This window comes from Telluribacter sp. (assembly GCF_035998675.1).
In the GTDB taxonomy this organism is placed as follows: Bacteria; Bacteroidota; Bacteroidia; order Cytophagales; family Spirosomataceae; genus Telluribacter.
Genome location: NZ_DASYHI010000013.1, coordinates 230,685 through 288,355 on the forward strand (window position 1 = coordinate 230,685; position 57,671 = coordinate 288,355).

Sequence of the window (57,671 nt, forward strand, 5' to 3'; positions counted from 1 at the left end):
GGCTGGGACGCTACCTGCTGCAACCGTATCTGTTCCTGGGCCAAGTTCCAGGACCTGCAAACAAAGAAGGATTTCTACTTTTTCAGTGTTCACTTTGACCACCAGGGCGTGAAGGCCCGGCAGGAATCGGGTAAGCTGATGGTGAAGAAAATAAAGGAAATTGCTAAAAATGCTCCTACCATTTGTGTAGGCGATTTTAATTCGACACCCGATACCGAGCAGATTCAGGCCATGCAAACCATACTGCGCGATGCGCACAACGTATCGGCTACGCCGCCCTACGGTCCCGAAGGTACCTTCAATGCCTTCAAGTTTGACGCTCCCATGGATAAACGTATTGACTACATTTTTGTCAGTAATCAATTCAATGTTCTGAAGTACGGCGTACTTACCGATGCGAAGGAGCAGCGCTACCCCTCCGACCACCAGCCGGTGGTGGCGAAGGTGGTGTTTAAGTAGCTATTGGAAGCCAGCTTTTTGCTAAAAAGAAAATGAAAGTATCAATCTGATTTTTTTCAGAGACGTAGAGCTATACATTCAAGTACTTAACGCTATTAAAGCTCCGGAGGAGCATTACCTAAGTAGGAACAGGAACCAACTTGTTATAGCAAAAGCCCCAGAGGGGAGACACCATCTGCTAATTGTAAAATAAAGAGCGGCAAGTACGGTACCAGATCTACTTGCCGCTCTTTTTAATAGAAAGCTTAATAGACTACAATCTTCGCTACTGTACTACTTCATTTCTGACGGGCTTTGCCTTCAACTGATATGCCTTCACCCCCTGTTGATTGACGCCAAACAGCAGTTTATCCCCCACCGACAAAACACTACGAACGTCGCCCGTGAGCCGGAAGCCAGACTGTAGTTGCGGAAGGTAGGTAAACTGTCCTTTGCCATTTCCCCGAAGCAACACCCCGTGGTTAGCGTCGAACTTGCCCAGGCGCAGGCGGCCCTGGCTGATGTTCCCGGCCAGCAGCAGGTCTTTGTGGCCATCCTGGTCGTAGTCCAGAGTTGTCATGGCAAAAACGGGAGAAACCTGGGCTTCGAGCGGTAATTCGGCGAGTTGGTACCTGGCCTCCGTGGTACTCAGAAAAGCAGCAGTACGCAGGTAATTTGCTTCCAGATGCTGGGCGTCTGCCAGCTCGCTTTGGGAAAAAAGGTCGTCCAGTGTAACATCAGCGTAGCTTTTGTAGTCGGGATAGCGGGAACCCATGCCGCTTATTTGGCCGACCAGTTCATCGCGGGTAATGTACGGGTAGTTTTTGCCCTGTACATAAAAGCTCAGAATAGGGTCTATTTTACCATTTTTATCAAAATCCCTGGCGTAGAGCGAGGCGGGTTCTTTATCGCTGGCGCGCACCTGCGAGTTCAGCCCCTGATTCCCAACCACCAGGTCGGGTTTACCGTCGCCGTTCAGGTCTTCAATCAGCAGCGAGTTCCACCAGCCGCGGTAAGCTTTGTCGAAATAGTCGCTGGTTTTATCAGTCAATTTTCCGCCACTGTTAATGAGTACCGTTACGGGCATCCACTCCCCTACCAGCACCAGGTCCGGCTTGCGGTCGCCGTTCAGGTCGGTGGTAGCCGCGTCGGTTACCAACCCAATCTGCTGCAGTTGCGGAGCCAGCGTGGCAGTCATATCCCGGAAAGTACCTTTGCCGTCGTTGATTAGCAGATAGCTGCGCGGTATTTCAGGGTACTGCCCCGGTATTACCCGGCCCCCAACTACTACATCGGGCTTGCCATCTCCGGAAAAATCGCCCACAGCTACGGCTCCCGTACTGGTGCGCATAGCGGGAATACCAGTGGCGCTAAGGCTGAATCCGCCTTTGCCATCGTTGAGGTACAGGCGGTCCCGCAGGCGCTCGTCGTCGGGAGCAAAATCAGCGTAGCCACCGTTGCCCACGTACAGGTCAGCCGCTCGGTCGCCATTGGCGTCCAGAAAAGCGGCATCGCTCGCGTGTTGCTGCTGATCGGCTTCAAAGGCGGGTGTAGGTTTCTGCGTAAAGCCACCGCCCTTCTGTTGAATGAAAAGGGCGTTAGCCTGTCCTTTTCCGCCTCCAATAAATACATCTTCCAGGCCATCGCCGTTGACATCGGCTTTGGCCAGAACGGGTCCGGGAAAAGACAATGGATTTACCAGCAAAGGCTGGCGGTAAAAATCATTGACCGGCGTAGCGGCATCGGTAAAGCTAATCGGCGACTTTACTTCCTGAAACAGGGCCGGACCAGTACCCGCACGTCGGTAGGTTTGCGTAGCCTCTTTTTCTGAGAGCCGGAGTAGCTGATCGGCCTTTACATGGGGCAGGAGCTGCTGCTTACCGCTTGGCCATACTATCCGGAGGGAATCAATGGTTGCCGCCTCGCCCAGACCAAAATGAAGTACCGGCGAAACATTGGACTGGTACCCCCGGGTGGGCATTTGCTCGAGGTACTGCTGCTTTCCTCCACTGTACAAAGTAACCTGCGCCCCAATGCCCAGCGTATTGGGACTAGTACCCTCTGTCTTTACCTTCAGGTAGTGGTGCTTATGTAGTTTATTAGCCTGATTTTCGTAAATAAATGCGGCTTCGTTGACATTGTTTACCACCAGGTCCAGGTCACCGTCCCCATCCAGGTCGGTGTAGGCGGCCCCGTTGCTGTGGGAGGCCTTGTTGAGTCCCCACTGCTGGGTCACATTCTGGAAAGTAAGGTCCTGGCCGTTCCGGAAGGCATAATTGGTAAGGTTGGAGGAAGGAATCTGATACACCAGTTCCAGAACATCGCGCCGCTGTATACCCTGCTGTTTATTCTGAATAAAGTCACTCATGTACTTCAGGAAGTCCATATTGGTGTAGTCGCGCAGGTAGCCATTGGTGATGTACAGGTCCTTCCAGCCGTTGTTGTCGAAGTCAGCAAAGAGCGCCGACCAGCTCCAGTCAGTATTGGAAACGCCCGCCAGCTGGCCCACCTCCCGGAAAGAGCCGTTGCCATCGTTGACGTGCAGCATGTTGCGCATGTACTGGTGATTGAAGCCTAACCGCAGATTGAGGTCAAATTTTTCGTAGTTGTCCGGCGCCATCAGCAGCTTCTGGCGACGGTTGTCCTCGGGGAGCATGTCGAGGGTCAGGATGTCGGGACGGGCGTCGTTGTTGATGTCGGCCACGTCACTACCCATTGAAAAATGCGAAGTATGCCCCATACTGGTTTTAACCTGATCGGTAAAAGTACCGTTGCGGTTATTGACGTAGAGGTAGTCGGGAATGGTATAATCGTTGGAAACGTACAGGTCGGGCCAGCCGTCGTTATTGACATCAGCAACGCCGGCTCCCAGGCCGTACGAAAGGGCCGAGCCTTGAATACCTGCGGCGCGGGTTACGTCTTTAAAGGTGCCTTTATCATTTCTAAAAAGCCTCACCCCGTAGTTGGGGTCATCCTGCCGGAGCATTTCGGCCGTCCCCATTTCGTTCAGGACCGGCAGGGACTTGGGGTTATGGTTGAGCAGGAACATGTCCAGGTCACCGTCCTTATCATAGTCAAAGAAAGTTGCCTGCGTACTGGTACCTTCGCTCGCCAGGCCGTACTGCTCAGCCTGATCGGTAAACTGAGGAATCCCCTGAGCATTGGCCCCCTGGTTAATAAAGAGCTGATTCCTGCGTTTTTCGGGAGCATAGTTACCGGAGTAGCATACGTACATATCCAGCTGTCCGTCGCCGTTTACATCAGCCATGGTAACCCCGGTTTTCCAGCCTTCGGCGCGACCGGCTACCCCAGCCTGAGCCGTTATATCCTCAAACTGCATGGAGCCCTTATTCAGGTACAGCTTATTAGGTACCATGTTGCCCGTAAAGTACAGGTCATCCAGCCCGTCGCCATTTAAATCACCCACGGCTACGCCCCCTCCGTTGTAGAAGTACTCGTACATGAGTACGTTGGTATTGAGGCCCTCAGTCAGGGAATTACTGAAGTCTACTTTTGTTTTTTCGGGCGGCAGCAACACAAAAAGCGGATCGCTGGTTTCGGCACCTGTGTTTCCTTCGGATGAAGAAGATCGCTGGCACCCGTACAGACTCCCTGCTGCTACCGCCAACAGCACGTACCCGAGGAGATCATACTTAAGCAATTTCATAATAGATAGTAAAAGGGTGTTAACGCGGAGATGAAATAACAAAAAAAGAAACTATGCCGGTAAAACGCGTACCGGCATAGTTTCTAACGTATTCTTGCAATCTTCTATTTTAATTCGTGACGTAACCGGGGTTCTGCGTCAGCTTATCATTCCGGTTTATTTCGTCCCGGTGGATAGGCAGGAAGTACAGCTTATCGGCCCAGGCACGGTTTTCCTTACCCGGATCTATCTCGAATACTTTATACGAATAGTCGTAGCTGGTAGGGTCGTACCGGTACACGCTAACCGTTTTACCTGGTTTCAGGGTGCCGGTTATGTTGATACCATTGGCCTTACGTCCCAGGGTGCTGGGGGCAATCATCCAGCGACGGGTATCGTGGAAACGCTGTTCCTCAAATACCATTTCGATACGCTTTTCCTGACGGAACTGCTCCACCAACTCCTGACCTGTTGCCGTAATGGCCGGCATACCAGCCCGGAAGCGGATCTTGTTGAGCCAGGTACGGGCTTCTTCTTCCTGTCCCAGGGCTAAACTAGCCTCTACATAGTTGAAAATAGCTTCGGTGTAGCGCAGTACCGGCCAGGGGACCTCCTGCCAGGTGTTCTGATCAACGATAGCCGGATTAGGATCAATAAACTTACGCATATAGTAGCCGGTGTAGCTTCCGTTCCAGTCTTCGATGGGGCTGTTGCGGGTATCCAGTCCAAAGTGAGTTACTTTTTGTCCGGCAGCGTTTACCACTTCGTAACGACCCGTCTGGATTTGTCCAAGTGGATCACGGGGCTGGTTAGCTGAGCTACGGGGTTTCCACTGAGTACCATCGTACATGATAGAGGCATAGAAACGAGGATCACGATTAACATAAGGAGCGCTGGCGTGGGCCGGGTTGCTCCAGTTGAACTCCGTGCCATCCATCATTTCGTAGTCATCAACCAGCAACTGCACTGGTGTATTTCCGGCCCAGTTATTGTAGCCATTAGGTCCGTTGAACAGGCCCTGACGTCCACCGTTTTCCCGCTTGGTACCGATGAAATACCGACCCAGAATCAGATCCCGCTGCCCACCGTTGCGGGCCAGAGATATGTCCATATAGTTGGCAGTTCCTGCCTCTTTGCTCACGGGTGCTGCCAGGTTGGTCATGTAGCCGTAGGCAGTCAGATCCAGTACGGCCTTGGAAGCGGCTCTCGCTTTCTCCCAGCGCTCGGTCCGGCTGCCGCTCACGTAGCCAATCAGTTCGGGCTTGGCAAAGCCGGCTATCACACTTGACTTAGCTTTAGCCGTAGGGATATCGTGCAGATCACTGGCCGCATAGGTCAAAATACGTGACTTAAGAGCCAGGGCAGCGGCCTTGGTAGCCCGTCCGGCGGCCAGGCTCTTACCGTCCAGCAACGTAGCAGCTTCATCCAGATCCTTTACGATAAAGTCAACCGTTTCGGCCCAGGTGTTGCGGCTTGTACTGTAATCAGCTTCGCCGAGTTCGTACGGACGATCCACGAGGGGGACACCGCCGTAGTAGCGGGCCAGCTGGTGGTAGTAGTACGCGCGAAGGAACTTGGCTTCCCCTTTCAAACGCGCTGCCAAAGTTGCGTTATCAAACTGAGGAGTTTCCAGGTTTTTCAGCGCCAGGTTAGTCGCCCGGATGCGCTGGTACATGTTCGGCCAGTTAATCGTGTTATTCACCCAACCGATATCAGCCGGGTTGGAACGGCCTTCGGTAATGGTAGTGATATTACGACCGGGGTGGGTGAAGATCGTTTCATCCGTTAGGGATGCGAGCATCTGCTCGTCAAAACCACCGTTACCAAAACCCGCGTAGATTTCCGTGACAAAGGCTTCGGTCAAACCCGCATCCTTCCATACGGCTGCCTCGGATATTTCTCCGAGGGGCTGCGTGTTTACAAAGTCGTCGTTACAGCTGGTAGTTACTACCAGAGCTGCCACAAACGCCAGGGATAAAAATTTTAATTTGTTCATTTTTTTTTCAGTTTACAGATATTAAAATGCTGCGGTCAGACCTACGTTGAGAATCTTCTGTTGCGGATAGCTCCGGCCAAGCGCGTTTTCAGTCTCAGGGTCATACACTTTCAGCTTATCAATAGTGAACATGTTAAAGCCATTCACGTACAATCTGACATTGCTCAATCCTACTTTACTAATCAGCGCCGTTGGTACGCTGTAGCCCAGTTCCAGGTTTTTCAGACGAATATAGTCTGAGCTACGCAGCCAGTAATCGTTATTACCTGAGTAGTACTGGTCACTGCGGTTGGCAATACGGGGATGCACACTGCTGGGGTTATCAATGGTCCAGCGGTTTTCGTATACATCCAGCAGGAAGTTACCAATGTTACCGGATTCACCCGTGCTTACGTATTGCTTCGCACCGGCCGCACCCTGAATCAGGACAGTCAGGTCAAAGTTTTTCCAGTTAGCACCCATGTTGATACCGCCCGTAAACAGGGGTAGGTTGGTGTTGTCCAGACGAACCCGGTCATCCGGCGTGATTTTACCATCGCCGTTAAAATCCTGGTACTTCATATCACCGGGGCGAAGCTGCTTCACAATAGCGGTGTAGTCAATGGGGTTAGCATCAATCTCGGCCTGATCCCTGAATACACCATCGTATTTATATACTACGTAAGTATTCATGGGCTTGCCGGTTGAACGCTGCCACTCAGGAGCCCCGGGCGCTTCGTCCCAGAACAGAATTTTGTTCTTGGCGTAGCCACCGTTCACGCTGAAGTTGTACTTGAAGTCGCCAATTTGATCGCGGTAACCCACGTTGAATTCCCAGCCCTTATTTTCCACTTCTCCAATATTCTGAGCAGGAAGCGTTAAACCAGTACTTTGGGGTACAGAGGCATTCTTGAACCACAGGATGTTTGTACGCTTGTTGTAAAACACATCTGTTTCGAAGAACATCTTACCACCAAACAGCTGTCCTTCCAGACCCAGGTTCGAGTTGGTAGCCACTTCCCAGGTAATAGAGTTGTTCGGAATACGGGCTTCAAACAAGGTTTTTTCCTCGTTATTTCCAATGATGTAGGAACGGAATCCGTAGGTAGACAGGTACTGGTAGGTAGCAAGGTTTGATGTATTGGGTGTATAAACCTGGTCATTACCCAACTGACCAATTGAGCCACGAATCTTCAGGAAGCTAACCACCGGTACGGAGTTCTTCCAGAAATCCTCCTCCGATACAACCCATCCGAGCATAATACCGGGGAAGAAACCGTAGCGGGTAGCTTCGGGAAACATATCCGAACCGTCGTAGCGCCACAGGAACTCGGCCAGGTACTTCTCTTTGTAGTTGTAGCCAACCCGACCAAAGTAGTTGATACGGGCACTTTCAAAAGCTCCACCAGTGTTATCCTTCTGCAGGTCACCTCCGGCAAATAGCTGATCCAGCGCTGGTGAGATGTAGTTACGACGGAAAGCCTGGAAGTTATCTCCCTGAATAGTTTCGCGGTTGGTACCAGCCAGCAAGTTAAGGGTATGGGCACCGAAGGTTTTATCGTAGGAGAATACGCCACCCAACAGAATGTTGAGTTGATTCTCGTTACGTAAGGTCAATTCAGGAGTAGCGGGTCCGCGACGGCTAGGTACCAGTTTGGGCGTAACGCCATCCGCTTCAAAACCACTTCCCCGCTGATAAAGCGTCCAGGGTATATTCCAGTTCTTAAGGTTCCGGCTGAGGTTATCCACCGCGGCGGTTCCGGTAAACTTCAGTCCTTCTACCCAGGGTATTTTAATATCCAATGATCCGTTGGACTGGAAGTAATTACGTTTATCGGTGTTTTTACCACTCAGGTCCGTCGTGATCACAACCGGGTTCTCACCGTTTTCGATATCCGGGCCGGGTAGTCCGTTGGGCCAGTAAGCCGGCTCCTGCGGCTTACCCCGCATCAGCATCCGGAAAATAGTTTCGGCTGATTTGGTAGGAAAGCCCCGGGCTTCCTGACGTCCTACTACCCCTATGCTAAGCTTTACGTACTTGTTGATATCCGCGTCCATGTTCAGACGCATGTCATACTGCTTGTAGTCCGTAGCCGAGTTAATATAGTAAGCATCCTGATTCTGGTAGCCCAGCGAAGCCAGGTAACGGAAGTTGTCGGTACCACCGTTCAGTTGCACATTGTGGCGTACCTGTGGTGAGTTTTTCTTCAGCGTTTCAGCAAACCAGTCGGTGTTGGGGTAGTTCCAGGGATCATTACCAGCCGCGTATTTACTGAGCGCCTCTGGCGAGAACGGAGCTTTCCGTACCGTACCGTTTGGACGGGTAAAAAGACCAGAAGTCTTATAAGCTTCGTTGGCACCAGCCCACTCCGATACCGGAAGCTGGTAGATGTCCAGGTCGTTCAACATACTTAGGTACTGAGCTGAGTTAGCTACTTTAGGTAGTACTGTAGGATTAGCCCAGCCCTGGTTGATGGAGTAAGACAGTTCAGGCTTACCGGTTTTACCACGCTTGGTGGTAATCAGGATTACCCCGTTGGCCGCCCGTGATCCATAGATTGCCGCCGCCGCATCTTTCAGAACGGAGATACTTTCAATGTCATTGGGGTTCAGACGGTCCAGACCACCGGCCCGGTTAGGGATACCATCAATTACAATTAGGGCGCTGTTGTTACCCAAAGTATTTGAGCCACGAATCCGGATAGTAGAACCATCGTAACCCGGCTCACCCGAACGGTTTACGGCCGTTACACCCGGCAGACGACCCGCCAGGGAGTTGGAAAGGTTCATAGCGGGTGATTTTACCAGCTCATCTCCTTTTACCGACACCACCGAACCCGTTACGGTTTCTTTCTTTTGCACACCGTAACCTACTACCACCACTTCGCTCAGCGATTTTACGTCCGTAGCCATGGTTATGTTGATAGTACTGCGGTTATTAACCGGGATTTCCTGGGAAAGATACCCGATGTACGAAAGTACCAGCGTAGCATTTCCACTGGGAACATTAACGTTAAAGTTACCATCCGAGTCAGTAACGGTACCGGTCGTGGTCGATTTAACAACCACACTTACTCCGGGCAAGCCTGTACCCTGGTCATCCGTCACCTTCCCTTTGACAGGAACGCTTTGAGCAAAAGCTCCGATGACCGAGGCCATCACCAGATACAGCACAAAAAGACACCTCCCCGCGCTGAGGTACGTCCTTGGTGTAAAAATTTTCATAGATTGATTGGATTAAGTGAAAAGTAATTAGTTGCATTAATGGATTAGTACGCATCAGAAATACAGCGATACTTCTGATCATACCCGACGTTTGCCTCTGTTTAAGAGGTAAATTTAACAATCTGCAAGGTTAGGCCCGACGTCTAGTTGAGCGTTACGTTTCTGCTTTCTGGTTTAATAGTAGTAAGGTTTAATATAAGTTGGTTAACTAATGTGAAGTTGAAAAAGGAATTATCTGTTTGTATCTACTGCCTGAGAAGTTGTTCATTTGAAGCTATATAATGCCAATTTAATTGTCCTATAAAGTGCAATATTCAGATTTTAGCCACAAAAAACCTCTATATATTTCAATTACTTCGTGAGCGGCAACGCAAACTACCCTTTAGTTCTTGCCTGCCTCGGTGGCATCGGCGGGCTTACTTTCCTGCCCTACTTTCAGAAATTCGGCTACGGCAGCTTCGGTAAGTCCGTTGACAACAATCAAATCAGGCCGGGCCCTGCGCAGTTCGGCGATACCACTGTCAGTCACCATTGACTGCCACACATAAATACTTTTCAGGCCTTTGTTTCCGGCCATAGCTTTCAGGCCGGCATCGGTTACTTGGGTACCTATTACATTCAGGTACTCCAGGTACTTCATATCTTTCAGCTTCGCCAGACCGGCATCGGTGACGGCGGTATGTTCCAGATGTAGTTTATTAAGGTTTTTGAGTTTAGCTACTTCGCTTAGCGCCGCGTCCGTTACTTTCGTATTTCCTAATTTTAACCATACAATCTGCTCAGCCAGCGGATTAAGCATAGCCGCCTGAGCGTCGGTAAAGGCAGGTGCATTCACGGCACTAACTTCTACCAGATTCTGATCCTGGGCCAGGGGCATTACCAGCAGGTTGGTGCTTTTCAGCGAAGCCACCGCTTTGGCGTCGGGCGCGGGTACCTGCAGGCTCAAAACCGCCGACTGTGAAGGTTCAGAAGGGGCCGTTGGGGCTGCTGCCCCGGTACCTAAGGAAGCCAGCGCGGGTTTGAGCGGTTCGGTTACCTGCAAATCAGCTACTTTTTTATCGGTAGGTGCTCCCTGGTCAATCCACCAGGCCAGCAGCGCTATCTGCTGGTCGGTCAGCTGGGTTTTGCCTTTGGGGGGCATGTGGTTGTCGTCTTCCAGGGGCAGCAGGCAGCGCTTCAGCATTTCACTTTCAGTACTTTTACCCGCTATCAGCGCCGGACCGTTCTCTCCTCCTTTCATAAGCCGGTCAAAGCCATCCATGCGAAGGTCTCCTTTCTGTTTGGTGGCATTGTGACACTGCACACAGCGGGCATTCAGTATAGGTTGTACGATATCCTGATATACCAGCGCCTGATTTACATCCGCAATGGGCTTGATTTCCGCTACCAGTTCGGCGCGTGCGGGTATTCCCGCCAGCGACCGGAAAGGCTCCGGTGTGTACTGCGTCAGGTACCCGTCGCCATGGGTGAGTGACCCGCCGTGGTGCCCGGCTACCATGGTCAGCAGAGAGCCAAAAAATAAGGCTGGAATATAAAACAGGGGTGCCATGGGTATTTTTTCACCGAAGGTTTCCGACTTGACCGCCCAGGCGATCCAGGCCAGCACAGCCACTCCAATACCCTGCCACATGTGCTCATCCAGGAGTTCCTGCTCGTAGCCTCCCGCCTGTGATAAAAGATAGCCCGCTATACACGCCAGCGTAGCTCCTATGGCCGACCACAATAAGATAAAGGTGATGGTAGAGTCGCTGACGCTTACCTTACCCGTTCGTCTGCCTATTTCTAACAGAGCCGCAACCAATAGAAAGCCTATTGGCAGGTGAACAAGCACAGGATGAAACCGCCCGAAAAACAGAGCCCAGTCAGATGCCTGAAGGAGGATTATCGAAAGCATAGTTATATAGTAGTAGAATAGCTACTAAAAGCTAAGCACCTGTTTCATCTACTTTACTATTAGACCAAAGCAGAATACAATTTTACGGCAATAAAGTACCAGATACTTTTCTGGTTTTGACTAATTCTAACTTTATTTTGACCAAATTATTTAAATAGATACAACTTTTTGGGCAAAAAAAGCTAAATGGAAGTATATGAAGCTATTCAGGGGCAGAAGTACTCCAGTTAAATATAGTTTCCGTCAGACTACGCCAGTACCGGCTTTACTACCTTTCCGGCCGTGTCGGTGAGGCGGAAGTTGCGGCCCTGGAAAGGATAGGTAAATTTCTCGTGGTCGAAGCCCATGAGGTGAAGGATGGTCGCCTGAAGGTCATGAACGTGGGTTCTGTCCTTTACGCCGTAGTACCCCAGCTCGTCGGTTTCGCCGTAGCTGAACCCTTTTTTTACGCCACCGCCCGCCATCCACATGGTGAAGGCTTCGAGGTGGTGATCGCGACCCATAAAAGGAAGTACCTGTCCGTCGCGGTTTTCCTGCATGGGCGTGCGGCCAAATTCGCCCCCCCATACGACCAGGGTTTCATCCAGCAGGCCCCGCATTTTCAGGTCCTGCAGCAAGGCCGTTACAGCCTGATCCGACTGTTGGCATTTCTGGTGCAGACCAATGTCTATGGCTCCGGATTCGCTGGTACCGTGGGTGTCCCAACCCCAGTCAAACAGCTGAACGAAACGTACCCCGCTTTCAACCAGCTTGCGCGCCAGCAGGCAATTCATGGCAAAGGTACCTTCACCGGGCTTTACGCCGTACATATTTAATATATAGTCTGGTTCTTTAGATACATCCATCACCTCCGGTACCGACATCTGCATCCGGAAGGCCATTTCGTACTGGCTGATGCGCGTCAGAATTTCGGGGTCCTGTACCTCTTCGTAGGTCTGCCGGTTAATTTCGTTGATGGCCTCAATGGTCTGTTTGCGGATATCGCGGTTCATACCGCTGGGGTCCGACACGTACAGTACCGGGTCACCACCGGTGCGGCACTGAACGCCCTGGTACACCGTAGGCAGAAAGCCGCTCCCCCACACGCTTTTGCCGGCGTCGGGTTGCTTGCCGCCGGAGGCCAGTACGATAAAACCCGGCAGGTTCTGGTTCTCGGATCCAAGTCCATATACCGACCAGGAGCCCAGGCTGGGACGGCCCAGTCGGGCACTGCCCGTGTGCATCAGTAGCTGCGCGGGGGCGTGGTTAAACTGGTCGGTATGCATGGCTTTCAGGAAAGTCACGTCATCGGCCATGGTCTGTAGGTAAGGCAGGTAGTCCGAAATTACGGCGCCCGACTGGCCACATGGGCGGAAGTTGCCCTGCGGACCGAGCATTTTGGGTACTCCCCGGATAAAAGCGAATTTTTTTCCTTCCAGAAACTCGGCTGGACAGTCTACACCATGGTACTTCACCAGTTCGGGCTTGTAGTCAAACAGCTCCAGTTGCGAGGGAGCCCCGGCCATGTGGATATAGATGACCCGCTTGGCTTTGGGTGCAAACTGCGGCATCCGCGAGGCCATCAGGTCTTCGGGTGTTTGACCCGGATCGGTTCCGGTAGCACAGCTACCCAGCAAGGAGCCTAAACCCAGTGCCCCAAGCCCGAATCCGCAGGACTGCAGGAAATGCCGGCGGGTTTGCCGGGCCAGGTCCGCGTGCTGAAGTTCTTGAAGTAGCTTTTCCATAGGTTTGTTTAGCCGATGCTTAGTTAGTATGGTGTCGCCCCTAGCGGGGCTAGGCTGATTTTGTTCTATTTCCCTGCTGCTGCTACTGAGGTGTCGCCCCTAACGGGGCTTTCACTGAACTGTTCCTCTGTCTGTAGCTACTGAGGTGTCGCCCCTAACGGGGCTTGCACTGGACTGTTCCTTTGTCTGTAGCTACTTTGGTGTCGCCCCTGGCGGGGCACTATACTGCTTTATACTCAGACCCCAGCTGCGGCCCCAGAGGGGCCATACCTTAGTAGCAGAACAGTGCCACCATGCCCTGAAATGAAAGCCCCGCTAGGGGCGACACCTCCATTTGGATTCTCCTCTGGGATGGGTGAATAATCAATTCAACTACTACGCTTCCACCCATTCAAACAGGAACTTCTCGTTGTACTCAATCTCAAATTTATTTAGAAAATCGAGGTACTCTTCGCGGAACGTTTTTATCCTGTGGTGTTCAGGTTGCTTTAAAATGTAGTGTATCACTGCTTCTTTCTGAGACTTGGCATAGCTGAATGCTCCGTACCCTTCCTGCCACGCAAATCGCCCTCCCGTCTTGTTATTTTCGTTCATCCACTTGCTCGACCCGGCTTTTACGTCCCGTATCACATCTGACAGCCGGGCGTCTGGTTTCAAGCTCAGGAATAGGTGCGTGTGGTCAGGCATGCAGTAGATTACCATAACCTTTTGTCCTACTCCCTCCACTATGCCGCAGATATACTTTTCCAAGGCTTCCCGCTCAGTGGCCCGTACCAGGCTTACTCTTCCTTTTACGGCGAATACAATCTGTATGTAAAGCTGACTGTAGGTATTTGCCATTTTACTTCTCTTTGTGTCGCTCCCAGCGGAGCTAGGGGCTCTGATCTATTTTCTGCAACTACTAAAGTATCGCCCCGCTGGGGCTTGTTTTACCGCCTGCGTGCGGCCCCAGCGGCGGCCGTCGCACGGGGCCATACCTTAGTAGCAGAACAATGCCACCATGCCCTGAAATGAATGCCCCGCTAGGAGCGGCACATTTAACTTCTCAGTCACCTTTCTATATCACAATGCCCCAGTCTTTATTCATGTCCCGTCCCAGCAGCGCATTGGCCTCCTTATCGTTCTTGAAACTTTCCTTTTTAGGATTCCACTGCAAGGGTCGCTTTACCTGATAGGCAATGTTTCCAATGTTGCAGACCGATGCCGTGCGGTGGCCTATTTCTACGTCACAAACCGGTTTGCTGCGGTTCCGCATGGCCTGGAAAAAGTCTTTGTAGTGGTTTTCGCTCTTGTATACGTGCTTTTCGGTTTCTCCAATAACCTTGTCCTGGAGGCTGGCCGGGGTAGTTTCCAGTTTGCGGCGCTGTACCTTTAAATCTCCTTCGGTACCTACGAAATGAATGGCGTTATTCCAGTCCCATTTTTCGTGGGTCATGGTAATGCCATTGTCGTAGCGGTAGGTCAGCGCCTGAACATCCTTGCCGTTCGGAGGTACTACCTCCACGGGGCCGCTGTTGTCCATGTCCAGCGCCCACTGCACAATGTCGAACATGTGGGCGCCCCAGTCCGTTACCATACCCCCGCCAAACTCTTTGTAGAGTCGCCAGTTCGGGAATACATCTTTGGAAAGAGGCGGAGCGAGTTCTGAATTGAAGTTGACAGGCTGGTTGGGACCCAGCCAGGCGGCCCAGTCCAGTCCATCCGGAAGGGGCTCGGCGGCCAGCGTGTAGGGTACTGGTGGAGGACCTACGTTTACTTTTATATTTTTTATATCGCCAATATAACCATTGCGAATCAGTTCAGCCGTTTGCCGGAACTCGGGCCAGGAGCGCTGCATACTACCCGTCTGAAACACGCGCTTGTACTTGCGGGCCGCATCAACCATGGCCCGGCCTTCTTTTACCGTCAGCGAAAGCGGTTTTTCGCAGTAGATATCCTTCCCGGCCTGGGCGGCCCGCACGGCCATGGCTGCGTGCCAGTGGTCTGGTGTCGCAATCACGACCGCATCTACGTCTTTACGCGCCAGCAGCTCCCGGAAGTCATTATAAACAGGAATGTCAGAAAAGGTACCCGCCTGAGCATTTTTGCTGTAGTACTCCTTTATTTTATCAAGGGTCAACTGCGCTTTGGCTTTATATACTTCACTGATGGCCACAATGCGGGCTTCACCGGTAGAAAGAAACGAATTGGTCAGTCCCCTGCCCTGTTTACCGGTTCCAATAAAACCCAGTGAGATCATATCACTCGGGGCCAGATAAGACGTACCGTCTGGTTTTTTACCTCCCAGCACAAACCGGGGTACTATCATGAATCCGGCTGCCACGGCCGCTGCTTTTCCAACAAAGTCCCGGCGGGAAAGTGCGTTTTCTTTTTCTGTTTTCATTATCCTGTTTAGTTAAGGGATATTGTTAATAATATCTGTTTATAGAAAAAACTACTCTTTGGTTACTACCTTATCCAGGTTCAGCAATACATTGGCCGATACCGCCAGCGCCGCCAATTCGGGTGACTTCTTTTCTCCGAATCTGAGCAGACTATCTACCTCCGCCGGATTTTTCTTATAGCCGACCAGAGAATTCCGGTAAACCTTCAGGAGCACGTTCAGGCTCTTTTCTTCAATGGGCTGGTAGGTAAGCAGGCGGTAGCCTTCCCTTAGTTGCTGTTCGGGCGTTTTGCCTCGCTGCTGCATGGTTTCGGCCAGCTTCTGCGCGGCTTCCAGGTATACCGGATCGTTGAGCGTCACCAGCGCCTGCAGCGGCGTGTTGGTCCGGATGCGCCGCGACTGACAGAACTCCCGGCTGGGCGCGTCGAAGGTAGTCATGGACGGATAAGGGGCGGTACGTTTCCAGTAGGTATACACGGCCCGCCGGTAGCGGTCTTCGCCCTCACTGAGCTTCCAGCTTTCGCCACTGTAAGGCGACAGCCAGATACCCTCCGGCTGCGGCGGCATCACACTCGGTCCGTACATTTTGTTCGACAGCAACCCGCAGGCGGCCATGGCCTGGTCCCGTACCTGCTCGGCGCTGAGCCGCACGCGCGGCCCGCGCGACAGCCAGGTGTTGTAGGGGTCTTTTTCCAGTTTCTGCTGGTCGACGCCCGAACTTTGGCGATACGTAGCCGAAAGTACCAGTTGCCGCAGTAGTTTTTTAGTACTCCAGCCCCCTTCTTCCATAAAAGAAGCCGCCAGCCAGTCCAGCAGTTCGCGGTGGGTGGGTTCTATACCCTGTGAGCCGAAGTCTTCGACCGTTTCAACAATACCGGTTCCAAAGAGCTGCTCCCAGAAACGGTTCACCACCACCCGGGCCGTCAGCGGATTATCGCGACTTACCATCCAGCGGGCCAGCCCCAGCCGGTTACGGGGGAGGTCCCGGGGCATGGCATTAAATAACTTGGGTACATCGGGCTGTACCTCCGGCCCCTTTACCAGCCAGTTGCCCCGCTCAAATACGTGCGTCTTTCGCCGCAGGTCGCCTTCGGCCTCCCAGAACACCGGGGTACTTTCGGCCCGGGCCTTTAGTACTTTAATATAGTCAAGCTGTACCCCGGCGTATTCCGGCTGGTTCTGTCCCGGCAGCGACTCCTGAAAAGCTATCCATTTAATACTGATCCAGTTTTTGGGCGTTTTGGGACTGTCAAAGTACATATAGAGATTATGCCGTCCCTGCACCGGCGGCAAGGAAAGTACCAGTACTGTATCAGCCGTAGGTACCTTGGTACGGGCCACCACGGGACCTCTCAGCGAATCCAGCGTGAGGGTCAGCGTAGCGTCTTCGGCTTTGGTACCTATCGATAGTAGCAGCTTGTCCTTATTGGTCAGCGTAACCCCCGGAATGCGCGCCGAACCCTGGTGCTGCGCCCCAAAGTACTTGGCGTCCAGCAGGGAGGCATTGACGTACTCGTCAAAATCGTGGGAGTTGATTTTGGGCTCCATCACCCGCATAAACTGCGCGAAGCGTGTCGTCTGCGCGGGGTTATGTTGGGTAATCCAGGCCTTGACGCGCTCCACCCGGGCGGAGTCCTCCCCTTTATAAAAACGGAGCGTGGGGGTTTCGGAGGTTACGTCTTCGTCGCGGGTATTGTTGAAAAACGCCAGGTACTTATAGTAGTCTTCGTGCGGGAAAGGGTCGTAGGGGTGGCTGTGGCACTGCACACAGGCAAAGGTAGTACCCTGCCACACCTCCCAGGTGGTATTGACTCGGTCTATCTGGGCCGCTACCCGGAACTCTTCGTCCTGGGTACCGCCTTCGTCGTTGGTCATGGTGTTGCGGTGGAAGCCCGTGGCTACCAGTTGCTCTTCCGCAGGCGCTCCGTCCGGGCCTTTCAGCAAATCGCCCGCCAGTTGTTCTATGGTGAACTGGTTAAAGGGTTTGTCTTCATTAAAAGACCTGATGACGTAGTCGCGAAAGCGCCAGATGGTCCGGCCGGGGTCGCGCTCGTAGCCTTTGGTGTCGGCGTAGCGGGCCAGGTCCATCCACATAGCTGCCCAGCGTTCGCCGTAGGCGGACGAGGCCAGCAGCCGGTCCACTACTTTCTCGTACGCATCGGGTGAGGTGTCCTTTATAAAGTCAGCTACTTCTTTTTCCGTTGGTGGCAGCCCCGTCAGGTCCAGACTGACCCGGCGAATCAGGGTGGCGCGGTCGGCTTCGGCGGCGGGCGTCAGACCATTTTCTTTTAATTTTCTCCGGACAAAATAATCTATCTCGTTTTTTGCCCACTCTCCGTCGGTTTCCCAAAACTTCAGACTCGCCAGCAGTCCGCCTCCCGATGGTACCTCCGGACGTTCCACCCGGTTGTAAGACCAGTGCCTGCCCCATTGAGCGCCCTGGTTTATCCACTTTTTAAGTACCTCTACTTCCTCTTCCGCCAGCGGCGCGCCTTCTTTGGGCATGCGCTCCTCGGGATCATCGCTCAGAATACGGCGGATCATTTCGCTGCCGTGGGCGTCGCCGGGTACTACGGGAATCTTGCCCGACTTGCCGGGCCGGATTATTTCTTCTTCAAATAGGAAGCTGACGTTGCCGGCTTTCTTTACTCCGCCGTGACAACCCATGCAGTTTTTATTCAGAATGGGCTTTACATCCTTGTTATAGTCTACTTTCTCCTCAAAAAGGCCCAGCCACGAAAAGGAAGACAGCAGTACCACCACTGCTACCCCCAGAAAGATCATCCAATTTTTCGTTGCCATAGACCTGTTGATTCAATACCAATAACCAGGAAGACGGAGCTGAGGTACCTCAGCCCTTACCTGTCTCTATATAAAGTACCAGCTAACCTTTTCTTAACCATACATCTAACGGAAAGATCAAAAGCAGGCAACTAATAACTCCGGCTTTCCTTCGTAGGCGCGTACAAAGTTCACTACTTTCTACTGGCTGCTACTTCCCGACCTGCCCCAGCGAAACGTTTTGTAGTAGTAGGAAAGTACTTCGCCAGGTAGGTTTGATTAGTAATTAGTAGTTATAGTCAATTTGTACTATTCGTAGTTTTTTAAGATTACAAAATCCATTTTCTGTAAACCTGTTTTTCCATTTCAATAATTTTTTACACCCACATATTCATTTTTCGGATTGCATTATCCACCATTCGGTAGAAAATATAATCGGATTGGAGAAAAATTAAACTTACTGCATAAAAAGAGTAGCAGCAGGCTGTCCGGGCAACGAAATATTAATCTAAAGTCTGTTGCAGAAATGTATAACTCCCTCATATAGCTCATTTAGGGAAATTTTATAACAATTATTCTACAAAATATAAATCTTGAAAGAGGATTTTTGCTAGAAGACCCCCTGCCGGAAAAGTTATAAATTCAAGCCTACCCGAGCGGTAGAGTAGCTTTTGCAAAAAATATTATAGCTTTAATACAATTTTATTCTGCTTCCTTTTTACACCACCACTTTTTATTGCAAAAAATTGAAAATTTCCGGGCTAAAATTTTGCACTGTATCATTTTAGCAATATATTTGATATGTCATTTAAGAATGATTGACTCCCAACCCACCAGATGTTTCCAGCCGCACTTGAAGCATTTGCAGATAAAAGAGTCGGAGCGTTGAACGTATTCTGCCAGGCAGGATGCCACGATGTAGTAGCCCGTTAAGCGCCTCCGGACTTGTTTTGATCTAGAACATACATAAACCTCAAACAGACCCGTGAACGAACCGCTTTCGTTGACGCAGGGGATCTTTTGTCCCGATTTTCTGCTCATGCCCGCTGTTCGTCCTCGCTAAGAGGTGTTGCTTTCCGGAAAAGCAAACAATCAGGCTTATGGCTGTGGCGGTTGCACGGTAGTGTGTGCGGCCCACGAATGTACAATCTGTCGCAGCCATAAGCTTTTTACCAACGGATTTCCATTTTCTAACCTATCTAATTAATTAACCGGAAACTTCCCATGAGAAAAACTATACTTGTTTTGATATGGGGCTGTTTGCTATCTACATTAAGCCTGGCCCAGGTGCGCCAGCTTTCTGGTAAGATCACAGCCGTCGAGGATGGACTTGGCCTTCCGGGTGCTTCTGTTATCTATAAGGGCACCAATGTCGGTACCAATACCGATTCTGATGGAAACTTTAAAATCACCGTCCCCGACGACGGTATACTCGTCTTCTCCTTTGTGGGCTACCTTTCGCAGGAGGTACCTATCGGCAGTAAAACTGGATTTGACATCAAACTAAGCGCAGATACCCGCCAGCTGGCCGAGGTAGTCGTAACGGCTTTTGGTATTGAGCGGGAGAAAAAAGCGCTGGGCTATACCGTACAGGAAATCAAAGGTAGCAGCCTCACCGAATCGCGGTCAACCAACGTAGCCAACGGCCTTTCGGGTAAGATTGCGGGCTTGCGTATACAGTCCAATGGTGGCCCCGGTAGCGGCTCTACTATTCAGATTCGCGGCTCTTCGTCTATCTCGGGCAACAACCAGCCCCTGGTTGTTATTGACGGGGTACCTATGCAGCAAGGTGGTAGCACCCAGACAGGTACCAGCACCACGGGTAGCAGCAACCAGATGGGGGGTGGTATCTCGGAGATTAATCCTGATAACATTAAAGAAATGTCGGTCCTGAAGGGGCCCAACGCGGCGGCGCTGTACGGTTCACGGGCGGCCAACGGAGTAATTCTTATTACAACCAAAAACGGACAAGGTACCAAAGGCATCGGGGTAGAGGTTAATTCCAACGTAACCTTTGAGCGCCCCTGGATCAAGCCCGATTTCCAGAATACCTACGGCGGTGGTAGTGGCTACCGTACCTGGTATAACGACGGCTGGAGTGGCTCTATCACTGATCCGGCGCAGGTACAGCAATACCGCGCGGTATATGACGCCAGGTACCCACTGGCCGGCTCGGCCGGAACGGACGAAAGCTGGGGAGCGCCCCTGGACGGCCGACTGGTACGTCAGTGGTGGACGGGTACCGACGTAGCTCCGCTTACGCCTCAGCCCAACAACTGGGAAGAGTACTGGGCCACCGGCCAGACCATCAACCATAGCGTGGCGCTTTCGGGTGGCAACGACAAAGGCTTCTTCCGCCTGTCCCTCGCCCGCGTAGATCAGAAAGGAATTATGTACTACAACGATTTTAACCGGACCAACTTCCGGGTTAATTCGGGCTATAACCTGGCCAAAAACCTAACCGTGACCATAGCGGGTGAGTACATCAAGTCGGGTGCTACCAACCGCAGCTTTACGGCGGGTCAGCAGTTTATCTGGGCGCACCGCCACGTGTCGTGGGAGCAGCTGCGCAACTACGAAGACTACACCGATGTACATATTCAGCGCGCCCTGCCCGGCAAACCGGCCGATAACGACCCGCCTAACTGGCAGCATACCTTCTTTACTAACCCGTTCTTTACGTCCCATCATCTGCCGTACGGCAACGACAAGGACCGTCTGTTAGGAAATATTGCGCTGAACTACAAGATTCTGCCTTCGCTGAGCCTGATGCTGCGCTCGGGTACGGATGTATGGAGCGATACCCGCATTAACGTTACCAACTTTGACCGCGTCCGCAACGGCAACCGTACGCCGGGCCGGTTCAACGAAGAAGTACTACGCCAGCAGGAGACCAACCACGATTTTATCCTGACCTACAACCGGGAGTTAACACCGGATATAACTTCCAATATTCAGGTGGGAGGTATTCACCGGACCAACTACCACAAGCGTAACTACTTCAACGTAAACGAAATGGTCGTAGACGGTATCTACAATGCCGGAAATTCGGTACCGAGCCAGAACACCATCGAAAGTCTGATTCAGAAGTCGCAGGTACAAAGCTTGTTTGCTGCGGCTAATTTTGGCTGGCGCAATATGCTGTTCCTGGACCTGACCGCCCGCAACGACTGGTCAAGTACCCTGCCCAGCAACGCCCGCTCGTACTTTTACCCGTCGGCTTCGGTGAGTGCGGTAGTGACCGATATGCTTAATGTACAGAGCGACATCCTGACCTTTGGTAAAGTACGCGCCAGCTACGCTCAGGTAGGTAACGATGCTGATCCTTACCAGTTGGCCCAGACCTTCACGTCGTCCGGCTCCTGGAATGGCTCCCTGCCCAGGTTCGCCGAGAGTATCTCCATTGCCAATTCCAGCCTGAAGCCGGAAATTACAACCGGACTTGAGTTCGGGGCCGACCTGCGCTTCCTGCGCGGTAAAGTAGGACTGGACGTAACCTACTACGAACAGACTACCCGTAACCAGATTCTGGGGGTTGAAATTTCCAAAGCCAGTGGCTACGACCGCCGTATCCTGAACGCCGGACAAATTACCAACAAAGGAATAGAACTGACCCTGTCGGGTACTCCCCTGAAGCTGGACAACGGCTTTGCCTGGGATGTGTCACTGAACTACTCCCGCAACCGCAACAAGGTAGAGGAACTGGCCGAAGGCCTGACTACCTACATCCTGGCTACCCAGCGCGGTATGACGTCAGAAGCCCGCGTGGGGCAGCCTTACGGTATCCTCTACGGAGTAGCCTTCGAGCGGTCTCCGGACGGACAGATTGTATACGGCGACAACGGGCTGCCCCTGCGGCAGGCCACGCAGCAGATTATTGGCAACATTCAGCCCGACTGGACGGGTGGTATGCTGAACACATTCAGCTTTAAAGGCTTAACCCTTACAGCACTGATAGACGCCCGCATAGGTGGTGATATTTATGACGAAGGTACCGGTACTGCCCGCTGGACGGGTCAGTACGCCGAAACGGCCCTGGGACGTGAGGAGGGGGTGATAGGAACGGGTGTGCGGGCCATGAAAGCCGCTGACGGAAGCGTAAGCTATGTACCTAACAGCATTATTGTAACGGCTAACCAGCTTTACGCCTACAACAACCCCCGTAACTACCACGAAGCGGCCATTTTTGACGCCAGCTACGTAAAACTCCGCGAGCTTTCACTGGGCTACAACATTCCGGCGGCGCTGCTCAAAAGAGTTCACCTGCAGTCGGCCAAGGTTTCGCTGGTGGGGCGCAATGTCCTGATGCTCTTCAGGAACACCCCCCACGTTGACCCTGAGTTTGACGCCAAAGGTGGCAACGCCCAGGGATTTGGATACGGCGAACTCCCCAGCTCACGCAGCATGGGTATGAACCTATCCTTCTCCTTCTGATGAGTGACAAACGTGTGATGTTTGACCGAACTTTAAAGATTTTCCTATGAAAAACCTGACTTCTTATAAAACCCTCTGGGCCCTGGCGCTGGCCAGCCTGCTGACCATCAGCAGCTGCACCGATAGTTTCGACGCCATGAACACTAACCCCAACAGCCCGACCGCCATTGGTGCGCAGTACCTGCTGCCAACCGGGATTGAATCGGCCGTAGACCGCTACTGGGGGCACCGTACCCGCTTTGAACGCATCAATATTGACGCCGCCGAACTGTACGTGCAGCATTTTACTCGCAACATTTACTCCAACGAAGGCGACAACTACGAAGTATCGCCGGCGCTGGTGGCCAACAACTGGAAAGGCTTCTTTAACGATGGTCTGCTCAATTTTCAGCGGATTATCATTCAGTCGGCGCCGAATGGCAAAAGTCCCAATGCCAACTACGAAGGCGTAGGCCTGGTGATGCGTACATGGGTGTTCTCGCTGCTGACCGATATGTACGGCGCTATCCCCTACTCGGAGGCGCTGGCCGGTACCAGCGATTCGCCCATCTACACGCCAAAGTACGACGCTATGGAGCAGGTGTACGCAGGCATGCTCAACGACCTGAAACTGGCCAACGAAAAGCTGAGCGTAACGGGTCCGGCTATCGCGGGTGATATTCTGTACGGGGGTGATATTCTGAAATGGAAAAAGTTCGCCAACTCGCTGCGGCTGCGGCTGGCCAACCGGCAGGCGGCCAAAAAATCCGCCGAGTCGCGGGCGATTATGGCGGAGATTCTGAGCGATGCAGCCAAGTACCCCATCTTTACCAGCAACGCCGACAACGCTACCCTGAAGTGTACTACCGTACTACCCAGCAACAACGAGTGGAACCAGGTGATGGTGCAGGACGGACGGACCGACTGGAATATCAGCTCTACCCTGGCCGACAAGATGAACGCCCTCGGCGATACCCGTATTACAGTATTTGCCAACCCTAATAAGGATGGTAAGTACCAGGGCCACCCCAACGGACTGCCCGACGCGGTTGCCACGGCTTACCTGGCTACCAGCTCCACCATCGGAAACTACTTCGTAAAAGCCGACGCTCCCGAGGTAATCATGACGTTTGCGGAATTAAACCTGATTCTGGCCGAAGCGGCGCTGGATGGTGATATCAGCGGCGACGCGCAGGGGTACTTCGAAAAAGGTATTGCGGCTTCTTTCAACCAGTACGGCCTGACGGTACCCGCCGACTTTATGACCAAACTGGGCACTCCCACCAAACAAAAAGTACTTGAGCAGAAATGGGTGGCGCTGTTCGGGCAGGGTATCGAAGCCTGGACCGAAAAACGCCGTACCGGATTCCCCGTATTCCCGGCGGCCGACAGCCGGGCCATATTCGTCAACGATGGCGTACTACCTACCCGCTTTGCCTATCCCAACTCGGAGTACTCCCTGAACGAGGTCAGTGTGAAGGCCGCCGAAACACTCAACGGTGGCCCCAACGACATGAAGACTAAGCTTTGGTGGGTAGAATAAGGCAGGCCGCAGGTAGTAAATCAGTTTCCAATTCACAGTAAATGACAAAGATTATGAAAAAATACATAACATACCTTTCGACCCTGAGCTGCGTAGTCGCTTTGGCCCTGGCTGTTACTTCCTGCAAGGTAGAAGACCCCTTTGTAGACCGGGTGGTGGCTCCGGTATTGGTTGATATCGTAGGGGCTCCTTTTGGTGCTCCCCTGGCGGCTGATCCTACAGTAACCTATTCGGCCGCCGACGCCAAAGTAGTCCTGAAAGCGCGTCTGCTCGAGCTGGACAAGACCAACATCCTGGACCATACCAGGGGCATTGACTCCCTACCCGTAGCGAACATTCCGATGAAGATCACGCTCCGCACCGGGGCGACATTAGGGGAGGTTTCGTCAAACGCCAGCGGTGAAGTTACGCTTGAAAAAACCTGGGCGGAACTGGGCCTGGCGGCTCCCAAAGCGGGAAATACCGTAAAAATTTCCTGGACAGGTACCCACAAGGGAATCACCTTTACGCGTCTGTCGCAGATTCAGGCCAAATAACAAGGTACCATTTCAACAACCGATTATTCAATCACTGCCAAAGAGTTAAAACCTGTTAAACCTACAATACTATGAATCAGAAAATAGACCGCCGTAATCTATTGAAGTCAGGCTTGCTGACCCTGGGAGGAATGGTTGCCGCTCCCCACCTGAGCATGGGTGCCTTTTCAAACGCGCCCCTCAACCTGGACCCCGAAAACCGGATTTTCCGCAGCCCCATGGTACGTGAGTACTTCCTGGACGAAAAAATTGCCCCTAAAATACTGGCTAAACTGAACGCGAATGAGAACCCCTATGGTCCACCCGTGTCGGCCCGTAAGGCAGTAGCTGCCTCGGTAGAAGGGGGTAACCGCTACGCCTGGAAAGAGCTGACTGATTTGATGGCCAAAATAGCTAAGAAGGAAGGAGTTACGCCGGACCATATCATGATGGGGCCGGGGTCATCGGACCTGCTGGAGAAAGTGGCGCTGGTACTTTTTGCCAACGGTGGTAACGTTGTTTCGGCTGACCCAACCTACATGTCGCTGATCAATGTGGCGAAGTCTACCGGTGCTACCTGGAAGGCGATTCCCTGCAAAGAAGACTGGTCGCACGACCTGAAAGCCATGGAAGCCGCTATTGACAAGGATACTAAACTGGTGTACGTATGTAATCCAAACAACCCGGTGGGTAGCGTCACGGCCGGTAAAGACCTGCTCGACTTCTGCTCACGCGTATCGGAGAAGGTACCCGTGTTTGTGGATGAAGCCTACCTGGAACTGGCCGTAGGAGCCGATACCGAAAGCATGGTGTCGCTGCTGACCAAAAAGAAAAACGTAATCGTGGCCCGCACCTTTTCCAAGATCATGGGTATGGCCGGACTGCGCGTAGGATACATCGCGGCCCTGCCGTCTACCCTGGATCAGATTCAGAAAATTACCCGGGGTGGTATGGGTATAGCCTTTACCTCCATTGCCGCCGCCAACGCCAGCCTGGACGACGCCGAGTTCCAGACCAGCACCCGCAAGCTGAACCACGAGGCCAAGCTGTACCTGTACGAGAACCTGGACAAAATGGGTTACAAGTACATTCCATCGTACACCAACTTCGTGATTTTCCCCGTAGGTATACCCGGCAAGGACCTGCTTACAAAAATGTCGGCCAAAGGCGTAGGCATCAGAGCTTTTGAGATTCAGGGCAAACCCTGGTGCCGCGTAAGTATTGGTACCATGGACGAAATGAAGCTATTTGTGAGCGCCCTGGGGCAACTTAGCTAAACCATGGGGCCTGTAGCGGGCCCGTTCGGGCGAAGCCGGAAACCTCCGGCTTCGCCTGTTACACCAGATAAACCTGACAGTTTCTATGGGCCAACAGACTTTCTCTGGCCGATAGTTAGTACCCCTTTAACTCATTTCAACTATGAGCGATGCCTTTCAAAAAACCATAACTTTATTACTGCTGATAGCCCTGGGACTGGTCCTGAGGTCTAAGTTTAAGAACAAAGAGCAGACCAACGGTATCAAGGAAATTGTGCTTTCGGTAGCGCTGCCCTCTACGATTTTTATCTCCCTGATGAAAATCGAAATGGACTCTACCCTGTTGCTCATACCGCTGGTTACGCTAGTTTTTAATTTCCTGATGTACTTTTCGGCGCCCCTGGCTTTTTCCCTTTTTGGCATTGAAAAGAACAGCTCTACCGGCCGTACCCTCATGATGCTCATTCCATCGCTGGCTCCCGGTTTGTCGTGCTTTCCGTTTATTGCTGAATTTCTGGGGCAGAAAAGTCTGGCCATTGCGGCCCTGGCCGATGTAGGTAATAAATTCTTTGTCCTGATTACGCTGTACCTGCTGGCTATGAACATGTTCCTCAAGAACAGTAGCGACGAAGAAACCAACACGGGTAGTAAAATCAAGAGTCTGCTGCTCAGTATGGTGCAGGAACCCATCAACCTCCTCATCATCCTGGCTATAGTACTACTGAGTGTGGGCGTTAACTTTACTACCCTACCCCCGGTGGTGACTGATATTTTTGATAAAACAAGCGCCCTGATGACGCCCCTCGTGCTGATATTCATCGGGCTGGCGGTGCAGCTGAAAGACGGCAAGAAAAAGCTGGTTACGTCTATCCTTTTCTTCCGGGCAGGTAGTACCATGCTCATCAGTGCCGGTATGATTTACGTATTTCACATCAGCGAGCCTTCTATGGTACTGCTGGCTATTGTGGTGCCCCTGAGTTCGGCGAGTTTCTGGCCACTGGCCCATATCTCGGCTTTCCACGCCAAGGAAGAAGCCAGGTCACTGGCCAAAGAAAAGCGTACCTTTGACCTGGAACTGGCCGTTTTGATGCTGGCTTTCTCGCTGCCTTTCTCCACCTTGCTCATTCTGGGAATCCTGTCGACCGGTACTTTATTTACCAACCCAACGGTACTGGTCTTCAGCGGGCTGGTACTGGTAGCGGCGGGCGCTATTCCTAACGTAGTAAGCAAAGCCTACGTCAGGCTTTCCAAAGCATAGAAATCTGTTAGTATTGTGTTTTATTCACCCATCATGCGTAAAACCATTTTCGTTCTGGCCATGGTACTGTCCGGTGGCAGCGCTTCGGCGCAGTCGCCAGGGCAGCCGGTAGCAACGGTCACTCAGGGTACCGATACGGTGGCGGTTAAGCCGGCCGAGAAGACGGATTATTACTTTCCGGGCCATGTACCCATTACCATGGGCGATGGCAGTTTAAAACCCATTTCGGCTGTACAAACCGGCGATATCGTCAAGTGCTACCGGAACGGCCAGTTGGTAACGACCCGGGTACAGCAGGTAGATGTCCAGGAAAACACCTGTGCTGCCGTCACGGAGCTGTACCTGCGCCCGGTGGACGAACGAACCGCCAGCCGCAGCACCTGGCCCCTGGTACCGGCGCTGCTGCTGGAAGCTACTCCGTCGCGTCCGGTACAGACCGGTTTGGGACCCAAGGCGGTGCAGGAGCTGGTAAAGGGCGATGTATTGTATCACTTTGAAGCGGCAACGGGGGGCGTGTCGGCCTGGAAGGTAGGTATTATTCAGGCCAACGCCAGTACCCTGACCAGCGTGTATAACCTCATTACGGAAGCCGGGTCTTACCTGGTTGAAAATATGGTGGTACTAAACAAATAATTTCATTTCAGGATAAACAAATAAGCAGGAGCCCCAAAACCGGGGCTCCTGCTTATTTAGGAAAGTACCTTCATTAATCAAAAGGGAAGTGCCTTACAGCGGTTTGTCTTTGGGGGTATGCACCACCGGCAAGTACACCTGGAACACCGCTCCCGGCCCGGATTTATTTTCGGCCCGGATATAGCCATTATGAAGTTCAACGATGCGCTTGCAGATGGTCAGGCCAATACCCGTTCCGGTGTAACTTTCTCTTTTGTGGAGGCGCTGGAAAAGCATAAACATTTTGTCGGCGTACTTCTCATCAAACCCGATTCCGTTGTCATCAAACACCAGCCTGACGTAGGGTTGCCCGGGACTTATGACCAGAGGTACCTCAGGAACGGGGGCGGTAAGTACAGTACCGGTAATGCTTATGACCGGGTTGTTGTCCGAAAACTTGAGCGCATTGCCGATGAGATTGCCAAACAGCTGGCTCATCTGTACCGGAATGGACTGAATATGAGGCAATTCACCACTATCAATTACGGCCCCTTTTTCAGAGATGAGTAGTTCAAAGTCGTCCAGTACCTGCCGCAGTACCAGATTCAGGTCGGTAGTGATGAACGATTGCTCTTTCTGGCTCAGCCGACTGTAGTTCAGGATGGCCTGCAGCAGGACCGACATACGCTGGGCCGAGGTATGTATCTTGGCCAGGTAGTTGGCCTTCTGCTCCAGGTGCCAGTTATTCTGCAGAAGATTTACAAAGGTTTGAATTTTGCGCAATGGCTCCTGCAGGTCATGGCTGGCTACGTAGTTAAACGATTCCAGCTCTTTGTTGGCGTGCTGCAGCTGCGCGTTTTTCTCTTCCAGCGAGCGGTTCGAATGGTGCAGTTCCTGCGTACGCTCCGCTACCTGTTGCTCCTGTTGCTCCGAGAAAGCTTTCTGCATATCAATATTGGTAGCCGTACCAAACCACCTGAGTAGAGTACCTTCCGCGTCCCGCTGGGGGAAACCCCGGCTCAGGTGCCATTTGAAAGAGCCGTCACACATAGCCAGGCGGTGCTCTATCTCGTACACGGTACCGGTGGTTACGGCCTTCTGCCATACTTCCAGCGTAAGCGCCCGGTCGTCAGGGTGGACTACACTTGCCCAATGCCATTTTCCGTCGGCCCCCTGGGTAGCGCCCGACAGTTCATTTACACGTTTGTTGTAGTAAGTTACTATTCCGTCCGGATCGGCTATCCAGACCACCTGCGGCATGGCGTCGGCCAGTTGAATGAGTTGCTGCTGACTTTCGGCCAATTTTTTTCCGGCTTCTACCTGGCTGGTTACGTCATAGCCAACGGCGATTATCCCTTCAACGGTGTCCTGCTTGCCCCGCAGGGCCTGGTACTTTATGTTGAAGTACCCATTGTACATCAGCCCATTTCGTTTAAACACAACAGGGATTTCATCAACCTGCTGGGGCTCCCCGCTCTGCAGTACTTTATTGATAACGTCCTCAATGGGGGTCTCTTTCAATTCCGGATAAACTTCAAAAAGAGGCTTGTCCAGGAGCGTTTCGGCCCTTCTGCTGACCAGTTCACAATAGGCCGGATTCACAAAGTCATAGACCAGCGCGTCGCCCAGCAAAATGGCAGTCGGAATATGCAGTTGATCAAAGTACCCGTACTTTTTTTCGCGTTGCTGTAAAGGGTATTCTTCCTGCTGATTTGACAGCATAGGTCCGCCTTTTGTCTTAGGAAGTACATTCTTCTCCATTTACTATTGATTGATTTGTGAACAAGCCCCCAGAAAGGACAGCAAGTGGTTGACCGTCGGGCCAACCTTACCTGTTTCTTTCAGGTACCTGAGTCAGAAAATTTCAAATGGATTAAATAACCGCAATCCCTTACCAGACTATCTACCGTAAAGTAGTTAGTAAATGGCATGAACAGGCAATTACATTTTGATGTAAAATTAAGATAATGCTCAAATAATCAATGCCATTTCGATTATTTAGCCCTATTTATCTCCACAACTCCTTTGCAAAGGTGTAGAGTCAATCCAGAAACTACCTTTCCACCCTATACGCTCCCCAAAGGACTGGTCTGGGGCGTTTGGTGCCGGTCCTGGTGGCACGGGTACAGTAGTTTCAGCCCCAATGCTGGCTTTAAAAGTAAATTCAACCTGTACCTAATGCATTTGAAGTCGTATTGCTTTCTGCTTTTCATCTTAGTACTTACCCACCTTGCCACGGCCCAGCAACGATTTTTTAATCTGGGTGATTTTAAATTGGAAAACGGACAGGTAATTAAAAATTGCCGCCTGGGCTACCGCACCGTCGGCACCCTTAACCCCAACCACTCCAACGCCGTACTGGTACCTACCTGGTTTACGGGTACCAGCCAGCAGAAATTATCCATGGCCGCTCCGGGTCAGGTAGCCGACAGTACCCGCTTCTTTACCATTGTAGTTGATGCCCTGGGCAATGGGGTGTCGTCCTCACCTTCCAACAGCAAAGCGCAGCCCAACGGTCAGTTTCCCACTTTCTCCATCCGGGACATGGTACGGGCCGAGCACGAGCTGGTTACCCGGCATCTGGGCCTGCCCCACCTGTACGCCGTAGCGGGCATTTCTATGGGTGGCATGCAAAGCCTTGAGTGGTTGTTTAGCTACCCCGGCCTGATGAACAAGGTCGTTTCCATTGTAGGTACGCCCAACCAGTCGGCCTATGACCGCTTCCTGTGGGGTACGCAACTGGCCGTGCTGGAACGGGGTAAGTACAGTACCGACGCCATGAAAACCGTGGGCGCTCTGCACGAAATGCACCTGACCTCGCCCAGTTACTACTACGCAAAGCTCCCCACCGAACAGGAATTCCGGCAACATGTACAGGCCAAGGAGGCCGAATACGTCAAAAACAATAATCCTTACAACTGGGCCTCGCAGCTCAGAGCCATGCTGGGCCACGATGTATTCCGGGGCCGCGACCGGGAAGAGGCCCTCCGGAGTACCCAGGCAAAGGTACTGGTGGTGGTAGCCTTGCAGGACCACATGGTCAATCCGCTGTCGGCTATCCAGCTGGCCCGCGACCTGAACGCCGAACTCCTCGAGCTGACCGGCAACTGCGGCCACCTGGCCAACGGCTGCGAAACCGACAAGATCAGGGAAAAAGCAAAAACATTTATGGCACTACAAGCTGAGTAAACAAGTACCATCACCTGTGCCTGTGTCCCCACAAGCACAACTACAGAGTAAGTAGTAACCACCAAAGGGTGGGTATAACAACTAAACAAGTACCTAAAACCTAACTCCAATTACACCTATGAATCGTCTGACATCACTCCTGCTCGTACTATTTCTGGCGCTTGGCGCGGGTACTACTGCCTGGGCGCAGACCGCTACCAAACCCATTCGTATCATCATGATCGGCGCGCACCCCGACGACTGCGACCTGAAAGGTGGGGGTACCGCCGCGTTGCTGGCCTCCATGGGCCATGCCGTTAAATTTGTGGCAGTGACCAACGGCGACGCAGGCCACCAGACCATGAAAGGAAAAGCCCTGGCCAAACGCCGCTTCGCTGAGGCCCAGGAAGCTGGCAAGCGCTTTGGCGTGACCTACGACGTACTTGACAACCACGATGGTCAGCTCCTGCCCGACCTCAAAACCCGCTTGCAGCTCATCAAAAAGATGCGCGAGTGGGACGCCGACGTGGTCATAGCCCCGCGCCCCAACGACTACCACCCCGACCACCGCTACACCGGCGTACTGGTGCAGGACGCCGCCTACATGGTAGCGGTACCTAACGTGGCTCCCGAAACGCCCCGCCTGCAGAAGAACCCGATATTCCTGTACTTCCAGGACCACTTCCAGCGCCCCAACCCCTTCCGGCCCGACGTAGCCATTGACATCACGCCCGTGTACGCCCAGAAGGTACACGCCCTGGACGCGCACCAGTCACAGGTGTACGAGTGGCTCCCCTGGATCGGTGGCTTCCTGGACCAGGTACCTGCCAACAAAGCCGAGCAGGAACCGTGGTTAGCTAAAACCCGGGCGACAAGAATAACACCCGAAGTACGGGCCTCGCTGGAAAAGTGGTACGGCAAAGACAAAGCCGCTCAGGTACAACACGCCGAAGCCTTTGAAATTTGTGAATACGGCGCCCGCCCTACCGAAGATGATTTGAAGCGGTTGTTTCCGATGCTGAAGTAAAGTATAACTACCAGATAATTAAGTAGCTATCAGAAATTAGCTTTTAGTGGTTAGTTCTCTAAGTTGCTGTATAATACCGGATTGTAAATAATTCTAATGCAAAGTACTTTTGCGCAAGTACTTAACTATCAAGGGTGTTACACTACTATTTTCTAGGTTAGGAAATAGTAGTGTAACATTTTTATACCACAATTCAAGCAGTTTAATCGAAATGAAACATTATGAAGTGTGGGGAAGTACTTACTCTACTTCCTCTCCCGCTTCAGAAGTTCTTCAAAGTCTCCGTTGACCCAGCGGGGCTGACCAATATAACCCGGTGAAACAATAAAACGCCCCGTCTGGGTGTCTAGGATAACCGTCTCTCTATCCCCGGCTACGACCTGGAAGCGGCGTGTATCAATAATATCAGACGCTGATTGGCCTTTCCCGGCAGGTGTAAAATTGGCTAGTAGCAGAATGCCCCCAAGAGTAAAGGCTCCTACAAAAAATGATTTGATGTCAAGAGAGAAGTGAATGGTTTTCATGGTCGATGAAATGGTTAGTTTGTTGTTAGTAACTGTAAAAAATGCTTGTATTTGACTATCTGCAATGTCCGCTCAAAGTACTTTATTACTTGATTTTTACCAAACACACCCATGAAAGCCGCCACTTACACCGAATACGGACCGCCCTCTGTCCTGAAAGTACAGGAGGTAGCGAGGCCGGTACCCAAAGACAACGAGGTACTGGTGCGCGTCCACGCCGCTACCGTCAACCGCACCGACTGCGCCATGCTGCGGGCGAAGCCGTTTATCATGCGCTTTTTTACGGGATTGCGACGGCCCCGCAACCCCATTCCGGGTACCGAGTTTGCGGGTCAGGTAGAAGCCATGGGCAAAGACGTAACGGCTTTTAAAGTCGGGGACCGGGTGTTTGGGTTTGAAGATATAGGCCTGAGTACCCAGGCCCAGTACCTGACACTGGCCGAGGACCGGGCCCTCACCCATATACCCAAAGGTACCTCCTACGAGCAGGCGGCGGCCAGCTCCGAAGGTACCCACTACGCCTATAACTTTATCAATAAAATCTCCCTCGTGGCCGGGCAGAAGGTACTTGTAAACGGCGCTACCGGGGCCATTGGGTCGGCGGCGGTGCAGCTCCTGAAGTTCTACGGCGCCCGGGTAACGGCGGTTTGTGCTACCAGGAATCTTGAACTGGTCAAAGCCCTGGGGGCCGAGCGGGTCATTGACTACAGCCGGGAAGACTTCACCCAACAGGACGAGAAGTACCATTACGTTTTTGACACCGTGGGCAAGAGTTCCTACGGCCGGTGCAAGCCGCTGCTGCTGCCGGGGGGCGCGTATATTTCGTCGGAGCTGGGGTATGGAGCGCAGAATATTTTCCTGGCCCTGGTAACGCCGCTGGCGGGTGCTACCAAAGTGATATTTCCTATTCCGTCCGATTACAAAAAGAGTATCCGCCTCGTCAGGGATCTTACCGAACAGGGAAAGTACCGGGCCGTGATCGACAGTACTTACCCCCTCGACCAGATTGCCGAAGCCTACCGCTTTGTAGAAACAGGACAGAAAGTAGGGAATGTGGTAGTAACCATGTGGTGAACTGACTAGTCGCTGGTAGTTGTGGCGGGCTGTTTTTGTCTTCTATTGCGCGAAGCAGCGATTTTCTCGGCCTTGTTCCTCCACCGCGCTCCACCCAATATTAAACAATATTTTACTACCTTTACCAGATAAATAAACGAATATCGGCTGAATGGTAACAAATGTATTGATTGTAGAGGACGATGAAATCACCATTAGCTTAGTGGAAAGGGCCATCAGGAAGTATAGTTTCGCTGAAAACATTACGATTCAGCGAAACGGACAGGAAGCCCTGAACTATCTGGCACTGGTAGCTGCTCAGGAAGGCAACAGAGTACCTGATCTTATATTTCTGGATGTTAATATGCCCGTCATGAACGGCTGGGAGTTTCTTGACACCTTTACGATATTGTCAAAGGAGCAATTTCCCAATACCTGCGTCTGCATATTGTCGTCTTCCATGGATCCTGCGGATAAATTAAAAGCACTGAGTTATTCCTGTGTCATAGATTTCCTGCCTCAACCTTTAAAAGCTGGTAATTTGAAGTTTCTCGAGCAATTTTTTGTTCAACGAAAGGGAATATTTGAAAGCGGTACTTCAAATCCTGCTTAGGGTACTACCAAAATACCTTACCTATACAATCAGGAAGTTACGGCCGAACTCAGCCGTGGCTTTTTAATTCCTTTCCGGACCCGACCTCCCGCCGGGCCACCGCGCTCCTCCACCAAAAGTACCCGGCCCGCTTTCCCCTTTGAAACCGGCCAGCCACCGGGCGAAAAACGGATGATATTCGTTTACGCAGATGGATGGAGAACTACCTTTCGTTACCCAGAAAACACTTCCCCGCTTTTGAGGTTATTTACCAAGTACCAGCCACTGCTCTGGCTTGCCACCTGCACTTTCTGGTTTAAACATTAACCACGTACCGGGATTCCTGCTCACACGCTCCCGGAGCAGGTACGTTGGTAAAGGTACTTCACTGGTAAAAGAATAACTTAAAATCAAGGATAACTATGCGTTGGCAGGACTTACGGAGAAGCAGAAACGTAGAAGACCGCCGCGGCATGTCCAGCGGAGGCAAGGTAGCCGTGGGTGGGCTCGGCTTTGTGATTTTGCTGGCGATTGGCCTCCTCACCGGCCAGGACCCGGGCGAAATCCTATCCCAGATTCAGGGTAGTGAGCAACCGACCGCACAGAATGAAACACGCCCGGCGGGGCCGCGACCCGATGACCAGATGGCCGATTTTGTATCGGCAGTACTGGGAAGTACCGAAGACGTATGGACCACAATTTACGCCGAAAACAACTCGCAGTACCAGGCCCCTACCCTACAGCTATTTGACGACGCCACCCAAAGCGCCTGCGGCGGTGCCTCCGCCGCGATGGGTCCGTTTTACTGTCCGGCCGACCAGAAGGTTTACATTGATCTTTCGTTTTGTGACCAGTTGAGGGAGCGGTTCCGCGCGCCCGGTGAGTTTGCCGTGGCCTACGTGGTCGCTCACGAAGTAGGCCACCACGTGCAGAACCTGATGGGGATCTCGGACCAGGTGCAGCAGCAGCGCGGGCGGCTGAGCCGGGCCGACTACAACAAGCTCTCGGTGCAGCTGGAACTGCAGGCCGATTTTCTGGCGGGCGTGTGGGCCAACCGGGCGCACGAAATGAGCAATATTCTGGAACCCGGCGACCTGGAAGCCGCCCTGACTGCGGCAAATGCCATTGGCGACGATAAACTACAGAAAGAATCGCAGGGCTACGTAGTACCCGATGCGTTCACGCATGGTACTTCCCAGCAACGCATGTACTGGTTCAGGAAAGGGTACGAATCCGGCGACCTGAGCCAGGGGCGTATTCAGGATATACGGTAAATTTCTTTTATAGTACCCGTGCCACGGTTTTGAACCGTGGCACGGGTAAGCCCCTCCTACTCCTTGGGTACTACATACTCAAAGCCAAAGTGTTTTGCGTAATCCTCAAGGGGAGGAAGCCCCATCTCTGCTCGTCGTTTATTCACATTTGGCTCATCTTCAATAGGTTCGAATCCGGCAGGTTTACCATCCGGGCCATTCCTTACCTGGGAACCAAATAGTTGCTTCTGACCTTTGAAAACGCGGATACGATCCACCAGTAAAGCCAGGTGTGATTTATCTAATTCGCCCTGTTGAGCCGCTTCCTGTATCAGGGGGAAGTACTTTTCCTGAACGGCCAGTGCAGCGTGCTGGATCACTAACCAGGCCGTTATAGATTGATCTTCGCCGACCAGCGTTTTACCGGGATAGCCATGCTCTTGAAGGATCCGCTCTATTTTGGGAAGATTGACAGAATCAACACGCTTCATCTCTTCCCACACGGGTTTTGCCTCCGGAGAATCAAAGCCGTACTCGCGGCCAACGGTGTCCATCTTCAGCCGGGGCTTCTGGTCAGCTTCACGAATCTGCTTTAACTCGCGTTCAAGGTCTGGGTTACGTCCTGCGGCTCTCTTTTCTTCGTCAAGGTACTGCTGAAAGTCCGCGGCCAGGGCGCTGGCTCGCAAAGGGGCTAACTCCGGATGCTCCTGCTGATCTTCCCATATTTCCTCGCTAAGTTCCCAGTCTAAAGCGATGGCCTTTTTCATATAAATATGGGCCTGCTCCTTCTGCTGGCACTGACAGGCACATACCGCAGCCCGTAAGGTACTCATGGCACTTGTATGGGAAACCGAAAAGGCCCGTTTATACTGGGTGAGGCAGGTAGTACAATCTCCCACTTTCAGGGCTTTTAGCGCTGCCTCTACGGCATTGATATAAACGGTATCCTGCGTGGCGTAGATAACCTCCTGAGCTACCGCAGGCCCGTTTAGTATCCACAGGAAGCCCAGAGTTAGTAGTAAGTGTTTCATTGGTAGCGGTGCTAGACATGAGGTACTTTACCTTTATTTTTTTCACGGGCTTTAAAATAGGCAGCCCATAAACCTGCCAGAATGATTACAGGAGAATAACTGGAAAGTGGAGGCTTGATACCGGATGAATAAGTGCGAAAGAACACCCATACCATCGTCAAGGACATGGCTACCAATAGAAAAGGCATCCATTTTTGCTCATATAAAGAAGGCTTACGAACCAGTTCGGTGTTGGTTTCGACTACGTACTGATTGATGGTACGTTCCAGATCATCACATAAGGCTTCAAATGCCTCGGGCTTACAAAACTGATAATTCGCAACCAGCCTGAACTTGGTGTTATCCGTAAAGGTACAGCTTAGCCTGGTACCATTATAGTGTTCTACTTTATAGGATTTAAGCTCACTAAACCGGATGTGCCGGGTTTGGTTGAAAAGGATAACGGTAAGCGACGTATCCTCCAGGTGGGCTTCTCCCACTTTCTTTATTTTCTTCTTATTGAGAAAGAAAACGAGAAAAGGGGTACCTATAGCCAATGTGGCATAAAGTGTACTTCCTAGGAGAGGGGCCATGTAGGGTATACCAAGCAGAAGAACTATTAGCAAAACAAAGCAGGTACCTAACAGGAGGAAAAGGGCTTTTTGATTGGTGTACTCGTAGGTATAGTGCTTCATGGGATGGAGTGGTTAGAGGATGGATGGATCAGTTTTCCGATTGCCCCTGAAATATAAGAAACCTTTACATATAGTAGTAGGCGCTCTGCTTTATTTTTTACTACGGTAAAGCCTGCTTATCCGTGGCACGGTTTGAAACCGTGCCACGGGTAGCGAGTCCCTGGTGTAGTCCTATAAATCACCTAAAACTTTACCCCCAGCGCCGGGGTCACGGTAGCATCGAATCGCGTTGCCACCGTTGGCAGAGGTAGTTTTCCTTTCTTTTAAAGTTTCTATTAAATCAGAAATAAATATAAAACCCGCTGATTTATAGTATATTTACCTGTAACGTAGTATACTATATGTTTTTGACCTCCCGACGAGGGTCCGGTGCATTAACATAGAAAGTATTTACCTCAGCAACCCACGTAGCAGAAGCTTTTCCTGGTATGACAACGCCCGTTCAGGTCTTACTGGTAGATGACCATCAGATTATTTCCGATAGCCTCTCGCTGTTATTCGGAACCATGGAAAACATTGAAGTAGTAGGTACCCTTAATGACAGCCGAAAGGTAATGGAGTTTCTGGAACTGAATCAGATAGATGTACTTGTAACGGACCTGAACATGCCTTACCTCAACGGAATAGAACTGACGGTAAAGGTGCGGGAGTCTTACCCGGATATGAAGGTACTTATGCTTACAGTGAAAGATGAACTGGATGCCATACAGGACGCTTATCGGGCGGGTATAGCGGGATACGTTATGAAAAAAGCCAACCGGACCGAACTGGAAAATGCCCTGCGTACGGTAGCTTCGGGACAGAAGTACTTCAGTGAGTCGGTGATGCGGGAGTTGATGATGGGTACCCCCCGGCAGGAAGAAAACGCTGACCACAAGGATTTTGCGCAACTCACCAAACGGGAGCTGGAAATTGTGCGTCTGATTGCTCAGGAATTTTCCACTACCGAAATTGCCGACCGGCTTTTTATTAGTGTAGGTACCGTCGAAACCCACCGGCACAACATCATGCGAAAACTCGGGGCCAAAAATTTCATTGGCATTATCAAGTACGCCATTAAGTATAAGATTCTGTAATAATCGCTTCCTCTACCGGAATCTCCACCCTTACTTTGGTATGGTTGGGCTTACTTTCTACCTGCCAGGTACCTCTTAGCTGCTCCACCCGGTTCTGAATATTGCGCAAACCGACCCCGTCGACCCGGGAGGTAGTTGCGTTGAAGCCCACGCCGTCGTCACTGACGGTCAGCACCACTCGGCTGGTCTGGTAGGTGAGGCTAATCCAGGCGTGGCGGGCTTTGGCGTGCTTGATGATGTTATTGACCAGCTCAAGAACAATGGTGTACAACTGGTACTCCACCGCAATGGCAAGCCGGTTTTCGTTCCCATCAAAAACGAAGTTAAACTCCACCTTATCATTCCCTTTCAGTTTACCAATCAGGGTCTGGAGAGCCACCTTCAGCCCCCGGGTTTCCAGTTCTTCGGGTACCAGGTTGTGCGAAATCAGCCGTATATCGCCGTACACATCGTTAATCATTTCCAGCACGTCACTTACAATTTTCTGGTCTGAGCTTTGCCATCCCGCGCCGTTCAGGGCTTCCAGACGCCAGCGTACAGCCGCTACCTTAGTATTCAGATTATCGTGTAATTCCGAGGCCATACGCTCCCGTTCCATGGTTTGTCCGCGGGTCAGGGCTTCTTCTATTTCCCGGTTCTTGGCCCTCAGTTGTTCATTGTTTTTCCGGAGGCGGCGGTTTGTCCGGCTAATATAAACCATACTGGCAATTCCGGACAGAAGCAGAATTATCAGAAAATTCCGGGTTTGGACCAGGCTTTCATTCTCAAGATTTTTAATCTGGCTTTCGCGTTTTTCGGCGTCGTAACCGGCCTGTAGCTCATTGTACTTGTTCTGTAACTTGTAGCGCTCCATGCTATCTTCGTGGGCTTTGTGCTCTTCCAGGTACAGGAGCGCGCTCTTGTAGTCGCCCGCTTTTTTGTAGGTACTGTACAGGTTACTCTCCGCCCGCGACTGCATTTCCTGCCAACCCGACTCCCGGGCGAAATCCAGGCTGGTCCGGCGGTATTCGATGGCTTTGCCGTACTGTCCTTTTTCTTCGTATACATCGGCCAGGTCGGCGTATATCGCAAATATCACCACCCGGTTATTGTACTTCCGGGCTATCGCCAGCGCTTTCTCACGGTACTCGTTGGCCAGCTTTTCGTTTCCTAATCTAGCGTAACAGTTAGCCAGACAATGCGGATTATCCGCTTTCAGATTGGGACTGGTGGCCCGGGGCAGGAGCTTTTCAACCTGCTTGTAATAGCTTAGGGCTTTGCGGTAGTTTTGTACGCCAAAAGAGCTGTAGTAGTTGTAGTCGCCAAAAAAATCCAGAATCCAGCCGAGGTTGTTCGTATTCTGATTTTTTTCGGCCAATGGGCGAGCTTTTTCCAGGTACTGCAGGCAGCGGTCAGTCAGGCCGTTGTTGTTAAGCACAAAAGCGGCCAATACATAGGTATAGGTCAAATCGTACAGGTCGCCCCCCGCCTTTTCCAGTTCTTCAATTGCCTGGGTGTAGGCACTGAATGCTTCCGTATATTTACCTTTAACATCAAAGCTTTTACCCAGTGCCCTCAGGTATAGCCCCCGGGATTTTTTCCACTTTGCCTTAGCGGTAAGCAGCCGAAGAGAATCCAGATAAGCCCCGGCCCGGGGATCGTTCTGGTTGAAAAGCCGCTCAGTGAGCAGGTTAGTTGTAGCTACCAGCGTAGAGTCGCGTCCGGTGGAAGCCTGCTGCTTAACTATAATTTGCCGACGCGTAATCAGGCTGTCAGTCGTCAGGTCCTGCGCCTGGACCGTATGAAACGACAGGAGCATCATTATCCAAAACCCAGATTGTTTTGCGATGACCATACGCACTCAGTTAATAAATTTCGAAGAACTGACCAATGACTTTTATAAGGAAATATACAAAAAATCAATGTATAAAGAAACTCACCCCTACATTGGCCCGGACCGTGCGGATATCCGGGCGGTCCTCAAAGCCGGAACCATTTCCCAGAAAGCTGCTGATTTTGCCGTAACTCCCCCCCACCGAAGCATTTAGGGCCAGGTTTTCTGATAAAAAATAACGCAAACCACCCGAAGCCATAATGGCCGGCCCTTTCATCCGGAACTCAAAGGAGTTACCATTCAAAAACACCGGATTAATCAGCAAATTATGGCTGCTGTACCCTACTTCCACAAAGGGCCTCAGGCGCTGCAGGGTACCTCCCAGGTTCATACGCAGCCCCGCTCCCAGCGAATTCATACGGTAAACGTCCCATTCCTCGGGGAGGTTGTGCCGGAAGGAGAAGCCCTCGTAGCTAAGAAAAACTTCAAAGCGCTGATTGAACCCGTACCCGACGCGTAACCCCGCGCCCAGGCCGTTGGGTTCCAGCTCGTCCAGTTGGTCAAAAAAGCTGGAGGACCAGTGGCAATAGTTGGCAGTACCGCTTAGGCTGATTCCTTCGGTATTGGACCGGATGTCCTGAGCCTGGATGCCCCAGCCCAACAAGAGCAAAGCAGAAATAGTAGTAATAATAGTAAGGCGTTTCATGACAGATGGGTAGCTGGTAGATAAGTGGAATGTAGTATGGTTAGTAAGAAAGGTCGTAGTTACTGCTGTTTAAAAACAAGGCTGGTACGGACTACCCTCAGCCCGTTAACGCGCCGGTTCCGCTGAAATACTACCCGCTCGCTGTCCTTATCACTGTACTCCGGAAACCGAATAGAAATCCATTGTCCGTTAACCGCTTCCACGGCTTCAAACTGAACCGCCAGGTAAGCCCGCTGGGAATTGGTAGCCGTTCGCGCGCCCGTAACCCGGCCCCGGACCCGCGCCCCGGCCTCTATAACCGTAGTACCGTTTACGACTACGGGAGCCAGCGTACGCAACCAAAGTACCCGCCCACCTCCAGTTTCCTGGTCAGAAGTAATGGTTTCCGTAAACTCCACGGGAAAAGACTCATTTCGCAGCTCAACCGCTACGGTGAGGCTGGTGGATTTCTCCACGGCCCGCCTGGGTTCTTCCGTTTCTACGGGCGTGGGTTCTTTGGCTATGGGTTCCTCTTCTTTGGTGGTAGGAGGTACCTGCACAGGTGTTTCCGTGGGTTCGGGTTTTTGTTTTTTGGGCTTTGCTTCTTTGTCCCTGGGAGGATTTGCTTTCTTATCAGGAGGGGTGGTGGGTTGATAATTGGCCGGTGGTTTTTCATAGACCAGGGCGGTGCGCTCGGCAGGTACTTCATTTGATGGAGCCTTTTCTTCTTCTTCAGTAAAAGTACCCGCCATGTTGCTGTTCGAGGTACTTTCCTGGGCCGTACCTCCGGTAGCTGGCGGGCTACTCCTGACCCACAAACTGGTACCTGCTATCCCCACGGCAATCAGGAGTGCCCCCAGCAGAATCAGCCCCTCCAGACTTAGCAATGTTTTTTTCAGGCTGTTCAGGCGCGCTCCGTAGGCAACTTTGGCCGAAGTACCCGCCAGGCGGGTAGGTTCTATCTGGGGCTTATCGGCCGTACTGGCCGACAACCTGGTACGTGGTGTCCGCACCGGCTCCTGAAACTGATTCCAGTCCAGCGGGCCGGGGGGTACCAGGGCCACCAGCACCGACCGGAGTTCGGCCGCGTCGGTGTACCGCTGAGCTGGTTTTTTATGGAGCAGTTTTTCAAGTATTTCCTCAATCGCCTTCGGAAGTCCAGCTATGTGTTCACGAATCGGGATAGCTTTATGCGCCAGTATTTTGTTGATAAGCGTGGAATCCGTTTGGGCGGTAAAGGGCATTTTTCCGGAGAGTAGCTCGTACAACAAAACACCCACGGCGTATAAATCCGACTGCACCGAAGGCTCCCCCCCATCCAGCAGCTCGGGGGCCAGGTACTCCAGGGTACCCATTACCCGGTTGACGCGGGTCATCCGTTCGCTCCCTACCAGCCGGGCTATGCCAAAGTCCATGAGTTTCAGGCTGCCTTCTTTGGTAAGCATGAGGTTGGCCGGTTTTATATCCCGGTGCAAAATACCTTTGCGATGCGCGTGGTGCAGTCCGTCCAGGGCCTGAACTATAATACGGACGGCGATTTCGACGGAGAAGTGGCCGTGCCTGCGCAGGAGTTGCTCCAGGGTAGCCCCATCCACAAACTCCATCACCATAAAGTTATCGTTACGATCTTTAATAAAGTTGTAAAGCGTCGCTACATTAGGGTGGTTAAGGCGGGCCGACAGGATGGCTTCGTTGCGAAACCGATCAAAAAAAGTAGTATCCCGCAGCAGGTGGGAATGAAGTACCTTCAAAGCCACTGGACGCTGCAGTAGGGTATCCGTAGCCCGATAGACCGTACCCATACCCCCTTCGCCCAGCAGCTCTTCCACGCGGTAGTTTTGAATGGCTCGTCCGATCATAGCAGGTCAAGGTTTTCAGTAGGGCGCACCACTGCTGACTCGTCCGGGCTAATACGCTCGATGAGCAGAACCGTGATGTTGTCGTGCCCGCCCCGTACCTTGGCCTCCTCAATCATTTGCTGAGCCGACTCGCTCAGCGTTTCCAGGTTGAGCCACGCAGCCAGTTCGTCATCGGTGAGGTAGTCATACAATCCGTCACTGCATAACAAGAGCCGGTCTCCCTCCTCAAACAGGTACCCGGGTTTTTCTACGTCAATCTCTACCTTGTTGTGGGTGCCCATGGCGCGGGTCAGGATGTTCCTTTCGGGATGCGTTTCGGCCTCGGTGGGTTTTATGACTCCATCATTCACCAGGCGCTGTACGTAGGTATGGTCGGTAGTTAGTCGTATCAGTTGTCCGTTTTTATAGAGGTAGGCGCGGCTGTCGCCCACGTGCGCTACATACAATTGCGTGGCACGAATCACTACGGTGGTGCAGGTAGTACCCATACCCTTCTGGCGGGAGTTCCGACCTGCTGCCTGCCAGATCAGACGGTTGGCTTTGGCCAGGGCAAAGTAGAGACTTTCCTCGGGACTCTCTTCGCGCTGGTAGTACGTTTTGGATACCACTTCCGTGGCCATCTGGGAGGCCACTTCCCCGGCCGCGTGACCGCCCATGCCGTCGGCCACAATGGCCAGGTACCCCTTGTTAAGCTGTACTTCACGGGTAGCCGGACGAATGAAGCGGGTGGCGTCTTCGTTGTTTGCCCGCACGCAGCCCACATCCGACAGGGCTACCGCCCGTAGTTCATTCAGTACGGGAGAGGGGTCCTTTTCAGAGGCGTTTGATATCCACTTTTTCCAAAACATAGTTGATAGTTGGTTCATGTTTGCTTTCAGTGAGACCTGGATAGTATCTCCGAAAGCCAGTTGGACAGCCGTGCCAGCGGTGTTTCGGCCGGGTTCTGCAGTAGTTCCAGCAACTGAGGGGCGCTCATACGGTGCCTGGGGTGGTGCATGAGCAACTTTTTAATAACTTTCCGGCTGAATTTTGACAGGTCGGGAATCAACAGATCGGGCGCCATGTACTCCCCCCGCTCAATTTTGATCCTGATTTCGGTTTCAGACCGTCCATCAAAGGGCCGGTAGCCGGTCAGCATCTCGTACAGCAACACACCCAACGACCAGCAGTCCGACTCTTCCCCCACCTGATTATGAAACTGCTCCGGTGCCATGGAGTAGGTTGTGCCTATTACGTACCCTTCGCGGGTCAGGCGCGGGGTGTAGGTAGCTTTGGCAATGCCAAAATCCAGCAGTTTGGCGGTTCCTCCGGAGGTAACTTTGATATTGCAGGATTTCAAATCGCGGTGGATAATCCCTTTTTCGTGCAGGTGCACTACGGCTGAGGTAATCTGCTTTAAAAGTTGCAGCGCAAATGCTTCGGGCAAACGACGGTGTTTGTGAATCAGCTTTTCCAGGGTTGGACCTTCCACGTACTCCATAATGATACAGGGTAGCCCGGCCTCAACTACATAGTCGTAGAGCGCGGCAATGTGCGGGTGCTGCGCCGAAGCCTGTATATAAGCTTCGTTCTGAAACCGGGCTGCCTGATCCGTCCGCGACAGAATCTTGATGGCTGCGGGTTGACGGGAGACACTATGTTCCGCTTTGTAAACTTCCCCCATTCCGCCTGACCCCAACCATTTCGTTAAGGCGTACTTACCGATGGTTCTGTGTGACAACCCTCCTGGCATAGCTCTTAATCTTAATTGATTACCCTTTTGCTCCCCATGAGTTCCATGCCGTAGTGAATCGGTACGGCAAAAGTGATACGGGCTCCTTCGCGGTCGGTGTGGCTGGCGGTAAAAATTCCAATAACGTTGCCGTCCTTGTCAAAAACGGGGCCGCCGCTGTTACCCGCTCCGGTAGCGCTTACCGTAAGCTGGTAGTAATCACCCATGGTACTGTAGTAGCCCGTGACGCCACTTTCTAGCGAACTCGAACTGGTACCCCGGATGATTTTCCCGATACTGCCATCCGTAACGGTAGGGTCGGGCACGGTAACAAGCTGTACATTACGATTGGCAAAGTCATTGGAATTATTAGCCACGATAACATCCGGTGAAACGCCCGGGTACCCCATTACTACTACCTTTTGCCCGGCTCCTACGTTGGCATCTGCATCCTTCAGCGAAACAGCATCCATTTTGGTAGGAAGGTCAATCTTAATCATGGCCACGTCGTGCTTATTCGAAATTCGCACTACTTTCCCGGGAGTACGCTGGTCGTTTTTGGCAAAGGTCACTTCCATGTAGGTATTCACCCCCTCGATGGTCTTGCCCGATATGGGCTTCCGGCCAAAGAAAATGGTTTCGGCAGGTACCCACCGGATGGGGTTATCCACCCTTCCGGTCACTTTCCATTCGCCGCCTGAATTTTGTAAGAGTAGTCCGGGGAAAGCATCCTGGGGAAACGAGTAGTAAGCGTTCCAGCTGGCAGCCACGTGCCGGTTGGTAAGAATAAAGCCGTTTTCGTCCACTATAAAGCCGGAGCCACTGGCGCCCGACACGGCAATGGGCCGTCCGACGGGGGTATCTTTTTTAAGTCCCAGCAGTGGCTCTACTTTACCGGGCTCTACTTCTATGTACAGAGGTACTTCGGTAATACGGCCGGTTTTGGGGTCTTTCTGCTGGTAGTACTGGTGATATACATCGTCGCCCGTCGGAGTGTAAATCAGTTTATACCCAAATTCAATAAATACTACTTTATCCAGATTGGCTTTGGCAATAGCTTCCGGGTCAAACGCCTCCGACTTTACCTGCTGAATAATGGTGGTATCACTTTTAAAAACTGTTGTGGTATTGGAAGAAAACTGATCCTTAAGCGCATAGCCCACTGCTGCCATAATGACGAGTGCTCCCGCCAGGCTCGCCACAAGGGTACGCTGCGACTTCTTGCGCTCGTGGGTGATAACCCGCTCAAACGTTTGCTTTCCAATGCCCGATTTGTCTGACGCCACGGTCGTGGCCATACCTTCCGGCACAAACTCTTCGGTCGCTTTGGAAGGCATTTCTACCACCCGGGTTGCGGCCATGAGGTTCTGCGGACGAGGGTCTACATCGAAAATAAACACCGGGCCGTTAGTACCTACCTGTACTTCGTCGCCGGGATGCAGCTCTGTCTTTGCATTCACCCGGCTTTTATTCACGAACAATCCGTTAAGACTCTGGTTATCAACGAGCCAGAAGGTGAAGTTCTCGTCTTTCACAATCTTGCCGTGTACCCGGCTTACCACCGTATCCAGATCCGGATCAAACTGAATATCATTGGTCGTGGCCCGACCCAGCGTTAGTTCATTGTGCTTCTGGTAATCAAATTCTTCGATCTGATTAGCTTTCGCCCCGCTCAGGTGACGAATCACAAAGGTTTTGATGGTAGTCATGGTAGTTGGGTTTTTTAGAATAGTTAGTTCAGTAGTTTTAATTTTTCCAGGCCGAAGGCATGGTACAAAGTTCATCATTCGCGTAGCCCGCCACCATCCCGAAACACCTACATTTCCTCTAGTGGAAGACCTGTAATTCAACCGTATAGGTTTTCCTGTAGTAGGGTGGCTGAAGTACCTGGCGGGTAGTACTTTCAGGAGGCCGTACGGGTCAGCCCAGGACCGTGGCGGCCAGGCGGCCAATGTTCAGGGCCCGGGCGTTTGAATCAATAATGTCGCGGTACAGGCCGCCGGCTTTATAGAGCGATTCGTGGGTACCTTCGCCAACAACCTGCCCTTCGCTGAGGACATAAATATGGTCGGCATCCATAATCTGACTGATGTTGTGGGAGATAATTACCACCGTGCGGTCCTTCTTGACTGCATCCAGACTTTCCTTGATCTGCTCGGTTGTAATGGCGTCGAGGCTGGCGGTAGGTTCATCCAGAAATATGACGGGAGGATTTTTCAGGAACAGCCGCGCAATGGCAATGCGCTGCTGTTGTCCCCCCGACAGCGACCGGGCTTCGGCCCCGTATTGCTGGGGCAGGTTCATGATCTGGTCGTGCAGGCAGGCCTTTCGGGCTGCTTCCTTGATTTCGTCCAAACTTGCTTCCAGACGGCCGTACCGAATGTTTTCTTCAATGGTACCTGAGAAAATATGATTCTTCTGCATCACCAGGCCCACATTTTCCCGAACCCATTCGCTGTCATATTCTTCCAGGGCTTTTCCATCCAGCAGAATTTGTCCCTCCGTCGGGGAGTAAAATCCGGCCAGCAGATTCATCAGGGAGCTTTTTCCGGCCCCCGACAGACCCACAAAGGCAGTAGTTTGCCCTTTCCGGATTGTCATGGAAACCGACTGCAACGCCCTGGTACCATTAGGATAGACAAAGTCCACATCTTTGACTACAAATTCCCCCACGAACTGCTCGCCCCGCATGGATTTTGGCAACAGAAGGAAGGCATTACTGCCAATCATCTCAAAAAAGCCCTCGGCATAGGATAAAGCTTCGGAGTATTCATCATAAATGCGGTGCAGATGTCGGACCGGGGCCGACACATTATTGAAGAGCATCAGGTGCAGTAGTATGGCCCCTACGGTCATTTGCTGGTTCAGGACGAAGTAGATGGTAATGACAAACACCATGACCACGCCCAGCTGCTCGGCAATGGTTTTCAGTCCGTCGAAGAGGTAGTTGGTCCGGTGGTGGCGTACTTCCGTAGAAGACAACGAGGAGGCCAGTAGCCGCTGCCGGTCCGACTCATAGGACTCCCGGACGAACGATTTAACCACAAAAATAGATTCGAGCAGGCTGAACAGTGAGTTGGTTTTATCTTCGCGGTACCGCTGAATATCCTGCCGGATCTGCTTTTGCCGGAGCGACTGCTGCCGGCTGATCAGGGCATACAGCGGCATGATGAGGGTGGCACACAAACCCACATAGATATTCTTTTTGTACATCAAAGCCAGCGCCAGCGTGGCATTGGCCAGCATGGGCAAAATATCGACAAAGATATTCTTCACGGTTTTGGCCAGACTTTCTATGCCTTTGTCAATCCGCTTTTCAAGGCGACCGGTTTGGTTATGAGGCAGGGCAAAAAATGCCAGGTGGTAAGCCACTATTCGACGGATGGTATAATCGTACAGGTCCGCCGACAGGTTAAAACGCAGCCGGTCGCTCAGGTACTTTTGCCCCAGCTGTACCAACAAATTCAGAATTTCTTTGAAAAAAAGAATGGCCGCCAGTCCTCCTACAATCATCCACACGTCCTGTCGGTCGGGTACCGTGGTATCCAGCATCTGCTCCACCGTATTGACCGTATACTCCATTACCAGCGGCGTAACCTGCGCCAGCAATGCGCCAATCAGGGTAAGAATCAACGTCAGGCTCAGAGCACCCCGGTAATTCTTTACAAAAGGCCATACCTTTTTAATCAGGGTCAGGGTGCTCATCAGGATTCTTTTCTGGGTGCTTTTTCGGGAGAGAAATCAGTTGGCAGGGCCTGCATTATTTCGTGCGTGAGCAGTTTGCCGTCTGCTTTATAATCGTAAAACAGTTCGGTCATGGAAGCAATAATATGCGGATCATCGGTCAGGAAAGCCGTAAGCTTGGAGGAGCGTCCGCTGGAGCTTAAGCCACTACCCAGTATACACACGCACTTGCTGCGGTACAGACCGGGTTTGTTTTCCTGCGGCGAGCTGATAAAAAGCTGAATGGGCAGGGTCCGATTAATTTTGGTGACCCTCACCCCCAGGTCCTGCATGTCCCGGATAGCCTTTGTGTGCTGGTCAAACAGGAGCCGCACCAGCATGGTTTGGGGGTCTTCCTCGCCTGCCTCCTGCGTCGACTGCTGAGGAACCAGAAACCGATTGTGATGGGGAATGGTATCCTGCTGCCGGAGGGGCGCGTTGCTACCGCTGCGGTAGGTTTCGACCAGTACGTGCTCGTTAAAAACCTTTCCCAAGTACTTAAGAAAAGCATGGTTGGCCCCCTGCTGTACGTCATTCAGCGTTACAAACTCCACCTGAGCGTCACTGCCAATCTTCTGAAGATAAAGCGCCGTATCAATAAGCTGAGTTTCCACATCTTTACAGTCGCGGAGTAAGGCTTCGGCTTTGCGGGCATAGTCAAACTGCGTGGCATTGCGTAACTCGTGGGGCTTGAAGTCGGCGTGCTTGGCTACGAAATCCATGCGGTAGGGCGAAATACCCTCAATGCAGGCCGTATTGGACAACACCAGCAAGTCATTTCCCTGCGACCGGGCCGACTCGATAACCTGCGATATACCGTTCAGGGTTTCGCGGGTACCTTCCATCAGCTGCACCTTTTCGTTTACTTTCCCGCTTACGTCAATCATAATGGTATTGAGCGATTGCGTAGCCTGCACCAGTAAGCCCGTCTGGGTTTTAATCCGCTCCATTTCCTGCTGGTTCAGCCGGTCTTTCAACCGATTCAGCTTTTCGGTGGTAACGGTCAGGTATAAACCGATGAATATACCCACAAAGCCTCCCACCAAACCGGCAATGTCCAGTTCCCGAACGTACTTATCAAAGGCTGGTGTCAGGTACGGGCTGGGGTCATTCCACTGCCCGTTGACCATGGCGTAGTCGTACAAGTAGTGGGTACTGTCAAAGAACAGGTAGTACCATTTGAATCCCAGCGATATGCTTAGAATAATAAAAGGAATCAGGAAAAAGAACGTAAATAAGAATGGGTGCTTTCTGGTAATATCCAGCAGAACGGTAAAGAAACCTTCGTCGGTGTCGTGCGATGCGTGGTCGCTCGTGGATGACAAACCCGATTCATCCGGGAAGTGCAGGGTACTGTTCATGAATTAATGTTGGTAAGTACTTGTAAAAAATTAATTAATATTATTTGATTGGTTAAAACATCATCTAATACCTTACATATCAAATACTTAAATAAAATTAATCGCTAAAAGCTAATAGCTATCGGCTACTTATGTTGAAATAGCAGTAGTTTAAAGCAGCAGGGCCAATAGCAGGAGGCCGGAAAAAGTCGTCAGTCCCGACCGCTCCCATGCAGCCAATTATGACTATATTTCTCTTAGGACAAATTTCGCTGGAAACCCCAGGGCGTTCAATCCGGATTTGCCTACATTTGGGCTTATGAAAACCTGTATTTTACAGGTACAGGTTTTCATATAGATTTGGGGCAGACCCGGTACAGTGGGCTTTTCATTGCTCCATTCCTACGCTAACTTTTATACGTACCGCAGGTACCTCTGCTTTTTTGTAGATTGTCGGAGAATATTTAAATAAAGAAATGATCAGGAACTTCTTTTATGCGCTGGTACTTGGCGCCAGCCTCTTTGCCTGCCAGCCACAACCCCAGCAGGCTACGACCACAGGTACCTCCCAACAGGCCACACAAACCTACTTCCCCGGCAAGGGAGAGTGGAAGAGCCGCCAGCCCGAAGAAGCCGGAATGGACGCCGCGCTGTTACAGGAGGCCGTTGCCTGGGCCCAGACGCAGGAGACGCAGCAGATGCCCAAAGACTTTTCGACGCAGGAACAAATATTCGGCAAGCCACTCGGCCCGCTTCCGGCCACGCGGGCCAGTACCAACGGCATCATCATCAAGGACGGCTACATCGTAGCCGAATGGGGCGATACCAAAGCCGTAGATCCTACGTACAGCGCAGCCAAGAGCTTTCTGTCTACCCTGCTGGGCCTTACCCTCGACCGGGGAATGATTAAGAATATTACTGATCCGGTAGCTAACTACATCAAAGACGGCGGCTACGATTCGGAGCAGAACCGCAAAATCACCTGGGAGCATCACGCCCGGCAGACCAGCGAATGGGAAGGGGAAGTTTGGGGCAAAAAACACGACTTTGTGGGTAAGGAAGCCTTTAGTCAGGGAGAACGTAAACCGCGTGCGCTGCAGGAGCCAGGTACCTATTACGAATACAACGATACCCGCATTAACCGGCTGGCGCTGTCGCTCCTGCGCCTGTGGCAGAAGCCCCTGCCGGAGGTTCTAAAAGACGAGATCATGGACCCCATCGGGGCTTCCGATACCTGGCGGTGGGTACCTTACCAGAATTCGGTGGTGGAAATTAACGGAAAGCCCATGCCCTCCGTAAGTGGAGGTACCCGCTGGGGCGGTGGACTCTGGATCAATACCCGCGATGAGGCCCGCTTTGGGTACCTGTTCCTGCGTGGGGGCCGCTGGAAAGACAAACAACTCATATCCGAAAAATGGGTGCGGGAGGCGACTACCCGGCGCGGTCCCGTAGGCCCTGACTATGGGTACCTGTGGTGGCTTAACACCGACGGCAAGGCCTGGCCCGATGCCCCCACTACCAGCTACGCCGCCCTGGGTGCCGGGCAAAATACCATCTGGATTGATCCTGAGCACGATATAGTTATAGTGTGGCGCTGGCAAAACGGCGACCAGAACGGCCTGATCAAGCGGGTACTGGCGGCGGTGAAGTAATGGGAGAATCGATAGAAATATAACCCGTCCCAAAACGGCTGACAGGTACTTTCCGTATACCCGTGGCACGGTTTGAAACCTTGCCACGGGTAATCTTGGATAGTTTACGGCTACAAACTACTTTTAAATCCGGATTGGCGCTTTGACCAGCGCTTTCAGCAAGTACCTGCTGATTTCCATTTTCCTATTTGATAAAAAACACCCGGATGATACAAGTACGTAGGACCGGTATTGTACAGATACAGTATCAGTTTGTGATAATGATTTTTGGGTTGGGGTACTTGTTTTGGGGTGGTAGTGCCGTAGTAGCCCAAACCATCACCAGAGGTCCTTATCTTCAGCAGCCAACCGCCGAAGGCGTAACCATCCGCTGGCGAACCGATGTACCCACCGACAGCAGAGTCGAGTTTAACCTGCCCGATTCGACGCAGGTACTTAGCAAGGTTGATAACACGCCAACCACTGAACATATTGTAACGCTCACGGGGCTGCCACCCGACACAAAGTACCTCTACGGAGTAGGTACCTCCCAGCGCATCCTGAGGCGCGGCCCCGACCGCTTTTTCCAGACTGCCCCACCAGCTACAACCAAACGCCCCATCCGGTTTTGGGCCATGGGTGACTTCGGGGCTTCTGATACCGAAAAGTACGCGACCAATCAGCAGGCCGTGCGTGACCAGTTTCTGGCGAAGAAAAACGGCCCCGTTGACCTGTGGGTGTGGCTGGGCGACAACGCCTATTGCTGCGGAACCCAACAGGAATACCAGACGCAGGTCTTTGATTTTTATGGCAGCCAACTATTCGGGAACCTGCCGATCCTGCCCAGCCCCGGCAACCACGAGTACCTGGCTACGCCCACCGCAAAAGTGGATCGGAATATTCCTTACTATGACATGATCACTGTACCTGCCAGGGGCGAGGCGGGAGGAGTACCTTCCGGCACTAAGGCTTACTACTCCCTGAATTATGGCAATATCCATTTCATCTCGCTGGACACCTATGGATACGACGAAGGAAAGTACCCGCTATCCGACAAGCGCAGTCTGCAGTACCAGTGGCTCGAGAAAGATCTGGCCGCTGCCTCATCGCTCTGGACCATTGTATTTTTCCACCATCCACCCTACACCAAGCGCTCCCACGACTCCGACGGAGAAGCCGAATTGAGGGTTATCCGGGAAACGCTGGTACCGCTGTTTGACAAGTACAAAGTAGACCTGGTACTGGCCGGACATAGCCACGTGTACGAGCGCTCGTACCTGATGAAAGGCCATACCGGGCTCTCGTTTACCTTTAACAAGAACCAGCACGTAGTACAAAATACCGAGGCTTACTATACTAAAGACTCAAAACCCATTATCAATAAAGACGAAGGAACGATCTATATGGTTATCGGCTCGGCGGGACGCCTGGACTGGAACGGGCGCCCCGATCCGCATCCTTCTTCGGTATACTCCAACTACCAGATTGGTGGATCAAGCATTTTTACAGTGGACGAAAACCGGCTTGATTCCCAATGGCTGAGCGCCGACGGCCAAATCAGGGATCGGTTTACGGTGTTTAAGCAGGTAAATAAACGCACCGAAAAAAAGGTAACGTACGGCGCGAGCGTAGAACTAACGGCCTCCTGGAAAGGTACCTACATATGGTCGACGGGGCAGTCAAACGTGCAGTCGGTAACCCTGAGTCCGCTTCGCGATACGCTCATTACCGTAAGTGATTCATTGGGTTACCTTCGCGACACATTCCTGCTGTCGGTTACACCTCCTCCCACTATCAAAACCCTGATTGATACTAGCAAGGCCATTTGTGCGGGCCAACCGCTGACTGTTTCGTATAGTTCAACAGGTACTAATCCCGAATCTTTGACCTATAAAGTAGAACTGTCGGATGCCAGCAGCAGCTTTGCTCAACCCCAACTCCTCGCCGAAGGGAAACAGGCCTCATTTCAGGTAGTCGTTCCGGCTACGATACAGGGAGGAACTGGTTACCGGGTACGGGTAGTACCCAGCCCTGCGCCCGGCGCTACCCTTTTTGAAACAGTACCGTCAGTAGCATTTGCGATTAGACTCCCGGTGTCTGCCCGCCTGACAACTACCTCACCCTTGACCTATGCGGATGAGGTAAGTCTGCAGGTAGAGCTCAATGGTACCTTACCCGCCCGCCTGAAAATTACATCACTGCCTGAGCAAACCGTCAATCAGCCCAGCGTAGAAGTAAAGGTAAGTCCCCGGCAAGCCTCGGTTTTCTCCATTGAAAAGCTGTCCAATGTGTGTGGTGGGGGCGCTATTGACACCCGAGTTGTTGAAATTACTCCGCCGCTTTCGACCTCTCCTACCCTGGGATTCACTATTTATCCCAATCCGGCCAACGACCGGATTATCATTGAAAACCAGACTCAGCAAAGTACCCCTGTCACTGTACTTATTACGGATATGTCAGGTAAAAGAGTAGTAGAGAAAGAGCTGAACGTAATTACCAAACAGGAAATCCGTACGGGTTCGTTGCCATCCGGAATGTACCTGATAGAAGTAAAGTCCGGCACTCAATCGTGGAAAAAACGGATTGTAAAGGATTAAGCCTTTTAGAAAGTAAGCAAGCCTTATGGTAAAAAAGCCAACAATAAAACTGTCGCTGCTTGCAGCCTTTGTCCTGCTAAGCCTCAACGCCTTCCCGCAGAAAAGATTTATCCCAATTGACGGTACCAACATCTGGATCAATACCATCGGGCTTGAAAACCGCAAGGAAGGGCAGCCGGTCGTAGTGTTTGAAAGCGGGTACGGTACCCCCATGGACCAGTGGGACAGACTTCTGGAGGGGGCCTCCGGGCTGGCTCCCCTGATTACCTACGACCGGCCGGGTATAGGAGAATCGGCCCCGGACCAGGAGCTGCCTACCATTAAAAATGTAGCAGATAAGCTACTTGAAGTACTTAATCACCTCCAGATAAAACCTCCTTATGTACTGGTGGGACATTCGCTGGGTGGCATGTATGTACGGGGCTTTGCGAGGTACTACCCGCAGGTACTGGCGGGACTGGTTATTATTGATCCGGCTGATTTTACCGAAACCCGTCAGAATAAACGGGACTACTATAAGCCCCTGGGTTGGGACGAAGCCAGAATTGATAAAACGGTTTTGGAGATTGAGGCCGGTCTGACCAACAGAAATAAAGAGGCACCCCAATCTATTAGAGAAGAGGGTGAAGTACTGGCTGACTTACGAAAAACGGAGTTCAAAGAGATAACAGAGCATGCGCTTCCTAATATCCCGGTCCATATCATTACGGGAGGGCGGTTTGACGCGCCCGAAGCTTCCCGCACCAAAGAAAACGAAGCCGTTTTTCGCTCAAAAATGAGGATTAGAGTGGGCCGCTGGATGGATGTAGTTCAGTCGGTGGATAAGGGAATGCTCTTATACAGCGGCGACGCCGGACATTTTGTGCACTACGACGACCCGGAACTGGTGGTTTCGAGTATCCGGCTTGTTTTGCAGGATTATGAACTACTCAGGCAGAAAAAAGAAAAATAACTTTTGCCTTGCTCTGGTCTAAGGGAAAAACCCTAAGCCAGATGGAAGTACTTGCAGCGCATTCGTAGTACTTGATTCGCCAGGGCCTATTTTCCCCAGCCCGGAGCAGGAGTTTTGGCGTTGAAAAGCTCGTCGAGATAGTAGGTACGGCGGTAGCGTTTGTCGCATTCGTCCTCATTGCCTATGGGGTAGGCACAGGCTTCGTAAAAGCCTACCGCCCGGGAGTTCATAAGGCTGGCCGGGGCGCCGCCAGTCAGCAGGTCGTCGCGGTGGTTGCGCTGTAGCAGGCAGTGCCCCAGCTCATGGAATACCAGGGCTTCGCGGTTTTGTTCGATCGTACTTTTCCAGCAAAGTCCGCTTTCTACCAGGGTAATCTTTCGCTGACCGTTAGTACCTGCCCGCGTACAACTACCGCACTCGTCTCCTGAGGTAGTACCAGTAGTCCTAATTTCCACAATCAGGTTCTCCAGTTCGATATTTATACCCCGCTTCTGCCCCTCTTCCACAAAACTTTGAACGTACTTTTCCACTGCCTTCGGTACATCATATACCGTTGGTTCAAGCGGGTCATCGCCCGAGCAAGCCATCAAAAGCAACAGGCACCAGAGTATATGTTTTTTCATTGTTCAGGAGTTAGCCTTCAAAGTCTATTTTCAAGTGGCTGCCGTCGCAATAAGGCTTGTGGTGGGAATGGCCGCAACGGCAAAAGGCAGTTACTTTGCTTTTATCTACTTCCTGCCCCACCGCATCCGTTACTTTCAGGTTACCGTACACCAGCAGCGGGCCTTTGGGAAGTACTTCCACCCGAGTCCTATTTTCTATGGTTACGGGCTCTACGGTACTGCTGTTCATGTAGTAGGAGAGCGCTCCCGACGGGCATTTTTCAATCTGCTCAACGATAGCTTCTGTTTCGGCCCCATCTATGGTGACCCAGGGACGGTTCCGCGGATCAAAAACTCCGGGTAGTCCGCGGAAACAAAGTGTTGAATGAATACACTTATGCGGCTGCCACACGATGGTCACTTCTCCATTGCTGTACTTTTTTGTAATTTCTTTTTGCATGAATAGTATGGGTTTACAAAGTTAAATATATCAATGAGTTAGCAATTGTCATAAAGTAGCTCCCTTTCCTGTTCAAAACCGGACCATCTGAAACATTTATAGAGAGTCTATCGTTAAAATATCCCCCTTTTTATATGTACTACTAATCCACATTTACGTGAATCAGATTCAATTGAACATTTGCCTGACTTCTTACAACACCGAAGCTGAACTCCCCGAAACCGAACAAAAACTAATGGCGGCGGCCCGCCAGGCCACCCACAAATCCTACGCTCCGTATTCTAACTTTCACGTTGGGGCGGCGGTACTGCTGGAAGATGGTACCGTATTTACAGCCGGTAATCAGGAAAATGCGGCCTTTCCCTCCGGTTCCTGTGCGGAGCAATCGGTGATCTACTGGGTAGGTGCAAACTACCCCAACCAGCAAATAAAAGCCATAGCCGTAGTGGCCCGACCTGGCGAGGCCCGACCAGATGAATATAAGCCGGTATCGCCCTGCGGTGCCTGCCGCCAGTCCCTGCTTGAGTACGAACACCGCCAGCAAGAGCCAATCCGACTCCTGATGATGCAGCCCAATGGGGGCGTTGTCGTGTCGGAATCTATCTCTAACCTGCTGCCCGTCAAGTTCGACGCGGACGATTTGCGGGGGTAGTCCGGAGTACCTGGTTATAAATCTCGTTCAGGATGTAGTTAGGAATACGTTAATTTTCCTTTTTAAGGTACCGAAGGTAGCTTCGGTACTACTTTATACTGTATCTACTTGTCCCTAAACACTTTTGTATACTACCTATGAAAAGATGCTTACTTGCCCTCATTCTGCTTACCACTATACAAGTAGCCAGTGCGCAGTCGGACTGGAAACTGGTTCAGGATAAAATAACCACCACCTGGGCAGCTCAGGTAACTCCGGAAGCGTCCCTGCCTGAGTACCCCCGCCCGCAGATGGTACGTGCCAACTGGCAAAACCTGAACGGACTGTGGGACTACGCGATTAAAGCCGGAGCGCAGGACCAGACCAAACCCGCTGCTTTCGAAGGAAAAATACTGGTCCCCTATGCCGTGGAGTCGGCGCTGTCGGGGGTGGCCCGTACGGTAGGGAAAGACAGTGTGCTCTGGTACCAGCGGACGGTGCGCTTCCCCAACAAGTTAAAAAACCAGGCGGTACTGCTGCACTTTGGCGCTGTAGACTGGCAGTGCGATGTATTTGTCAATGGAAAGAAAGCCGGCTCTCACCAGGGCGGCTACGATCCTTTTTCGTTTGATATTACCCCCCACCTCGTCAAAGGCGACCAGCAGCAGATAGCGGTACGGGTGTGGGACCCCAGCAGCGACGGTCCGCAGCCGCGCGGGAAGCAGATCAAGAATCCGCACGGTATCTGGTACACGCCCGTAACGGGTATCTGGCAGACCGTGTGGCTGGAAACGGTACCCAAGAGCTATATTTCGGACCTCCGGAATACGCCCAACGTAGATAACAGTACCTTGTCGGTGGCGGTAAAGACGCAAAGTACCGAGGCCAACGACCGTCTGCGCATTACCGCATTTGACGGTACTACTCAAGTGGCCCAGCAGGAAGTGGCTCCCGGTTCGGAGGCGGTGCTGCGGCTCAATTCACCCAAACTATGGTCCCCTCAGAACCCCTTCCTGTACGACCTGACGGTGGCGCTGGTGCGGAACGGGAAGGTAGTAGATGAAGTAAAGAGCTACTTCGGGATGCGGAAAATGTCGGTAAAGCCCGACGCCCAGGGTATCCAGCGCATGCTCCTGAACGACCAGTTCGTGTTTCAGTTTGGTCCGCTGGACCAGGGTTGGTGGCCCGACGGCCTCTATACGGCTCCTACCGACGAAGCCCTGCGCTTTGACATTGAAAAAACCAAAGACATGGGCTTCAACATGATTCGGAAGCACGTAAAGGTAGAGCCCGCCCGCTGGTACTACTACTGCGATAAAATGGGTATGCTGGTATGGCAGGATATGCCCAGTGGCGATATGGGCAACCGCTGGGAGTCGCGGCCGGGCGTAGCCGGACTGGGTACCGAGAAGGATCGGACTTCGGAATCAGAAAAAATATTCCGCACCGAGTGGAAGGCCATCATGGACGCCAACTACAACTTCCCCTCCATCGTGGTTTGGGTACCTTTCAACGAAGCCTGGGGGCAATTTAAAACCAAAGAAATTACGGAATGGACCATGAACTACGACCCGACGCGACTGGTTAACAGCGCCAGCGGAGGGAA

Annotated in this window: 40 protein-coding genes (2 of these 40 cut by a window edge); 18 read left to right on the forward strand and 22 right to left on the reverse strand. The window is 52.0% G+C overall.

What is annotated here, in order from left to right:
- A protein-coding gene (locus VGN67_RS05870) for an endonuclease/exonuclease/phosphatase family protein (RefSeq protein WP_327485847.1) crosses the window boundary here: on the forward strand, positions 1-459 show its 3' portion. The gene continues 384 nt to the left of window position 1, outside the view; the window shows 459 of its 843 coding nt (coding positions 385-843); the start codon falls outside the window, past its left edge; the stop codon is at positions 457-459.
- A 265-nt stretch (positions 460-724) separates the two neighbouring features.
- On the opposite strand, the gene VGN67_RS05875 is transcribed toward VGN67_RS05870, so the two are convergent.
- The 8 genes from VGN67_RS05875 to VGN67_RS05910 all read right to left on the reverse strand — a co-directional run bounded on the left by VGN67_RS05875 (position 725) and on the right by VGN67_RS05910 (position 18,087).
- The gene (locus VGN67_RS05875; protein ID WP_327485848.1) at positions 725-4,105 is read right to left on the reverse strand and encodes a VCBS repeat-containing protein; all 3,381 of its coding nucleotides are present in this window, start codon (positions 4,103-4,105) and stop codon (positions 725-727) included.
- A 109-nt stretch (positions 4,106-4,214) separates the two neighbouring features.
- A complete protein-coding gene (locus VGN67_RS05880; RefSeq protein WP_327485849.1) occupies positions 4,215-6,080 on the reverse strand; it encodes a RagB/SusD family nutrient uptake outer membrane protein in 1,866 nt (621 codons plus the stop codon).
- 21 nt (positions 6,081-6,101) lie between these two features.
- On the reverse strand, positions 6,102-9,284 hold the full coding sequence (locus tag VGN67_RS05885) for a TonB-dependent receptor (RefSeq protein ID WP_327485850.1): 3,183 nt from the start codon (positions 9,282-9,284) through the stop codon (positions 6,102-6,104).
- A gap of 382 nt (positions 9,285-9,666) precedes the next feature.
- Positions 9,667-11,178, reverse strand: coding sequence for a c-type cytochrome domain-containing protein (locus VGN67_RS05890; protein WP_327485851.1), 1,512 nt, complete (start codon positions 11,176-11,178; stop codon positions 9,667-9,669).
- Positions 11,179-11,426: 248 nt separating this feature from the next.
- Entirely contained in the window at positions 11,427-12,902 is a 1,476-nt protein-coding gene (locus tag VGN67_RS05895; protein WP_327485852.1) for a DUF1501 domain-containing protein, read from the reverse strand.
- Positions 12,903-13,277: 375 nt separating this feature from the next.
- Positions 13,278-13,742, reverse strand: a complete 465-nt coding sequence (gene tnpA, locus VGN67_RS05900) for an IS200/IS605 family transposase (protein ID WP_327485853.1) — start codon at positions 13,740-13,742, stop codon at positions 13,278-13,280.
- A 217-nt stretch (positions 13,743-13,959) separates the two neighbouring features.
- Positions 13,960-15,285 carry a Gfo/Idh/MocA family oxidoreductase gene (locus VGN67_RS05905; RefSeq protein WP_327485854.1) on the reverse strand — a complete coding sequence of 442 codons (1,326 nt, stop codon included), beginning with the start codon at positions 15,283-15,285 and terminating at the stop codon, positions 13,960-13,962.
- A 51-nt stretch (positions 15,286-15,336) separates the two neighbouring features.
- The gene (locus VGN67_RS05910; RefSeq protein WP_327485855.1) at positions 15,337-18,087 is read right to left on the reverse strand and encodes a DUF1553 domain-containing protein; all 2,751 of its coding nucleotides are present in this window, start codon (positions 18,085-18,087) and stop codon (positions 15,337-15,339) included.
- A 1,203-nt stretch (positions 18,088-19,290) separates the two neighbouring features.
- Between VGN67_RS05910 and VGN67_RS05915 the strand changes: the two genes are divergently transcribed.
- The 6 genes from VGN67_RS05915 (at position 19,291) to VGN67_RS05940 (ending at position 27,684) form a co-directional block, all read left to right on the forward strand.
- Positions 19,291-22,500, forward strand: a complete 3,210-nt coding sequence (locus tag VGN67_RS05915; RefSeq protein WP_327485856.1) for a SusC/RagA family TonB-linked outer membrane protein — start codon at positions 19,291-19,293, stop codon at positions 22,498-22,500.
- Positions 22,501-22,546: 46 nt separating this feature from the next.
- Entirely contained in the window at positions 22,547-24,022 is a 1,476-nt protein-coding gene (locus VGN67_RS05920; protein ID WP_327485857.1) for a SusD/RagB family nutrient-binding outer membrane lipoprotein, read from the forward strand.
- Positions 24,023-24,075: 53 nt separating this feature from the next.
- Positions 24,076-24,558, forward strand: a complete 483-nt coding sequence (locus VGN67_RS05925; RefSeq protein WP_327485858.1) for a hypothetical protein — start codon at positions 24,076-24,078, stop codon at positions 24,556-24,558.
- 71 nt (positions 24,559-24,629) lie between these two features.
- Entirely contained in the window at positions 24,630-25,814 is a 1,185-nt protein-coding gene (locus VGN67_RS05930) for a histidinol-phosphate transaminase (protein ID WP_327485859.1), read from the forward strand.
- Between the two features lie 142 nt (positions 25,815-25,956).
- A complete protein-coding gene (locus tag VGN67_RS05935) occupies positions 25,957-27,051 on the forward strand; it encodes a hypothetical protein (RefSeq protein WP_327485860.1) in 1,095 nt (364 codons plus the stop codon).
- A 33-nt stretch (positions 27,052-27,084) separates the two neighbouring features.
- Positions 27,085-27,684, forward strand: coding sequence for a hypothetical protein (locus tag VGN67_RS05940; protein ID WP_327485861.1), 600 nt, complete (start codon positions 27,085-27,087; stop codon positions 27,682-27,684).
- A 93-nt stretch (positions 27,685-27,777) separates the two neighbouring features.
- Here the strand turns inward: VGN67_RS05940 and VGN67_RS05945 are convergent, their stop codons facing one another.
- On the reverse strand, positions 27,778-29,424 hold the full coding sequence (locus VGN67_RS05945) for a sensor histidine kinase (protein WP_327485862.1): 1,647 nt from the start codon (positions 29,422-29,424) through the stop codon (positions 27,778-27,780).
- A 264-nt stretch (positions 29,425-29,688) separates the two neighbouring features.
- Here VGN67_RS05945 and VGN67_RS05950 point away from each other — a divergent pair, with 264 nt between their 5' ends.
- Positions 29,689-30,852: an alpha/beta fold hydrolase gene (locus VGN67_RS05950; protein WP_327485863.1), complete on the forward strand. Its 1,164-nt coding sequence runs from the start codon at positions 29,689-29,691 to the stop codon at positions 30,850-30,852.
- A gap of 118 nt (positions 30,853-30,970) precedes the next feature.
- On the forward strand, positions 30,971-31,858 hold the full coding sequence (locus tag VGN67_RS05955) for a PIG-L deacetylase family protein (RefSeq protein WP_327485864.1): 888 nt from the start codon (positions 30,971-30,973) through the stop codon (positions 31,856-31,858).
- A 245-nt stretch (positions 31,859-32,103) separates the two neighbouring features.
- Here VGN67_RS05955 and VGN67_RS05960 read toward each other — a convergent pair whose 3' ends face one another.
- Complete coding sequence (locus VGN67_RS05960; protein WP_327485865.1) at positions 32,104-32,382, reverse strand: hypothetical protein; 279 nt, start codon at positions 32,380-32,382, stop codon at positions 32,104-32,106.
- A 111-nt stretch (positions 32,383-32,493) separates the two neighbouring features.
- Between VGN67_RS05960 and VGN67_RS05965 the strand changes: the two genes are divergently transcribed.
- The 3 genes from VGN67_RS05965 to ypfJ all read left to right on the forward strand — a co-directional run bounded on the left by VGN67_RS05965 (position 32,494) and on the right by ypfJ (position 35,301).
- Positions 32,494-33,456 (forward strand): NAD(P)-dependent alcohol dehydrogenase, encoded by a 963-nt coding sequence (locus VGN67_RS05965; protein ID WP_327485866.1) that lies wholly within the window; start codon positions 32,494-32,496, stop codon positions 33,454-33,456.
- A 151-nt stretch (positions 33,457-33,607) separates the two neighbouring features.
- Positions 33,608-34,048 carry a response regulator gene (locus VGN67_RS05970; protein WP_327485867.1) on the forward strand — a complete coding sequence of 147 codons (441 nt, stop codon included), beginning with the start codon at positions 33,608-33,610 and terminating at the stop codon, positions 34,046-34,048.
- A gap of 401 nt (positions 34,049-34,449) precedes the next feature.
- Positions 34,450-35,301, forward strand: a complete 852-nt coding sequence (gene ypfJ / locus VGN67_RS05975; protein ID WP_327485868.1) for a KPN_02809 family neutral zinc metallopeptidase — start codon at positions 34,450-34,452, stop codon at positions 35,299-35,301.
- 56 nt (positions 35,302-35,357) lie between these two features.
- Here ypfJ and VGN67_RS05980 read toward each other — a convergent pair whose 3' ends face one another.
- Both VGN67_RS05980 and VGN67_RS05985 read right to left on the reverse strand, forming a co-directional pair.
- Positions 35,358-36,311, reverse strand: coding sequence for a DUF6624 domain-containing protein (locus VGN67_RS05980; RefSeq protein ID WP_327485869.1), 954 nt, complete (start codon positions 36,309-36,311; stop codon positions 35,358-35,360).
- Positions 36,312-36,322: 11 nt separating this feature from the next.
- Positions 36,323-36,985: a hypothetical protein gene (locus tag VGN67_RS05985; protein WP_327485870.1), complete on the reverse strand. Its 663-nt coding sequence runs from the start codon at positions 36,983-36,985 to the stop codon at positions 36,323-36,325.
- A gap of 428 nt (positions 36,986-37,413) precedes the next feature.
- Between VGN67_RS05985 and VGN67_RS05990 the strand changes: the two genes are divergently transcribed.
- The gene (locus tag VGN67_RS05990) at positions 37,414-38,061 is read left to right on the forward strand and encodes a response regulator transcription factor (RefSeq protein WP_327485871.1); all 648 of its coding nucleotides are present in this window, start codon (positions 37,414-37,416) and stop codon (positions 38,059-38,061) included.
- Here VGN67_RS05990 and VGN67_RS05995 read toward each other — a convergent pair.
- From VGN67_RS05995 to VGN67_RS06030, 8 genes are all read right to left on the reverse strand, one after another.
- Positions 38,042-39,895, reverse strand: coding sequence for a sensor histidine kinase (locus VGN67_RS05995; RefSeq protein ID WP_327485872.1), 1,854 nt, complete (start codon positions 39,893-39,895; stop codon positions 38,042-38,044). The two genes, VGN67_RS05990 and VGN67_RS05995, sit on opposite strands and share 20 nt — an antisense overlap.
- 64 nt (positions 39,896-39,959) lie before the next feature.
- Positions 39,960-40,580 (reverse strand): outer membrane beta-barrel protein, encoded by a 621-nt coding sequence (locus VGN67_RS06000; RefSeq protein WP_327485874.1) that lies wholly within the window; start codon positions 40,578-40,580, stop codon positions 39,960-39,962.
- A 59-nt stretch (positions 40,581-40,639) separates the two neighbouring features.
- Positions 40,640-42,418 (reverse strand): serine/threonine-protein kinase, encoded by a 1,779-nt coding sequence (locus VGN67_RS06005; protein WP_327485875.1) that lies wholly within the window; start codon positions 42,416-42,418, stop codon positions 40,640-40,642.
- Positions 42,415-43,284, reverse strand: coding sequence for a Stp1/IreP family PP2C-type Ser/Thr phosphatase (locus VGN67_RS06010; protein WP_327485876.1), 870 nt, complete (start codon positions 43,282-43,284; stop codon positions 42,415-42,417). Before VGN67_RS06010 ends, VGN67_RS06005 begins: the two co-directional genes overlap by 4 nt.
- Before the next feature lie 8 nt (positions 43,285-43,292).
- Positions 43,293-44,150, reverse strand: coding sequence for a serine/threonine-protein kinase (locus VGN67_RS06015; RefSeq protein ID WP_327485877.1), 858 nt, complete (start codon positions 44,148-44,150; stop codon positions 43,293-43,295).
- An 11-nt stretch (positions 44,151-44,161) separates the two neighbouring features.
- Positions 44,162-45,838, reverse strand: a complete 1,677-nt coding sequence (locus tag VGN67_RS06020; RefSeq protein WP_327485878.1) for a trypsin-like peptidase domain-containing protein — start codon at positions 45,836-45,838, stop codon at positions 44,162-44,164.
- A 211-nt stretch (positions 45,839-46,049) separates the two neighbouring features.
- Positions 46,050-47,834 (reverse strand): ABC transporter ATP-binding protein, encoded by a 1,785-nt coding sequence (locus VGN67_RS06025; protein ID WP_327485879.1) that lies wholly within the window; start codon positions 47,832-47,834, stop codon positions 46,050-46,052.
- Complete coding sequence (locus tag VGN67_RS06030; RefSeq protein ID WP_327485880.1) at positions 47,834-49,213, reverse strand: hypothetical protein; 1,380 nt, start codon at positions 49,211-49,213, stop codon at positions 47,834-47,836. The genes VGN67_RS06025 and VGN67_RS06030 overlap by 1 nt, the downstream gene beginning before the upstream one ends.
- Before the next feature lie 455 nt (positions 49,214-49,668).
- On the opposite strand from VGN67_RS06030, the gene VGN67_RS06035 reads away from it, so the two are divergent.
- The 3 genes from VGN67_RS06035 (at position 49,669) to VGN67_RS06045 (ending at position 54,372) form a co-directional block, all read left to right on the forward strand.
- Complete coding sequence (locus VGN67_RS06035) at positions 49,669-50,844, forward strand: serine hydrolase (RefSeq protein WP_327485881.1); 1,176 nt, start codon at positions 49,669-49,671, stop codon at positions 50,842-50,844.
- 206 nt (positions 50,845-51,050) lie between these two features.
- Positions 51,051-53,420 carry a metallophosphoesterase gene (locus tag VGN67_RS06040; RefSeq protein ID WP_327485882.1) on the forward strand — a complete coding sequence of 790 codons (2,370 nt, stop codon included), beginning with the start codon at positions 51,051-51,053 and terminating at the stop codon, positions 53,418-53,420.
- 25 nt (positions 53,421-53,445) lie between these two features.
- Positions 53,446-54,372 (forward strand): alpha/beta hydrolase, encoded by a 927-nt coding sequence (locus tag VGN67_RS06045; protein WP_327485883.1) that lies wholly within the window; start codon positions 53,446-53,448, stop codon positions 54,370-54,372.
- An 86-nt stretch (positions 54,373-54,458) separates the two neighbouring features.
- Here VGN67_RS06045 and VGN67_RS06050 read toward each other — a convergent pair whose 3' ends face one another.
- Positions 54,459-54,995, reverse strand: a complete 537-nt coding sequence (locus tag VGN67_RS06050) for a hypothetical protein (RefSeq protein ID WP_327485884.1) — start codon at positions 54,993-54,995, stop codon at positions 54,459-54,461.
- A 10-nt stretch (positions 54,996-55,005) separates the two neighbouring features.
- Positions 55,006-55,434, reverse strand: a complete 429-nt coding sequence (locus tag VGN67_RS06055; protein ID WP_327485885.1) for a (4Fe-4S)-binding protein — start codon at positions 55,432-55,434, stop codon at positions 55,006-55,008.
- Between the two features lie 157 nt (positions 55,435-55,591).
- Here VGN67_RS06055 and VGN67_RS06060 point away from each other — a divergent pair, with 157 nt between their 5' ends.
- Together VGN67_RS06060 and VGN67_RS06065 are read left to right on the forward strand one after the other, a co-directional pair.
- The gene (locus VGN67_RS06060) at positions 55,592-56,086 is read left to right on the forward strand and encodes a cytidine deaminase (RefSeq protein WP_327485886.1); all 495 of its coding nucleotides are present in this window, start codon (positions 55,592-55,594) and stop codon (positions 56,084-56,086) included.
- 137 nt (positions 56,087-56,223) lie between these two features.
- On the forward strand, positions 56,224-57,671 hold the 5' portion of the coding sequence (locus tag VGN67_RS06065; RefSeq protein ID WP_327485887.1) for a glycoside hydrolase family 2 protein. It continues 403 nt past the right edge of the window; 1,448 of the gene's 1,851 nt are visible here — the first part of the coding sequence; it begins with the start codon at positions 56,224-56,226; the stop codon falls past the right edge of the window.

Coding starts and splice junctions, on each gene's coding strand:
- VGN67_RS06050 (WP_327485884.1), bottom strand. CDS start 54,995: ATGAAAAAACATATACTCTGGTGCCTGTTGCTTTTGATGGCTTGCTCG.
- VGN67_RS06010 (WP_327485876.1), bottom strand. CDS start 43,284: ATGAACCAACTATCAACTATGTTTTGGAAAAAGTGGATATCAAACGCC.
- VGN67_RS05915 (WP_327485856.1), top strand. CDS start 19,291: ATGAGAAAAACTATACTTGTTTTGATATGGGGCTGTTTGCTATCTACA.
- VGN67_RS05895 (WP_327485852.1), bottom strand. CDS start 12,902: ATGGAAAAGCTACTTCAAGAACTTCAGCACGCGGACCTGGCCCGGCAA.
- VGN67_RS06030 (WP_327485880.1), bottom strand. CDS start 49,213: ATGAACAGTACCCTGCACTTCCCGGATGAATCGGGTTTGTCATCCACG.
- VGN67_RS05910 (WP_327485855.1), bottom strand. CDS start 18,087: ATGGCAACGAAAAATTGGATGATCTTTCTGGGGGTAGCAGTGGTGGTA.
- VGN67_RS05890 (WP_327485851.1), bottom strand. CDS start 11,178: ATGCTTTCGATAATCCTCCTTCAGGCATCTGACTGGGCTCTGTTTTTC.
- VGN67_RS05965 (WP_327485866.1), top strand. CDS start 32,494: ATGAAAGCCGCCACTTACACCGAATACGGACCGCCCTCTGTCCTGAAA.
- VGN67_RS05935 (WP_327485860.1), top strand. CDS start 25,957: ATGAGCGATGCCTTTCAAAAAACCATAACTTTATTACTGCTGATAGCC.
- VGN67_RS05930 (WP_327485859.1), top strand. CDS start 24,630: ATGAATCAGAAAATAGACCGCCGTAATCTATTGAAGTCAGGCTTGCTG.
- tnpA (WP_327485853.1), bottom strand. CDS start 13,742: ATGGCAAATACCTACAGTCAGCTTTACATACAGATTGTATTCGCCGTA.
- VGN67_RS05880 (WP_327485849.1), bottom strand. CDS start 6,080: ATGAACAAATTAAAATTTTTATCCCTGGCGTTTGTGGCAGCTCTGGTA.
- VGN67_RS05970 (WP_327485867.1), top strand. CDS start 33,608: ATGGTAACAAATGTATTGATTGTAGAGGACGATGAAATCACCATTAGC.
- VGN67_RS05885 (WP_327485850.1), bottom strand. CDS start 9,284: ATGAAAATTTTTACACCAAGGACGTACCTCAGCGCGGGGAGGTGTCTT.
- VGN67_RS06045 (WP_327485883.1), top strand. CDS start 53,446: ATGGTAAAAAAGCCAACAATAAAACTGTCGCTGCTTGCAGCCTTTGTC.
- VGN67_RS05960 (WP_327485865.1), bottom strand. CDS start 32,382: ATGAAAACCATTCACTTCTCTCTTGACATCAAATCATTTTTTGTAGGA.
- VGN67_RS05995 (WP_327485872.1), bottom strand. CDS start 39,895: ATGGTCATCGCAAAACAATCTGGGTTTTGGATAATGATGCTCCTGTCG.
- VGN67_RS05925 (WP_327485858.1), top strand. CDS start 24,076: ATGAAAAAATACATAACATACCTTTCGACCCTGAGCTGCGTAGTCGCT.
- VGN67_RS06020 (WP_327485878.1), bottom strand. CDS start 45,838: ATGACTACCATCAAAACCTTTGTGATTCGTCACCTGAGCGGGGCGAAA.
- VGN67_RS06005 (WP_327485875.1), bottom strand. CDS start 42,418: ATGATCGGACGAGCCATTCAAAACTACCGCGTGGAAGAGCTGCTGGGC.
- ypfJ (WP_327485868.1), top strand. CDS start 34,450: ATGCGTTGGCAGGACTTACGGAGAAGCAGAAACGTAGAAGACCGCCGC.
- VGN67_RS05945 (WP_327485862.1), bottom strand. CDS start 29,424: ATGGAGAAGAATGTACTTCCTAAGACAAAAGGCGGACCTATGCTGTCA.
- VGN67_RS05980 (WP_327485869.1), bottom strand. CDS start 36,311: ATGAAACACTTACTACTAACTCTGGGCTTCCTGTGGATACTAAACGGG.
- VGN67_RS05875 (WP_327485848.1), bottom strand. CDS start 4,105: ATGAAATTGCTTAAGTATGATCTCCTCGGGTACGTGCTGTTGGCGGTA.
- VGN67_RS05955 (WP_327485864.1), top strand. CDS start 30,971: ATGAATCGTCTGACATCACTCCTGCTCGTACTATTTCTGGCGCTTGGC.
- VGN67_RS05905 (WP_327485854.1), bottom strand. CDS start 15,285: ATGAAAACAGAAAAAGAAAACGCACTTTCCCGCCGGGACTTTGTTGGA.
- VGN67_RS05990 (WP_327485871.1), top strand. CDS start 37,414: ATGACAACGCCCGTTCAGGTCTTACTGGTAGATGACCATCAGATTATT.
- VGN67_RS05985 (WP_327485870.1), bottom strand. CDS start 36,985: ATGAAGCACTATACCTACGAGTACACCAATCAAAAAGCCCTTTTCCTC.
- VGN67_RS06040 (WP_327485882.1), top strand. CDS start 51,051: ATGATACAAGTACGTAGGACCGGTATTGTACAGATACAGTATCAGTTT.
- VGN67_RS06025 (WP_327485879.1), bottom strand. CDS start 47,834: ATGAGCACCCTGACCCTGATTAAAAAGGTATGGCCTTTTGTAAAGAAT.
- VGN67_RS06035 (WP_327485881.1), top strand. CDS start 49,669: ATGATCAGGAACTTCTTTTATGCGCTGGTACTTGGCGCCAGCCTCTTT.
- VGN67_RS05920 (WP_327485857.1), top strand. CDS start 22,547: ATGAAAAACCTGACTTCTTATAAAACCCTCTGGGCCCTGGCGCTGGCC.
- VGN67_RS06055 (WP_327485885.1), bottom strand. CDS start 55,434: ATGCAAAAAGAAATTACAAAAAAGTACAGCAATGGAGAAGTGACCATC.
- VGN67_RS05940 (WP_327485861.1), top strand. CDS start 27,085: ATGCGTAAAACCATTTTCGTTCTGGCCATGGTACTGTCCGGTGGCAGC.
- VGN67_RS06000 (WP_327485874.1), bottom strand. CDS start 40,580: ATGAAACGCCTTACTATTATTACTACTATTTCTGCTTTGCTCTTGTTG.
- VGN67_RS06015 (WP_327485877.1), bottom strand. CDS start 44,150: ATGCCAGGAGGGTTGTCACACAGAACCATCGGTAAGTACGCCTTAACG.